The 56,543-nt window shown below is 65.6% G+C and carries 52 protein-coding genes and 1 tRNA gene (1 of these 53 running past the window's edge); 34 read left to right on the top strand and 19 right to left on the bottom strand.

Translation table 11 applies throughout. The annotated features are described in order from the left end of the window. From ACFOMH_RS18355 to mnhG, 12 genes are all read left to right on the top strand, one after another. A protein-coding gene (locus tag ACFOMH_RS18355) for an SGNH/GDSL hydrolase family protein (protein ID WP_377746289.1) crosses the window boundary here: on the top strand, positions 1-761 show its 3' portion. It extends 430 nt beyond the left edge of the window; 761 of the gene's 1,191 nt are visible here — the last part of the coding sequence; the start codon falls outside the window, past its left edge; it ends in the stop codon at positions 759-761. A gap of 143 nt (positions 762-904) precedes the next feature. Continuing rightward, positions 905-1,939 (top strand): glycosyltransferase family 61 protein, encoded by a 1,035-nt coding sequence (locus tag ACFOMH_RS18350; protein WP_377746288.1) that lies wholly within the window; start codon positions 905-907, stop codon positions 1,937-1,939. Positions 1,940-2,017: 78 nt separating this feature from the next. After that, positions 2,018-2,626 (top strand): serine O-acetyltransferase, encoded by a 609-nt coding sequence (locus ACFOMH_RS18345; RefSeq protein WP_377746286.1) that lies wholly within the window; start codon positions 2,018-2,020, stop codon positions 2,624-2,626. Continuing rightward, positions 2,616-4,190 (top strand): AMP-binding protein, encoded by a 1,575-nt coding sequence (locus ACFOMH_RS18340; RefSeq protein WP_377746285.1) that lies wholly within the window; start codon positions 2,616-2,618, stop codon positions 4,188-4,190. The genes ACFOMH_RS18345 and ACFOMH_RS18340 overlap by 11 nt, the downstream gene beginning before the upstream one ends. A gap of 15 nt (positions 4,191-4,205) precedes the next feature. Next, positions 4,206-4,442: an acyl carrier protein gene (locus ACFOMH_RS18335; RefSeq protein ID WP_374422108.1), complete on the top strand. Its 237-nt coding sequence runs from the start codon at positions 4,206-4,208 to the stop codon at positions 4,440-4,442. Beyond that, a complete protein-coding gene (locus ACFOMH_RS18330; RefSeq protein ID WP_377746283.1) occupies positions 4,435-5,856 on the top strand; it encodes a type III PLP-dependent enzyme in 1,422 nt (473 codons plus the stop codon). The genes ACFOMH_RS18335 and ACFOMH_RS18330 overlap by 8 nt, the downstream gene beginning before the upstream one ends. A 110-nt stretch (positions 5,857-5,966) precedes the next feature. After that, complete coding sequence (locus ACFOMH_RS18325; RefSeq protein WP_377746282.1) at positions 5,967-8,846, top strand: monovalent cation/H+ antiporter subunit A; 2,880 nt, start codon at positions 5,967-5,969, stop codon at positions 8,844-8,846. Between the two features lie 5 nt (positions 8,847-8,851). After that, positions 8,852-9,202 (top strand): Na+/H+ antiporter subunit C, encoded by a 351-nt coding sequence (locus tag ACFOMH_RS18320; protein WP_374422103.1) that lies wholly within the window; start codon positions 8,852-8,854, stop codon positions 9,200-9,202. Continuing rightward, positions 9,195-10,913, top strand: coding sequence for a monovalent cation/H+ antiporter subunit D (locus ACFOMH_RS18315; RefSeq protein WP_377746296.1), 1,719 nt, complete (start codon positions 9,195-9,197; stop codon positions 10,911-10,913). The genes ACFOMH_RS18320 and ACFOMH_RS18315 overlap by 8 nt, the downstream gene beginning before the upstream one ends. Beyond that, positions 10,910-11,398 (top strand): Na+/H+ antiporter subunit E, encoded by a 489-nt coding sequence (locus ACFOMH_RS18310; RefSeq protein WP_377746279.1) that lies wholly within the window; start codon positions 10,910-10,912, stop codon positions 11,396-11,398. The genes ACFOMH_RS18315 and ACFOMH_RS18310 overlap by 4 nt, the downstream gene beginning before the upstream one ends. Further along, a complete protein-coding gene (locus tag ACFOMH_RS18305) occupies positions 11,395-11,676 on the top strand; it encodes a K+/H+ antiporter subunit F (RefSeq protein WP_374422100.1) in 282 nt (93 codons plus the stop codon). Before ACFOMH_RS18310 ends, ACFOMH_RS18305 begins: the two co-directional genes overlap by 4 nt. Continuing rightward, the gene (gene mnhG, locus ACFOMH_RS18300; protein ID WP_377746278.1) at positions 11,673-12,059 is read left to right on the top strand and encodes a monovalent cation/H(+) antiporter subunit G; all 387 of its coding nucleotides are present in this window, start codon (positions 11,673-11,675) and stop codon (positions 12,057-12,059) included. Before ACFOMH_RS18305 ends, mnhG begins: the two co-directional genes overlap by 4 nt. Here the strand turns inward: mnhG and aroB are convergent. Both aroB and ACFOMH_RS18290 read right to left on the bottom strand, forming a co-directional pair. After that, positions 12,056-13,159 (bottom strand): 3-dehydroquinate synthase, encoded by a 1,104-nt coding sequence (gene aroB / locus ACFOMH_RS18295; protein WP_377746276.1) that lies wholly within the window; start codon positions 13,157-13,159, stop codon positions 12,056-12,058. The two genes, mnhG and aroB, sit on opposite strands and share 4 nt — an antisense overlap. Continuing rightward, entirely contained in the window at positions 13,156-13,692 is a 537-nt protein-coding gene (locus ACFOMH_RS18290) for a shikimate kinase (protein WP_374422096.1), read from the bottom strand. The genes aroB and ACFOMH_RS18290 overlap by 4 nt, the downstream gene beginning before the upstream one ends. Before the next feature lie 132 nt (positions 13,693-13,824). Between ACFOMH_RS18290 and ACFOMH_RS18285 the strand changes: the two genes are divergently transcribed. The 5 genes from ACFOMH_RS18285 to ACFOMH_RS18265 are packed head-to-tail and all read left to right on the top strand — an operon-like array spanning position 13,825 to position 18,548. Next, positions 13,825-14,112, top strand: a complete 288-nt coding sequence (locus ACFOMH_RS18285; RefSeq protein WP_377746275.1) for a hypothetical protein — start codon at positions 13,825-13,827, stop codon at positions 14,110-14,112. 40 nt (positions 14,113-14,152) lie between these two features. After that, positions 14,153-15,733 (top strand): hypothetical protein, encoded by a 1,581-nt coding sequence (locus ACFOMH_RS18280; RefSeq protein WP_377746273.1) that lies wholly within the window; start codon positions 14,153-14,155, stop codon positions 15,731-15,733. A gap of 7 nt (positions 15,734-15,740) precedes the next feature. After that, positions 15,741-16,736: a tyrosine recombinase gene (locus ACFOMH_RS18275; protein WP_377746272.1), complete on the top strand. Its 996-nt coding sequence runs from the start codon at positions 15,741-15,743 to the stop codon at positions 16,734-16,736. A 3-nt stretch (positions 16,737-16,739) separates the two neighbouring features. Beyond that, entirely contained in the window at positions 16,740-18,113 is a 1,374-nt protein-coding gene (locus tag ACFOMH_RS18270) for an HlyC/CorC family transporter (protein ID WP_377746270.1), read from the top strand. A 48-nt stretch (positions 18,114-18,161) separates the two neighbouring features. Next, positions 18,162-18,548 carry a nuclear transport factor 2 family protein gene (locus tag ACFOMH_RS18265; RefSeq protein WP_374422084.1) on the top strand — a complete coding sequence of 129 codons (387 nt, stop codon included), beginning with the start codon at positions 18,162-18,164 and terminating at the stop codon, positions 18,546-18,548. A 103-nt stretch (positions 18,549-18,651) separates the two neighbouring features. Here ACFOMH_RS18265 and ACFOMH_RS18260 read toward each other — a convergent pair whose 3' ends face one another. Further along, on the bottom strand, positions 18,652-20,142 hold the full coding sequence (locus ACFOMH_RS18260; RefSeq protein WP_377746268.1) for a nucleobase:cation symporter-2 family protein: 1,491 nt from the start codon (positions 20,140-20,142) through the stop codon (positions 18,652-18,654). A 168-nt stretch (positions 20,143-20,310) separates the two neighbouring features. Then, positions 20,311-22,215: a hypothetical protein gene (locus tag ACFOMH_RS18255; RefSeq protein ID WP_377746267.1), complete on the bottom strand. Its 1,905-nt coding sequence runs from the start codon at positions 22,213-22,215 to the stop codon at positions 20,311-20,313. Between the two features lie 94 nt (positions 22,216-22,309). On the opposite strand from ACFOMH_RS18255, the gene tkt reads away from it, so the two are divergent. From tkt to aat, 6 genes are all read left to right on the top strand, one after another. After that, positions 22,310-24,328 carry a transketolase gene (tkt, locus tag ACFOMH_RS18250; RefSeq protein ID WP_377746266.1) on the top strand — a complete coding sequence of 673 codons (2,019 nt, stop codon included), beginning with the start codon at positions 22,310-22,312 and terminating at the stop codon, positions 24,326-24,328. A gap of 130 nt (positions 24,329-24,458) precedes the next feature. Next, positions 24,459-25,385 carry a DMT family transporter gene (locus ACFOMH_RS18245; protein ID WP_377746264.1) on the top strand — a complete coding sequence of 309 codons (927 nt, stop codon included), beginning with the start codon at positions 24,459-24,461 and terminating at the stop codon, positions 25,383-25,385. 50 nt (positions 25,386-25,435) lie between these two features. After that, entirely contained in the window at positions 25,436-26,326 is an 891-nt protein-coding gene (locus ACFOMH_RS18240) for a lysophospholipid acyltransferase family protein (RefSeq protein ID WP_374422075.1), read from the top strand. 99 nt (positions 26,327-26,425) lie between these two features. Then, entirely contained in the window at positions 26,426-26,956 is a 531-nt protein-coding gene (accB, locus tag ACFOMH_RS18235) for an acetyl-CoA carboxylase biotin carboxyl carrier protein (protein WP_374422073.1), read from the top strand. Between the two features lie 7 nt (positions 26,957-26,963). Then, positions 26,964-28,313: an acetyl-CoA carboxylase biotin carboxylase subunit gene (gene accC, locus ACFOMH_RS18230; RefSeq protein ID WP_377746263.1), complete on the top strand. Its 1,350-nt coding sequence runs from the start codon at positions 26,964-26,966 to the stop codon at positions 28,311-28,313. Positions 28,314-28,377: 64 nt separating this feature from the next. Further along, a complete protein-coding gene (gene aat / locus ACFOMH_RS18225; RefSeq protein ID WP_377746261.1) occupies positions 28,378-29,019 on the top strand; it encodes a leucyl/phenylalanyl-tRNA--protein transferase in 642 nt (213 codons plus the stop codon). Here aat and ACFOMH_RS18220 read toward each other — a convergent pair. The 6 genes from ACFOMH_RS18220 to alkB form a co-directional block, all read right to left on the bottom strand. After that, positions 28,983-29,513 carry a DUF2155 domain-containing protein gene (locus tag ACFOMH_RS18220; protein ID WP_374422068.1) on the bottom strand — a complete coding sequence of 177 codons (531 nt, stop codon included), beginning with the start codon at positions 29,511-29,513 and terminating at the stop codon, positions 28,983-28,985. The genes aat and ACFOMH_RS18220 overlap by 37 nt on opposite strands. Further along, the gene (mlaD, locus tag ACFOMH_RS18215) at positions 29,510-29,977 is read right to left on the bottom strand and encodes an outer membrane lipid asymmetry maintenance protein MlaD (protein ID WP_374422067.1); all 468 of its coding nucleotides are present in this window, start codon (positions 29,975-29,977) and stop codon (positions 29,510-29,512) included. The genes ACFOMH_RS18220 and mlaD overlap by 4 nt, the downstream gene beginning before the upstream one ends. Before the next feature lie 3 nt (positions 29,978-29,980). Continuing rightward, positions 29,981-30,355 carry an NADH:ubiquinone oxidoreductase subunit NDUFA12 gene (locus tag ACFOMH_RS18210; RefSeq protein ID WP_374422065.1) on the bottom strand — a complete coding sequence of 125 codons (375 nt, stop codon included), beginning with the start codon at positions 30,353-30,355 and terminating at the stop codon, positions 29,981-29,983. A gap of 121 nt (positions 30,356-30,476) precedes the next feature. Next, a complete protein-coding gene (locus ACFOMH_RS18205; protein ID WP_377746258.1) occupies positions 30,477-31,184 on the bottom strand; it encodes a 2OG-Fe(II) oxygenase in 708 nt (235 codons plus the stop codon). 14 nt (positions 31,185-31,198) lie between these two features. After that, positions 31,199-32,302 carry a bifunctional DNA-binding transcriptional regulator/O6-methylguanine-DNA methyltransferase Ada gene (gene ada / locus ACFOMH_RS18200; RefSeq protein ID WP_377746256.1) on the bottom strand — a complete coding sequence of 368 codons (1,104 nt, stop codon included), beginning with the start codon at positions 32,300-32,302 and terminating at the stop codon, positions 31,199-31,201. Positions 32,303-32,410: 108 nt separating this feature from the next. After that, entirely contained in the window at positions 32,411-33,061 is a 651-nt protein-coding gene (gene alkB, locus ACFOMH_RS18195; protein WP_377746255.1) for a DNA oxidative demethylase AlkB, read from the bottom strand. A gap of 248 nt (positions 33,062-33,309) precedes the next feature. Between alkB and ACFOMH_RS18190 the strand changes: the two genes are divergently transcribed. The 4 genes from ACFOMH_RS18190 to ACFOMH_RS18175 are packed head-to-tail and all read left to right on the top strand — an operon-like array spanning position 33,310 to position 41,246. Continuing rightward, entirely contained in the window at positions 33,310-35,289 is a 1,980-nt protein-coding gene (locus tag ACFOMH_RS18190; protein ID WP_377746253.1) for a type VI secretion system Vgr family protein, read from the top strand. Next, positions 35,289-35,711, top strand: a complete 423-nt coding sequence (locus ACFOMH_RS18185; RefSeq protein ID WP_377746252.1) for a DcrB-related protein — start codon at positions 35,289-35,291, stop codon at positions 35,709-35,711. The genes ACFOMH_RS18190 and ACFOMH_RS18185 overlap by 1 nt, the downstream gene beginning before the upstream one ends. A gap of 1 nt (position 35,712) precedes the next feature. Next, positions 35,713-40,446 carry an RHS repeat-associated core domain-containing protein gene (locus ACFOMH_RS18180; RefSeq protein WP_377746250.1) on the top strand — a complete coding sequence of 1,578 codons (4,734 nt, stop codon included), beginning with the start codon at positions 35,713-35,715 and terminating at the stop codon, positions 40,444-40,446. Continuing rightward, the gene (locus tag ACFOMH_RS18175) at positions 40,443-41,246 is read left to right on the top strand and encodes a hypothetical protein (RefSeq protein WP_377746249.1); all 804 of its coding nucleotides are present in this window, start codon (positions 40,443-40,445) and stop codon (positions 41,244-41,246) included. The genes ACFOMH_RS18180 and ACFOMH_RS18175 overlap by 4 nt, the downstream gene beginning before the upstream one ends. Positions 41,247-41,389: 143 nt before the next feature. Here the strand turns inward: ACFOMH_RS18175 and ACFOMH_RS18170 are convergent. Then, positions 41,390-41,473 (bottom strand) — tRNA-Tyr (locus tag ACFOMH_RS18170). 176 nt (positions 41,474-41,649) lie between these two features. Here ACFOMH_RS18170 and rlmB point away from each other — a divergent pair. The 3 genes from rlmB (at position 41,650) to ACFOMH_RS18155 (ending at position 43,608) form a co-directional block, all read left to right on the top strand. Continuing rightward, on the top strand, positions 41,650-42,447 hold the full coding sequence (gene rlmB, locus ACFOMH_RS18165; RefSeq protein WP_374422052.1) for a 23S rRNA (guanosine(2251)-2'-O)-methyltransferase RlmB: 798 nt from the start codon (positions 41,650-41,652) through the stop codon (positions 42,445-42,447). 98 nt (positions 42,448-42,545) lie between these two features. Then, complete coding sequence (locus ACFOMH_RS18160) at positions 42,546-42,971, top strand: YHS domain-containing (seleno)protein (RefSeq protein ID WP_377746247.1); 426 nt, start codon at positions 42,546-42,548, stop codon at positions 42,969-42,971. Between the two features lie 184 nt (positions 42,972-43,155). After that, on the top strand, positions 43,156-43,608 hold the full coding sequence (locus ACFOMH_RS18155; RefSeq protein WP_374422048.1) for a CoA-binding protein: 453 nt from the start codon (positions 43,156-43,158) through the stop codon (positions 43,606-43,608). A gap of 87 nt (positions 43,609-43,695) precedes the next feature. Here the strand turns inward: ACFOMH_RS18155 and ACFOMH_RS18150 are convergent, their stop codons facing one another. Continuing rightward, a complete protein-coding gene (locus ACFOMH_RS18150) occupies positions 43,696-44,715 on the bottom strand; it encodes a ribose-phosphate pyrophosphokinase (RefSeq protein WP_374422046.1) in 1,020 nt (339 codons plus the stop codon). Between the two features lie 80 nt (positions 44,716-44,795). On the opposite strand from ACFOMH_RS18150, the gene ACFOMH_RS18145 reads away from it, so the two are divergent. Both ACFOMH_RS18145 and ACFOMH_RS18140 read left to right on the top strand, forming a co-directional pair. Next, on the top strand, positions 44,796-45,395 hold the full coding sequence (locus tag ACFOMH_RS18145; RefSeq protein WP_374422044.1) for a 2-hydroxychromene-2-carboxylate isomerase: 600 nt from the start codon (positions 44,796-44,798) through the stop codon (positions 45,393-45,395). Then, the gene (locus ACFOMH_RS18140; RefSeq protein ID WP_377746244.1) at positions 45,392-46,159 is read left to right on the top strand and encodes an alpha/beta fold hydrolase; all 768 of its coding nucleotides are present in this window, start codon (positions 45,392-45,394) and stop codon (positions 46,157-46,159) included. The genes ACFOMH_RS18145 and ACFOMH_RS18140 overlap by 4 nt, the downstream gene beginning before the upstream one ends. Positions 46,160-46,247: 88 nt before the next feature. Here ACFOMH_RS18140 and ACFOMH_RS18135 read toward each other — a convergent pair whose 3' ends face one another. From ACFOMH_RS18135 to ACFOMH_RS18105, 7 genes are all read right to left on the bottom strand, one after another. Beyond that, the gene (locus ACFOMH_RS18135; RefSeq protein WP_377746242.1) at positions 46,248-46,598 is read right to left on the bottom strand and encodes an H-type lectin domain-containing protein; all 351 of its coding nucleotides are present in this window, start codon (positions 46,596-46,598) and stop codon (positions 46,248-46,250) included. Between the two features lie 97 nt (positions 46,599-46,695). After that, complete coding sequence (locus tag ACFOMH_RS18130; protein WP_374422038.1) at positions 46,696-47,142, bottom strand: F0F1 ATP synthase subunit epsilon; 447 nt, start codon at positions 47,140-47,142, stop codon at positions 46,696-46,698. Between the two features lie 9 nt (positions 47,143-47,151). Then, positions 47,152-48,576 carry a F0F1 ATP synthase subunit beta gene (atpD, locus tag ACFOMH_RS18125; protein ID WP_374422037.1) on the bottom strand — a complete coding sequence of 475 codons (1,425 nt, stop codon included), beginning with the start codon at positions 48,574-48,576 and terminating at the stop codon, positions 47,152-47,154. A 17-nt stretch (positions 48,577-48,593) separates the two neighbouring features. Next, the gene (locus ACFOMH_RS18120) at positions 48,594-49,469 is read right to left on the bottom strand and encodes a F0F1 ATP synthase subunit gamma (RefSeq protein WP_377746240.1); all 876 of its coding nucleotides are present in this window, start codon (positions 49,467-49,469) and stop codon (positions 48,594-48,596) included. Between the two features lie 12 nt (positions 49,470-49,481). Continuing rightward, a complete protein-coding gene (gene atpA / locus ACFOMH_RS18115; protein ID WP_377746238.1) occupies positions 49,482-51,017 on the bottom strand; it encodes a F0F1 ATP synthase subunit alpha in 1,536 nt (511 codons plus the stop codon). Then, entirely contained in the window at positions 51,017-51,583 is a 567-nt protein-coding gene (locus ACFOMH_RS18110) for a F0F1 ATP synthase subunit delta (protein WP_374422032.1), read from the bottom strand. Before ACFOMH_RS18110 ends, atpA begins: the two co-directional genes overlap by 1 nt. A 366-nt stretch (positions 51,584-51,949) precedes the next feature. Continuing rightward, complete coding sequence (locus ACFOMH_RS18105) at positions 51,950-52,735, bottom strand: class I SAM-dependent methyltransferase (protein ID WP_374422030.1); 786 nt, start codon at positions 52,733-52,735, stop codon at positions 51,950-51,952. Positions 52,736-52,786: 51 nt separating this feature from the next. Here ACFOMH_RS18105 and gloB point away from each other — a divergent pair, with 51 nt between their 5' ends. Both gloB and clpA read left to right on the top strand, forming a co-directional pair. Further along, the gene (gene gloB / locus ACFOMH_RS18100; RefSeq protein ID WP_377746237.1) at positions 52,787-53,533 is read left to right on the top strand and encodes a hydroxyacylglutathione hydrolase; all 747 of its coding nucleotides are present in this window, start codon (positions 52,787-52,789) and stop codon (positions 53,531-53,533) included. Positions 53,534-53,797: 264 nt separating this feature from the next. Further along, positions 53,798-56,119, top strand: a complete 2,322-nt coding sequence (clpA, locus tag ACFOMH_RS18095; RefSeq protein WP_374422027.1) for an ATP-dependent Clp protease ATP-binding subunit ClpA — start codon at positions 53,798-53,800, stop codon at positions 56,117-56,119. The last annotated feature ends 424 nt before the right edge of the window (positions 56,120-56,543 follow it).

The following is a 56,543-nucleotide window of genomic DNA, read 5'->3' as shown; positions in this document are numbered from 1 at the left end:
GCGCCGAACGGATCAGCGAAAGCCGGGGCCCGGCCGAATTCGACGGCTTTTTCGTCGACAGCGCCGGGGCCGTCCGCCCGGCGCCGCCGCCGCTGGCCCGGCTGATCGAATTCATCGGCGATTCGGATACGGTGGGCTTTGGCAATACCGCGCAGCGGCGCGATTGCAGCTCGGAACAGATCTTTTCGGCCACCGATACCAGTCTCAGCTTTCCGGCGCGGGTGGCGGCGGCCTTTGACGCGGATTACCGGATCGTCGCGCGTTCCGGGCTTGGGCTTTTGCGAAATTACGGCGGGGCCGCGCCCGACCGGACCATGCGCGCGCTTTATCCGCTGGCCCTGCCTTCGGATCCGGCGGCCGCGCGCCTGCCCGAACAGCGCGCCGACCTTTTGGTGATCGGGCTTGGCTCGAACGATTTCGGCTCGGATATCGCGGCGGGCGAGCCATGGCCCGATGCGGCGCGGCTGTCGCAGGATTTCGGCCCGGCGCTGATCCGGTTCGCGCAGGCCCGGCTTGACGAACATCCCGGCGCCGCGCTGATCCTGCTGGCCTTTGGCGAATATGGCGACGATCTTGTCCGTCCCTATCGCGAGGCGGCGGGGGCGCTGGCGGCAAAGGGCGACACCCGGGTGGGGCTGGTCGTGCTGCCGGATTTGCAGCGCACGGCCTGTCTGTGGCATCCTTCGTTGCAAGATCACGCGATGATCGCCGAGAAACTGGACAAGGCCATTCGCGACACGCTGCCCGGCTGGAACGGCTGAGCCCATGGCCCCCGCATGGCCCGCGCCATGATCCCATCCGCCTGCCGCCCCCCGGCAAGCAGGTCCGCAAACCGGCCCGGCCACGGGTCCAGAACCGATCCAAGGCAGGTCCGATGCCGTCATTCCGCCCCCTCATCAATCGTTTGCCCCGCCTGATCGGGGCGCCGCGCAAGGCGCTGTTCGACGCGGCCGTCGAGCGTTGGGAAATCTGTCCGGCGGAAAGCGTCGATATCCCCGCCGGCATCTGGCTGCCCGACCAGATCGACTATATCGCCCGCACCGAATTCGGCGATCTGCCCGATATCATCGATCAGATGCGCGGCAACCCCGCCGAATGGACGCCGCCAACCATGGGCTATCGGCTGCGCGATGTGGATTTCGTCGATGGCGTGCTTTACGCGCGCGGCGCCGAGATGCATCTGCGCGAACGCCGCCATGCCGGCTTGACCTATGCGCGGCCGGCGCGGGCGATCACCGGGGCGCTTTACGAAAGCTGGATCGGCAATCGCTGGTTCGGCAACTGGCTTTTGAACGATTGCCTGGCCTACCGGCTGGCCGAGGCTGCGGGGCGGCCGGTGACCTCGGCCGCGCCGCGCGGGGGCCATATCGCGGGCTATGTCGCGCGGCTTGGACTGGCGCCGGAACATATCGGCGATGTGCATTTCGACGAGCTGATCCTGTTTGACGACCTGCACAACAACAGCCACCGTCAGGCCCGCGCACAAGAGAACCGCGCTCGCCTTGTCCCAGCGACCCCGTCCCGCCCGCTGCCCGGCGTCTTTATCTTTCGCGGGCGTTCGGGCGATGCCCGCATTCTGGAAAACGAGGCCGAGATCGCCGAACGGCTTGAGGCGGAACAGGGCTTTCACATCATCCATCTTGACCGCGACGATGTCGATGATATCGCCCGCGCGGTCGGCGCCACCGATCTGGTCATGGGGGTCGAGGGCAGCCAGCTTGCCCATGGCGTCATCGGCATGGCGCCGGGCGGCACGGTGATGACGCTGCAACCGGCGGACCGGGTGACGACCTCGCTGAAACTGCTCACCGATTGCTGGCGACAGGGCTATGCCATGCTGGTGGGCGACGGCACCGCACAGGGATTTCGCGTCGAATGGGACCAGATTCAGCGCACTCTTGACCTGATTGCGGCCCGGAATGCAGAAAACCCGTCCTAACAGTCAGGTTGAGTTCTGCGGCATATGTGGCAGAAATGTTAGCGGGTATTTGTTCTGATAAATTGATTCTGCAAGTCTATGGCAATGTTCGAAAACCTGCGAAAAGACTATCGGCGTCACGGCGGTTCGCTGACCGATCCGGCCTTCGTTTCGCTGGTCGTCTATCGCTATGGACGCTGGGCAATCGGCATCCGCAATCCCGCGCTGCGCTGGCTTGCGACCAAGCTTTACGGTCTTCAGAAATTCCTGATTTTGAACATCACCAAGGTCTGGATTCCGCCGCAGGTCCGCATCGGAGAGGATTTCCACATCATCCATGCCGAAGGTTCGCTGTCCATCCATCCCGATGTGGTGATCGGCGACCGGGTCGGCGTCATGCACAACGTCACCATCGGCACCAATATGGGACCGGGCGCGCCGGTGATCGGCGATGACGTGTTCATCGGGGTGAACTCGGCGGTGCTGGGCCGGATCAAGGTGGGCGACCGGGTGCGCATCGGCGCCAATACCGCGGTGACCACGAATGTGCCGCCCGATTCGGTGGTCATCGGCTCGCCCGCGCGGATATATCCCAATCTGCCGATCTTTGGCGCCGGCACCAAGGACACGAGTTCCAAGGACACAAGTTCCAAGGGCACGGGCGCCAGGAATGCCGGCGCGAAAAGGACCGCCCCCGATGCAAAGTGATTTCGACCGCATCATGTGGCGGATGCTGAGCGACAACCTGTCGCAGCGCGCCGAAAAGATCGCCGCCGTCGATCCGGACCGCAGCATCAGCTATGCCGGGCTTGCCGCCGAGGCCGGTCGCGTCGCCGACTGGTTGCGGGCGCGCGGCATCCGGCCGGGCGACCGGGTGATCGTGCATCTGCGCAAGGGCATCGACGAGGTCGCGGCCATGTTCGGCGCCTGGAAGATCGGCGCGGTCGTGGTCAATGTGAACATGCGCTGGACGCCCGCGCAGCTGGCCTATGTGGCGCGCGACTGCCGCGCCCGGGCGGCGATCCTGCCGGCCAGGGCGCTGGCCGGGCTGAGCGGCGACAACGCCCTGTCCAAGGACACGGCTTTTCTGGTTCAGGGCAAGGCCGAGGGTCTTGCCCAGGGCGCGGACCTTTGGCAGGCCCTTGCGGCCGACAGCGGTGCCGCGCCCGACGAATGCGACCCGGCGGGGCTTGCGATGATCATCTATACCTCGGGCTCGACCGGCGCGCCCAAGGGGGTGATGCTGTCGCATCGCAATATCCGCGTCGGCGCGATCTCGGTCGCGGAATATCTGGGGCTGGATGACAGCGACCGGCTGCTTTCGGTGCTGCCCTACAGCTTCGATGCCGGGCTCAATCAGCTGACCACGATGCTGTTGACCGGCGGCACGATCATCCATCAACCGCTGACCATGCCGGCCGAAATCATCCGCATGGCTCAGGCGCAATCCGTCACCGGCCTTGCCGGCGTGCCGCCGCTGTGGAACCAGATCGTGCGTCTTTTGGTGGATAATCCGACCGATCTGCCGGCGCTTCGGCGCATCACCAATACCGGCGGCAAGATCCCCCCCAATATCCTTGAGCTGCTGCCGCGGGTGTTTCCGGGCGTCGATATCTATCTGATGTACGGGCTGACCGAGGCCTTTCGCTCGACCTATCTGCCGCCGTCGAAATTCGCCGCCAAGATGGGGTCGATCGGGCGCCAGATCCCGAATGCCCAGGTCTTTGCCATTAAGCCCGGGATCGGGATTGCCGGCCCCGGCGAACAGGGGGAACTGGTCCATGCCGGGCCGCTGGTCAGCATGGGCTATTGGGAAAAGCCCGAGGTGACGGCGCAGAAAATCCGCCCCTGCGCCGAACTGTCGCATCTGATCGGCGATCAGCCCGTGGTCTGGTCGGGCGATCTGGTGCGGGTGGACGCGGATGGCGATCTGTGGTTCGTCAGCCGCATGGACGAGATGATCAAGACGCTGGGCTTCCGGCTTTCGCCCACCGAGGTCGAGGACGCCATCGCCCAAAGCGGGCTGGTCGGCGATGTCGTGGCCTGGGGCGTCGAGGACCCGGATCTGGGTCAGGCGGTCCATGTCGCCGTGACCTATCTGCCGCAGGGCGACGCCCAGGCGCTTGGCATGTATTGCGCCCGCGCCCTGGCCCATTACATGCGGCCGCGACATGTTTATAGTTGGGACGGGGCCATGCCGCGCACCGCCAGCGGCAAACTGGACCGCCCCGCCATCGTGGCGGCCGCCATGGCCGCCGCGCCGCAAGACTAGGGAAAGGCAAGCCGCATGACGCTGAGCAGGGACGATCTTATCACCTATGTCCAGACCGAGCTGAATATCGACGAGCCGATCTCGGGTGAGACAGAGCTGTTTTCATCGGGGATGCTGGATTCGGTGTCGATGATCGGGCTGATTGCCTTTGTCGAACAAAAGACCGGCATGCAGGTCCAGCCGGGCGATGTCACGCTGGACAATTTCGACAGCATCGACGCCATTCTCGGATATGTCGCGGGCCTTGGCTGAGTCGCGCGCCCCCGGCCCCGACGCCGCCGCACCCGCGCCCGCCGGGACCGCAGAGGCGTCCCCCCGACCCATTTCGGCCGAGACGGTATCGGCCAACCCCGCACCCCCCGTCCCCGCATCAATCGCCCCTGTCGCAACGCCACTCCTCGACGCCCGTCTGGGCGCGGCGGCGGCACGGTTCGGCACGCCGTCCTACGTCTATTGCACCGATCTGGCCGGCGAGCGGCTGGCCGATCTGCGCGCCCATCTGGGGCGCTGGTTCGCAATCAGCTTTGCCGTCAAAAGCAATCCCAACCCCGCGCTTCTGGACTGGATGCGGGATCGGCTGGATTTTCTGGACATCTCGTCGGGGGGGGAACTGGCGCTGAGCCGACAGGCCGGCTGGGATCCGGCCCGGATCAGCTTTACCGGACCCGCCAAACAGGAACCCGAACTGCGCGCCGCCATTGAGACCGGTCTGGGCGAGCTGGTGCTGGAAAGCCTGCGCGAGGCCGAGCTGGCCAATGCCATCGCCGCCCGGACCGGGCGCGTGCAGCCGGTTCTGGTGCGCATCGCGCCGGCCCGCGTGCCCAAAGGCTTTGGCGACCAGATGGCCGGCCGGCCCAGCCCCTTTGGCATCGATGTCGAGGACGCGGCCGAGATCCTGCCCCGGATCGCCCGCTTGCCGCATCTGCGCATCATCGGGTTGCATATCTATTCCGGCACCCAATGCCTCAGGCCTGACGCGATCTGCGAGAACTGGCGCATCTTCATGCAGGTGTTTTCCGACATTTGCACCGCCCAAAACCTGCGCCCCGAAAAGCTGATCTTCGGGGCCGGGCTGGGCATTCCCTATCACCCCGGCGATGCGACGCTGGATCTGGGGGCGATCGCGGCGGCCATCGGCCCCGAACTGGATACGTTCCGCGCCGATCCGCGTTTTGTCGGCACCAGGCTGGTGCTTGAGCTGGGCCGCTATCTGATCGGGCCGGCCGGCTGGTTCGTCACCCGCGTCGTGTCGGTCAAACAGTCGCGCGGCACGCGGATCGCGATCTGCGACGGCGGGATGAACGCCAATCTGGCGGCCTCGGGCAATTTCGGCATGGTGCTGCGGCGCAACTATCTCATTCACCGCATCGGCGGCGACGAAGATGGCGCGCGGCCGATCGAAAAGCAGGATATTTCCGGCCCGCTCTGCACCTCGATCGACAAGCTGGGCGGCGGGGTCGTGCTGCCCCGGCTCGAGGCGGGCGACCTGATCGCCATCCATGCCTGCGGCGCCTATGGTCCCAGCGCCAGCCCGCTTTATTTCATCGGCCATCCCCTGCCGCGCGAGGTCTTGATGACGGGCGGACAGCTTCGGGACATCACCCGGATCGGCGAGGACCGCCCCCACCGCGGCACCGATCCCACCCGTACCGACGGCGCGCGATAACAACTTGCTGAAGCCGCGAATTTGGCGGCGAATTTCCCGACCGATCCGGTTGTGTTTTCTGCACCTGCACGACTATCATCGCGCAAGCCCCCTTATCGGAAAGGATTGCGATGGTCGCGCAGAACCTGTTGCTTGTGCTTGTTCTGGCGCCATTTGTCGCGGCCGCGCTGGCCGCCACCCTGCCCGCCCATGCGCGCAACGCGGAAACATGGCTGGCGGGGCTGACCATGCTGCTGGTGCTGGTCGTGCTGGGCGCGCTTTACCCCGAGGTGACGAACGGCCACAGCATCGAGGGCCGGGTCGACTGGATCGGCATCATCGGGCTGGACCTGACCTTTCGGCTGGACGGTTTTTCGTGGCTTTTCATGGTTCTGGTCGCGGGAATCGGGCTTATGGTCTTTCTTTACGCGCGCTATTACATGGCGCCCGAGGACCCGGTGCCCCGGCTGCATTCCTGTCTTCTGGCATTTGCGGGCGCCATGTCGGGCATGGTGCTTTCGGGCAATATCATCATGCTGGTGGTGTTCTGGGAACTGACCAGCCTGATTTCATTTCTGCTGATCGGCTATTGGTATCACCGACAGGATGCGCGGGCGGGCGCGCGGATGTCGCTGATCGTGACCGCGTCGGGGGGGCTTTGCCTTTTGGTGGCAATGGTGCTGATCGGCCAGATCGCCGGCAGCTATCAGCTTGCGGACGTGCTGCGGGCCGGGCCGCAGATCACCGGCCACCGGCTTTATCCCACCGTGCTGATCCTGTTTCTTTTGGGCGCCTTCACCAAATCGGCGCAGTTTCCGTTCCATTTCTGGCTGCCCAATGCCATGGCCGCGCCGACACCGGTTTCGGCCTATCTGCATTCCGCGACCATGGTAAAGGCCGGGGTATTCGTGCTTTTGCGGTTCCAGCCGGCGCTCGGGGGCACCGATGAATGGTTCCAGCTGGTCACCGGGATCGGGCTTGCGACCATGCTGATGGGCGCGGCGGTGGCGCTGTTCAAACACGATCTCAAGGGGCTTCTGGCCTATTCGACGATCAGCCATCTGGGGCTGATCACCGCGCTGGCCGGGATCGGCACGCCGATGGCGCTGATCGCGGCGGTGTTCCACATCGTCAATCACGCGGTCTTCAAGGCCTCGCTGTTCATGGCCGCCGGCATCATCGACCATGAAACCGGCACCCGCGACATGCGTCGGCTGTCGGGGCTGGCGCGGGTGATGCCGATCACGGCAACGCTGGCGATCATCGCCTCGGGGGCGATGGCGGGGGTGCCGCTTCTGAACGGGTTCCTGTCCAAGGAAATGTTCTTCGAGGCGACCTATGTCTGGAACAATGGCAGCCCGCTCGACAATGCGGCGCCCTATATCGCGGTGCTGGCGGCGGCCTTCAGCACGGCCTATTCGCTGCGCTTCATCGTCAAGGTCTTTTTCGGGCCACCCGCCACCGATCTGCCGCAACAGCCGCATGAGCCGCCCCTGCTGATGCGGTTGCCGGTCGCGGTGCTGGTGGCGATCTGTCTGGCGGTCGGCATCCTGCCCCAGGAGGTGCTGGGCGGTTGGCTGAAAACCGCAAGCGCGGCGCTGATCGGGCCGGATCTGCCGTATTTCAGCCTCAAGATCTGGCATGGCGTGAACCCGGCTTTGATCATGAGCCTGATCGCGATGGGGCTGGGTGTGCTGATCTATCTGCTGCCGCGCGGCATCATCGATTCGGGCGAGGACAGCACCCGCCTGATGCGGCGGCTGGATCTGGCCCGTCAATACAACCGAGGGATGGAGCTTTTGACCATGCGCCTGCCGCGCAGCCTGTTGCGCCTGCTTTCGGCCCATGGCTTGCAGGCACAGCTGCGCGCGGCGGTGCTTCTGGCGCTGGCCGGCGGCTGGTTCGCGCTGCGCGATCTGGACTGGAATATCGATCTGAACCAGCCCACGGCACGCGAGCTGGTCTTCGCCGCGCTCTGGATCGTTGGCGGCGCCTGTGCCATCGGCGCGGCATGGCAGGCCAAATATCACCGTTTCGCGGCCCTGATCCTGATGGGGGGTGCGGGGCTGGTGACCTGTGCCACCTTCGTCTGGCTTTCGGCGCCCGATCTGGCGGTGACCCAGCTTCTGGTCGAAATCGCGACCACCGCGCTTTTGCTTCTGGGCCTGCGCTGGCTGCCCAAGCGTGACGAGGAAATCCTGGGCGACCGCCACCTGCCGGCCCGGGCGCGGCGCTTTCGCGACCTTCTGATCGCGCTCGCCTGCGGCAGCGGCATGACCGCGATGGCGCTGGCGGTGTTGCTGACGCGGCCGGGCGCCTCGGTCGGGGACTGGTTCCTGCGCAATTCCTATGTCGAGGGCGGCGGCACCAATGTCGTCAACGTCATTCTGGTCGATTTCCGCGCCTTTGACACATTCGGCGAAATCACCGTGCTGGCGGTGGTCGGGCTGACCGTCTATGCGCTGCTGCGCCGGTTCCGCCCGGCCCCCGAAAGCGTCACCCGCCCGCGCCCGCAACGCGATGCCGAGGAACAGGCGCTTGAGGATTACCTGTTCGTGCCGGCGGTGCTGATGCAATGGATGTTCGCGCCGATCATCGCGCTTTCGGCCTATCTGTTCTTTCGCGGCCATGACCTGCCGGGGGGCGGGTTCGCCGCCGGGGTCACGCTGGCCGTCGGTTTCTTGCTGCAATATGTGGCCACCAGCGCGCGCTGGGTCGAGGCGCGGTTGACGGTGCTGCCGATGCGCTGGATGGGGGTCGGGCTGATCACGGCGGCCTCGGTCGGTGTCGGGTCATGGGTCTTTGGCTATCCGTTCCTGACCGCGCATGCGCAATATCTGGATATCCCGGTGATCGGCAAAGTGCCGTTTTCGACCGCGATGCTCTTCGATCTAGGGGTCTTTGCGCTGGTGCTGGGTGCTATCGTGCTGATGTTGATCGCCATCGCCCACCAGTCGCTGCGCGTGGCCCCGCGCCCGCGCCGCGGCGACAATCCCGGAAAGGAGGGCTGAGAACGATGGAGATCATCCTTGCCCTGGCCATTGGCGTGCTGGTCGGATCCGGCGTCTGGCTGATGCTGCGGCCCAGATCCTATCAGGTCATCGTCGGGCTTTGCCTGCTGGCTTACGGGGTGAACCTGTTCATCTTTGCCATGGGCCGGCTTTATGTCGGCGCCGCACCCATCATGCCCAAGGGCGGCTTTGTCGACCCAACCGCCTATGCCGATCCCTTGCCGCAATCGCTGGTGCTGACCGCCATCGTCATCAGCTTTGCCACCACGGCGCTGTTTCTGGTGGTGATGATCGCCGCGCGCGGCGTCACCGGCACCGACCATGTCGACGGGCGCGAGCGTGACCACCATGAATGAAGGCATTGCCCCCGATCACATCATCGCCGCCCCGATCCTGATCCCGCTGGTCGCGGGCGCGATCATGCTGTTTTACAACGACCGCTTTCGCCAGACCAAGCTGCTGATCGGGCTGGTGGCGGTGGCGCTGACATTCCTTGTCTCGCTTGAGCTGGTGGCCGATGTGAAATCCGCGACCGAGCGCGGCGGCACCGTGGTCGGGCTTTACCGGCTGGGCGACTGGCCGGTGCCGATCGGGATCGTGCTGGTGCTGGACCGGCTTTCGGTGCTGATGGTGATGCTGACCGCGCTTCTGGCGGCGCCCTCGCTGATCTATGCGGCGGCCGGCTGGCACGGCAAGGGCCAGCATTATCACAGCATGTTCCAGTTCCTGCTGGCCGGCGTCAACGGCGCCTTTCTGACCGGGGACCTGTTCAACCTTTTCGTCTTTTTCGAGGTGATGCTGGCGGCGTCCTATGGGCTGATGCTGCACGGATCGGGGCCCGAGCGGATCAAGGCCGGGCTGCATTACATCGCCATCAACCTTGCGGCATCGCTGTTGTTTCTGGTCGGGGTCGCGCTGGTCTATGGCACCACCGGGACGCTCAACATGGCCGATATCGGGCGGGCGCTGCATTGGCTGGACGGGCCGGACCGGGCGCTTTTGCATGCCGCCGCCGCCTTTCTGGGGCTGGCCTTCCTGATCAAGGCGGCGGCATGGCCGCTATGCTTCTGGTTGCCGCCGACCTATGCGGCGGCCTCGCCGCCGGCGGCGGCAATGATGGCGATCATGACCAAGGTCGGGCTTTACGTCATCCTGCGGCTGTCGCTTCTGGTGCTGGGGCCGGATGCGGGGCCATCGGCGGGGTTCGGGGCGCCGGCGCTGATGATTGCCGGCATGCTGACCATGGGCTTTGGCACCATCGGCATTCTGGGCACCGACGATCTTGGCCGCAAGGGCGGCTATCTGGCGATCATCTCGTCGGGGACGGTGCTCGCGGCAATCGGCTTCGCGCAGGCGGGCGGTGGCGCGCTGATGCTGGGGGGCGCGCTTTACTATATGATCGGCTCGACCGCGGCCATCGCAGCCTTTTTCCTGATCGCCGAGCCGGTGCGCCGCCGCGACGATCCCGACGAGGCGCGCGCCGATGACGATGCGGGCGCCCATGACTGGGCGCCGATGGGGCTGGACACGGTCGAGGACACCACCGCCCCCGCCAGCACCCGCACCGCCAGCTGGCTGACCATGGGGGTCTGTTTCGCGCTGGTCGCAGGGATGCTGGCGGGGTTGCCGCCGCTGCCGGGCTTTATCGGCAAATTCGCCATCCTGCGCGGCGCGGTTCAGGACAATATGCAGCCCACCGGCGAATTGCCGGTGCTGCTTTGGGTCTATGCCACGCTTTTGATCCTGTCGGGGCTCGGGGCGCTGATCGCGCTGATGCGTTTCGGCATCCGCCGCTTTTGGGGGCATGAGGGGCCGGCGCCGCGCATCCTTGCGCTTGAGGTGATCCCGGTGCTGATCCTTCTGGGCATGATCGGCTTGCAGACGCTGCGCGCGGACGCGCTGCTGAACTATACCCAGGCCACGGCAGCGGCGCTGCTGGTGCCGGGCACCTATCGCGACGCGGTGCTGGCCGGGGCCATGGATGTGCGCGCCGCACCGACCGCCAATATCGCCCCCGACTTGCCGACGCCCAAGGATACGCCCAAGGACAATGGGGGCCCGGAATGAACCGCCTGATCCCGCATCCGGTGCTGTCGGCCGCACTGGTTCTGGTCTGGCTGCTGCTGACAGCGTTTTCGCTGGGCCATCTGCTGCTTGGCGGGGTGATCGCGCTGGTCGCGGGCTGGGTGGTGGGGCACATGCATCCCCCGCGCCCGCATTTCCGGCGCTGGTGGCTGGTGCCGCGGCTGTTGGGGATCGTCGCGCGCGATGTCGTGCGATCGAATATCGCGGTCGCGCGGATCCTGATCCTTGGGCCGGATCACCCGAGCTATCACTCCGGGTTCATCGAACTGAACCTGCGGCTGCGCGATCCCAATGCCATCGCCGTTCTGGCGCTGGTTCTGACGGCGACGCCGGGCACGGCCTGGGTGGAATATGAACGCCGCGACAGCCGGCTTTTGCTGCATGTGCTGGACCTGCGCAGCGATGCCGATTGGCAAAGCCTGATCCGCGACCGCTATGAGGCCCTGTTGATGGAGATTTTCGAATGAGCGCGCTGATCCTGAACCTGGCGCTGACCTATGCGCAGATCGCGCTGATCCTGGCGCTTGCGCTGGCCTGCTGGCGGATGCTGCGCGGCCCGCGCGCACAGGACCGGGTGCTGGGCCTCGACACCATGTATATCAACGCGATGCTGCTGTTTCTGGTCATCGGCATGGGCAATGGCAATGTCTTTTTCTTCGAGGCGGCGCTGGTCATCGCGGTGCTGGGTTTCGTGGCGACGGTCTGCGCGGCCAAATTCCTGATGCGCGGCGAGGTCATCGAATGAGACATCTTGAACAATTGCCGCCCTGGGCCGCAATTCTCGTCGCGCTATGCGTGGTGATCGGGGCCAGCATGACCTTGCTGGGCGGGATTGGCGTGGTGCGGCTGAAAAGCTTTTACCAGCGCCTGCATGCCCAGACGCTGGGCTATAGCGGCGGCACGCTTCTTATCATCATCGCCTCGATGCTGATGTTTTCCCTGCTTGAGGGGCGCGCCGTCGTCCATGAACTGGTCATCGGCATCTTCATCACCGTCACCACGCCGATCACGCTTTTGATGCTGGGCCGCGCGGCGCTGCGCCGCGACCGCGACACCAAGCTGGGTCATGACGAAATCGTGCCGCCCCGGATGCGGCCGCCCGCTTCGGCGACGGACAGGACCGATTAGCGCGACTGCGCCAGCACCTGGCGCAGCTGGGCCGGATCGACATCGTCGGTGACAAAGGCATGTCCGATCCCGCGTGCCAGAATGAAACGCAGCCGGCCGTCCTGAACCTTCTTGTCCTGCGCCATCAGCGCGATCAGCGCCTCGTCATCGGGCAGATGGCCGGGAATGTCGCCGATGCGCGACGGCAGGCCCATCGCGGCAAAATGCGCGGCGACCCGTGACGGCGCCTCCTGGCTGCAAAGCCCCATCTTCGCCGACAGCTCGAATGCCAGGGTGCAGCCGATCGCCACCCCCTCGCCATGCAAAAGCCGGTCCGAATAGCCGGTCGCCGATTCCAGCGCATGCCCGAAGGTATGGCCCAGATTGAGCAGCGCCCGATCCCCCTGTTCGGTTTCGTCGCGCTGGACGATATCGGCCTTCATCTGCACCGAATGGCGCACCGCGCGCTGGCGCAGGGCCGCATCCCCGGCCAGCCCGGCGGCATTGACCTCGAGCCAGTCGAAAAAGCCCTCATCGCCCAAAAGGCCGTATTTCGCCACCTCGCCGTAACCGGCGCGGAAATCGCGCGGGGTCAGCGTCGTCAGCACGTCGATATCGGCCAGAACCAGCGACGGCTGATGAAAGGCGCCGATCAGGTTCTTGCCCTGCGGGCTGTTGATGCCGGTCTTGCCGCCGACCGAACTGTCCACCTGTGCCAGAAGCGAGGTCGGGATCTGCACGAAACGCACGCCGCGCCGCAGGATCGCGGCGGCGAAACCGGCCAGATCGCCGATCACCCCGCCGCCAAGCGCGATCACAAGATCGCGGCGCTCGATCTTTTGGGACAACAGCCATTCGGTCGCCTGACCGAGCGCGGTCCAGTTCTTGGTCGCCTCGCCCGCGGGCAGCGCCAGCGACGTGGCCGTGATCCCCGCCTCGGCCAGCCCCGCCTGCAAGTCCGGCAGATGCAGCGCCGCCACGGTTTCGTCGGTCAGGATTGCCGCGCGCCGGGGCCCCGCAAGGGCGGTGATTTCCTGTCCCGCACGGGCCAGCAGCCCCTGCCCGATCCGCACGTCATAGGAACGCGCGCCCAGATCGACGCGGACGGTCTCGGTCATCATATGGTCTCCAGGATGGCGGGATCATGGCTGTGAATCGCCTCGATGGCGCGATTCGCGGTTTCTTCGATGCTGTCGCCGCGTCGGGCGGCGACGCGGATATCGGCCAGCGCATAGACCGGCCTGCGTTCGTTCAAGAGCCGTTCCAGCGTGCCGCGCGGATCGGCGGTCTGCAACAGGGGCCGCGTCGGGCGCTGCCGGACCCGGTGCCACAGCGTTTCCAGATCGCAATCCAGCCAGACCGAAACCCCATGCGCGCCGATGCGCGCCCGGTTTTCCGGCCGCAGCCACGCGCCGCCCCCGGTCGAGACGATTCCCCGCCCCGACGCCAGCACCCGGCCCAGCACCTCTGATTCGCGGGCGCGAAAGAATTCCTCGCCGTCGCGGGCGAAAATTTCGGGGATGGTCATGGCGGCGGCGCGCTCGATCTCGACATCGGTATCCGAGAAGGGGCGACCCAACCGGCGCGAAAGTTCGCCCCCGATTGCGGTTTTGCCCGCCCCCATCATTCCGATCAGCACGATGTTTTGCCGCATCACCCGTCCGGGCCCCTCCATTTGAAACCGTGTGACTGATGGCGTGATCTTTCCGGAAATGCCATATATATTTCGCGCGGCCCGGCATAAGACCGGTGCGACAAGATAAATTCGAGGCGGAAAGGGCTTTTCATGCGGCTTTTGAAAGTGGTGGTGGTTTTGCTGGTCCTGGTTCTGGCGGCACTGGCCGGCTACGCCTATTTCGGCGACATGAGCTCGGACCCGCAAGAGATGCGCATGCCGGTGCAGCTGGATCTTGGGGTCGAAGCCCCCGCTCCGACCGCCGGCGCGGATGCGGCCGCCGATGCGACAGGAAATTCCGATGCGGGCGCAGATGCCGCGCCCGCCGGACAGGACACCCCGGATGCGACCGCCGCGACCGATCACGGCGCGGTGGCTGGACAAAATGACCTCGACTGATCTTTTCCGACTTCGCCCGCTGCTCTTCGCTGTTCTGGGCGTGACCGCGACCCCCGCGCTGGCCGAGACCCCGCTTTCGGCCAGCGACTGGCTGTCGGGCAGCGTCAAGCAGCCTGACAATATCTCGTCCTGGCGCCCCGGCGACAAACGCCCGCCCAATCTGCGCAGCAACACCCAGCGCGAGATCGCGGCGACCGGCGCGGTCGAGCCGGTCGGCGTCACCCGGCTCGGCGAAGGCAATGCCGATGGCAAGGGCACGGTTTCGCCGCGCAGCGCCGGGCTGACGCCGAATCTGTGGGGGCCCAGCGATGTCGAGACGCTGGTGCGGCTGATCGGCGGCCCGCCCCCGCGCCTGCCGGCGCTGCGCCGGCTGGAACGCCGCATCCTTGCCGCCCAGCTGCAACCGCCGGCCGCCGGCCCCGGTCAGGAAGGCGCGCTGTTTCTGGCCCGTGTCGACAAGCTTCTGGACATGGGGGCGACGGGCGCGGCCAAGGAATTGCTGCAAGCCGCCGGCCCCGCCCATCCCGAACGCTTTCGGCGGCTTTTCGACATCGATCTTTTGTCGCGCGACGAGGCCCGCGCCTGCGAGATCATGGACCGCACCCCCGGCGTCGCGCCCAGCTTTCCGGCCCGCATCTTCTGTCTCGCGCTTGGCGGCGACTGGCCGGCGGCGGCGCTGGTCTTTCACGGCGCCGAAACCATGGGCAAGATCGACCCGCAGATGTCGGCCCTGCTCGCGCAATATCTGGATGACGGCTATTCCGACCAGACCGAGGAACTGACCCCGCCCGAGGTGGTGACGCCCCTGCAATTGCGCCTGCATGAGGCGATCGGCCAGCCCCTGCCCTCGACGAACCTGCCCTTGGCCTTCGCGCTGGCCGATCTGGATCACCATGGCGGCTGGAAGGCGCGGCTCGACGCGGCCGAACGGCTGGCGCGCGCGGGCGCCATTCCCGCCTCGCAGCTGCGCATGATCTATCTGGAACAGCGGCCGGCCGCCTCGGGCGGGGTCTGGGACCGGGCGACGGCGATTCAGGCGCTGGACGCGGCCTTGGCGGCGCGCGATCCCGAAGCCTTGGCCAAGGCGCTGCCCACGGCTTATGAAACGATGCTGGCCGCCGGGCTGGGGCCGGCGCTGGCCGATATGACCGGGGCCGAGCTTGGCGCATCGGGGCTGACCGGGCGGCCGGGCCAGATCGCGCTTTGGCTGGCCTTGCAGGCCGCGCAGCCGCAGGTAGTCGAGAAACCCGCCGCCGATCTGACCGAGTTCGACCAATGGCTGCTGCGTTTCGCCGATGGCGAACCCGAAGCGGCCCCGCCCCCCGGCGCGGGGGAACCCGCGGCGCGCGCGGCTTTGCTGTTTCCCGCGTTTCTCGGCCCCTCGGAACGGGATGTTCCACAGGCGGCGGCGGCGCTGATCCTGGCCGGAAAGCGCGGCGAGGCGATGCTGGGCGCCATCGCGGATACCGATGCGGGCCTCGACGGCGATCTGAACCGCGCGGCCCAGGGGCTGCGCACGCTGCGCGCTCTGGGCCAACAGGAAATCGCCCGTCAGGCCGCCGTCGAGCTGATCCTGGCGCCGGTGCTGATCGCCCAGCCCGGCACCCGCAGCCAAAGGTAGGGGCGCGATGGCCGGCGGAAGGAAAGCCAGCACCGCCGCCCCCGGCACGGGGGGCCGGGCCGGCAACCGCATCTCGGCGTTTCTGGACGCGCAGGCGGCCGAATCCGGAGCCGCGCGCAACACGCTTCTGGCTTATGGGCGCGATCTGATGGATTTCAGCGACTGGCTGGCGGCGCGCGGTCAGGACCTGCTCACGGTTCCGCGCGAAGGGGTCGAGGATTACCTGACCCATTGCGACGCCGAGGGCCTGTCGCGGGCGACGCGGGCGCGGCGGCTCTCTTCGATCCGGCAATTCACCCGCTTTGCGCTGGACGAGGGCTGGCGCGAGGACGACCCCGCCGGCCGCATCCACGGCCCCGGCCGCACCCAGCGCCTGCCCAGAACGCTGGACCGGGCCGAGGTTCAGGCCATGATCGACGCCCTGCCGCGGCTGGGCCGCAACGATCTGGAACGCGCCCGCAATCTGGTGCTGGTCGAGCTGATCTATGCCACCGGCATGCGGGTCAGCGAGCTGGTCTCGCTGCCGGTCAGCGCCTGCCGGGGCGATCCGGCGCTGCTTTTGATCCGGGGCAAGGGCGGCAAGGAACGCATGGTGCCGCTCAGCGCGCCGGCGCGGCGCGCGCTGAGCGCGTGGCTGGTCCTGCGCGACCGCGCGCCCGCCGACAGCCCGCTGGGCAAACTGGTTGCCGGGCGCGGCGCACGCTGGCTCTTTCCCGCCCCCAGCCAACAGGGGCACATGACCCGACAGGCGATGAACGCGCTTCTGGGGCAACTCGCGGCGCTGGCGGGCGTCGATCCGGCCCGCGTCTCGCCGCATGTGATCCGCCACGCCTTTGCCACCCATCTGCTGGAGGGCGGCGCCGATCTGCGCGCGATCCAGACGCTGCTTGGCCATGCCGATCTGGGCACGACCGAAATCTATACCCATGTGCTGGATGCGCGCATGCGCGATCTGGTGCTGAACCATCACCCGCTGGCCCAACCGCCCCGGAACGAAGAGTAAGCGATGTTTTCCCTGACCGCCCCGGCCGCTGCCGCAGGCACCGCCGTCGCCACGACCGAAGCCGCCGCTGCCGCCGCGCCGGGCTATGACCTGACGCTGTGGCTGACGGCGGGTGCAATCGTGGTGCTTTTGGCGCTTTCGGGGTTCTTTTCGGGGTCCGAGACGGCGCTCACGGCGTCAAGCCGGGCCAAGCTGCGGGCGCGCGCCGACAAGGGCGACCGGGGCGCACAGCGGGCGCTTTCGGTGACCGAGGACAGCGAGCGGCTGATCGGTTCGATCCTCTTGGGCAACAATGTCGTCAACATCCTTTCCGCCAGCCTTGCGACCGCGCTCTTTACCCGGCTTCTGGGCAGCAGCGGCGTGGCGGCGGCGACGCTGGTGATGACGGTGCTGGTCCTGATCTTTTCCGAGGTCCTGCCCAAGACCTATGCCATTCTCGCCCCCGAGGATCTGGCCAGTCGTGTCGCCCGGCCCATCGGCATCGTGACCCGGATCATGTCGCCCATCGTGACCGTGGTGCGGCTGATCGTGCGCGGGATCCTTGCGCTTTTCGGGATCCGCGCCGATGGATCAGGGCTGGTCTTTTCCGTGCAGGAGGAAATCGCCGGCGCGCTGGCCATCGGCCATTCCAGCGGCGCCGTGCAAAAGGAGGAACGCGACCTTCTGATGGGGGCGCTGGATCTGGGCGAACGCTCGGTCGAGGAAATCATGCTGCACCGTTCGGGGATCCAGATGCTGGACGCCGAACTGCCCGCCGACGCGGTGCTGGAACAGGTGCTCAAAAGCCCCCATACCCGCCTGCCCGTCTATCGCGGCGAGCGCGAGAATGTGGTCGGCGTCATCCATGCCAAGGATCTGTTGCGCGGCGTGCGCCGGGCGATTCAGGACAAGGGCCCCGAGGCGTTGAAGGATTTCGACGTTCTCAGCACCGCCATGCCGCCCTATTTCGTGCCCGACACCACGGCGCTGGACGAACAGCTGCGCGAATTTCTGCGCCGGCATACGCATTTCGCGCTGGTCGTCGACGAATATGGCAGCCTGCGCGGGCTGATCACGCTGGAAGATATCCTTGAGGAAATCGTCGGCGAGATCACCGACGAACATGACACCGATGCCGTGCAATCGCTGTCCCCCGATCCGCAGGGCGATTATCTGGTCGATGGCGCCATGACCATCCGCGACCTGAACCGGGCGCTGGACTGGACCCTGCCCGATGACGAGGCCAATACCCTGGCCGGGCTGGTCATCCACATGGCCCAGTCGATCCCGACGCCCGGGCAGGTGTTTTCCTTTGAAGGCTATCGTTTCGAGGTGGTGGCACGGCGCGAAAACCGCATCACCCGCCTGCGGGTCCGGCCGCTGGAAATCGGGGAATAGGCCCGTATTTCAACGCCCCCCTTGCCGCACGAACGACAGGAGAGACGCTTGTCCCGGGAACTGATCCTTGCCTTCTGGAAGGCCATGGCCACGAACGACTTTCATCATGCAAGCCGCTGGCTGGATCCCGGATTCGAATATTACATGCCGCAGACACGGGAATATCTTCGGGGACCCGAGGCTTTTGCGGCGCTCAACACCGCCTATCCGGCCGCCGGGAAATGGCGCTTTGCCGTTCGCTCGGTCGTGGCCGATGGTCATGAGGCCGTTTCGGATGTCGAAGTGACGGACGGGACCGTGACCGCCCGCGCCGTCACCTTTCACAGCGTGGAAAACAACCTGATCCGAAGGCAGGTCGAATATTGGCCCGATCCCTATGCCCCACCGCAATGGCGCAGCCAATGGGTGCGCGTGGTGGACGATTTCCCGTTCTGAACCGGAACCGCCCGCCGGTCGCGGCGGGAGGCCATTATCGCGCCGCCGCCGAAACGGCTGCGCCCCGCCGCAGATCGGGGCGCAGGTTCCGGCCCGGTTTCCCTTAGTGATCGGCCATGCTGGCGGCGCGTTTCGCATCCTCGAGGTTATTGCCGGCGCCGTTGAAAAAGGCGTTCAGCACCACGGCCGCGATGGTCGCCAAAAGAATGCCCGACTCGATCAGCGGATGGATGGCATGGGGCAGCCATTGCTTGAAATCGGGCGCGATCAGCGGGATCATCCCGAAGCCAAGCGCCACCGCCACCACGAACAGGTTGTTGCGGTTGCCGGCGAAATCCACCGTCGACAGGATTCGGATCCCGGTCGCCGCGACCATGCCGAACATCACCAGCCCCGCGCCCCCCAGCACCGCCGTCGGCAGCGATTCCACCGCCGCCCCCATCTTGGGCACCAGCCCGAACAGGATCAGGATCAGCCCGCCCGCCACGCAGATATAGCGGCTTTTGATACCGGTGACGCCGACCAGCCCCACGTTCTGGGAAAACGAGGTATAGGGAAAGGTGTTGAAAACCCCGCCGATCAGCGTACCCAGCCCATCCGTACGCAGGCCCGCGCTCAGCCGCTCGGGGGTGATCCTGCGGCCGGTCATATCGCCAAGCGCCAGAAACATCCCGGTCGATTCGATCATCACCACGATCATCACCAGCACCATGGTCACGATCAGCACCGGATCGAATATCGGCATGCCGAAATGAAAGGGCGTGACAATGCCGAACCAATGCGCCTCGGCCACCTTGTCAAAGGTCATCTGCCCCAGAAGGATGGTCAGCGCCGCCCCGATCAGCATGCCCAGAAGCACCGCGATATTGGCGACAAATCCGCGCCCGAAGCGCGCGATCAACAGGATCGCCACCAGCACGACACCCGAAATCACGATATTGATCGGGCGCGCGTAAAGCGGGTTTTGCACGCTGGGCGCCACCTTCAGGCTGTCGGGGATCGCGGGCACCACACCCTCGCCCGCCATTTCCTTGATATTGTTCAGCCAGCCCGCGGCCACCGGATCGACCAGCCGCGGCGCCGTCGGCCCGATCGGGTTGCCAAAGATCCAGTTGATGCCCACCCGCATCAGCGTGACCCCGATCACCAGAATGATCGTGCCGGTCACCAGCGGCGGGAAAAAACGCAGCATCCGCCCGATAAAGGGCGCGATCAGCATGGCGACGATGCCCGCGCCGATGATGGCGCCAAAGATCATGCGCGCGCCGTCCGGCCCCGGATAGGCATTGGCCATCGCCACCATCGGCCCGACCGAGGCGAATGTCACCCCCATCATCACCGGCAGCTGGATCCCGAACCAGCGCGTCACGCCCAGCGACTGGATGATGGTCGCGATGCCGCAGCAAAACAGATCGGCCGAAATCAGGAATGCCACATCCTCGGGCGCAAGGTTCAGCGCCCGGCCCACGATCAGCGGCACCGCCACCGCGCCGGCATACATCACCAGCACATGCTGCAATCCCAGCGTGGCCATGCGCAGCGGCGGCAGGATTTCATCCACCGGGTCGACCGCCGCATTATGTTCCCTTGCCATCAAGACCCCCTGTCCCAGATCCATGCGATAACGAAACTGTGACAGGGGCGCGGCCCGCTTGGCAATCGCTTTATGCGCGAACCGCCATATGTGCCGCGTCCATCCCGGGGGCGGCAATGCGGGCGCGCACCGGGCGCGGGCAAAAGCCCATCGACCGGGCAGCGCCGCCTAGGACATGCCGCGCCGCAGAACCTTGATCAGCGGCAGGCCCGGCCAAAGCGCCTCGGCCGCGTCGGCATGGCGGCTGGCACGGGCGGCATCGCCCGTTTGCAGGGCGCGCAGCACCGCCGAAAGGTGCAGCATGGGATTTTCCGGCGCGATCTCGATCGCCGATTCCAGCCATTTCCAGCCACCGCGCCCAAGATCGGCGGCGAAGCAGGTATCGGCCAGCCGCTTGTGGGTGAGCGCATTGCCCGGATAAAGCCCGTCCAGCCAGCCCAGCAGCGCAAAGCTGCGATTGAGCCGCCCGTGCAGGCGCAGGATCGCGGCGCAGAACCCAAAGCGCAGCGCCGCCCCCGCCCCGACCACCGGCTTTTCCTTGGCTTCCAGCTTGTCCTCGATCTCGGAAAGGCCGGCGGCGACCGGCTTCATCTTTTCCCAAAGGCTCGGCCATTCGCGCAATTCGCGCAGCAAGGCCTTGTCGCGGACGAATTCCGACCAGTCGAGCCGCAGCACCCAAAGCGGCAGCATCTTGGCGTCGCCGCCGCTTTCGGGCGCAAGCCGGGTAAAGGGCGCCGTCAGCTTTTGCGGAAACATCAGCGCCTTGGCCGAGCCGGTGTCCTGACGCATCATCTTGCGCGCCAGAACCGGGATGATCGGCCCCTCGGCGGCGCGCCCGGTGAACAGCATGGTCAGAAACTGGCCATCGACCTCGGGGTTCTGTTCGGGCTTGTTGCCGGCATCGGCCATCAACAGGATCTGGCGGCATTGCGGCTTGTCGCGATGGCGCAGCAGCGGCGCGGCCAAACCGCGCTCGGCCAGCGCCCGCGCCTTGCCCATCCGGCCGGCCGCCCAGGCCGTCATGGCCAGATCCTTGTAAAGAAACGGAAACTCACCCAGAAACGCGTCCTGGCCATCCAGCGCATCGACCAGTTCGGCGCCGCGCCCGACCACGACCGCATGACGCGCCGCATAGCCCGCCGATTGCGCCAGATCGCCGGGGGCGAAAAAGCTGTCCTGCGCCGCGATCACCCGTTCCAGCAGCGCGTCATAGGCCGCCCGGCGCAGATCCTCGGGCAAGGCGCCCGGCAAAGCCACGATCCGGCATCGGCCGGCCACGGCGGCGGCGCGAGAAAAGGCGCTGTGGCTGGGCGCGCCGACCTGGGCGCATTCCGACATCAGCACCAGTTCCAGCAGATCGCGCGCCGGCTGCGGCAGGCGGGCATCGCCGAAAACCTCGGTCACGGGCAGGATGCGCGGATTGCCCTGCGCCAGATGCCGGACCGCCTCGGGGGTGTCGCTGAACGAGATCACCGGCCCCTCGCCCGTCGAGATAAAGGCGCGAAAGAACTCGTCGGGCACATATTTCGTCGCCCATGAGGAATAGCACCATGGCGGCACGTCCAGAATGTCGCCCCGGCGGACATGGATCGCCACCGGATCGCCGCCGCCGGCCCGCGCCACCACCTTGCGCGCCCGCACCAGCGCCTTTTCCAGCGGCGCGGCCAGCCGGATCTGGCGGGCGATCTCGCGCATCTCGGCCTCGGCATCGGGCAGGGTTTCGTCCATGAAACGCACCGTCTCGGACATGGTGGTGCAGGAATAGCGCCCGCCGCCGGCCAGCCTTTCGCCGAAACCCCGCGCATTCATGCTTTGCGCGACCGCGCCCACATCCTGCATCTGCGACAGGTCGGGCGCCTTGTCGACGACGCGGATATGTTCGGCCACGAACGCGGCCGACAGGAAATCATGCGGATCGGCCAGTTCGGGATAGGGGCCTTCAGGCTCGCTCAGCCACAGAAAGCGGCCCTTGACGCCGAATTTCTGCGCCAGCCGCATCACGTTGAGCATGCAGATCAGGCGCGCTCCGATCCGGTCCTGACGAAAACCGGTAATCTGGTCGTCTGTATTCATGCAAATCCGTCCCGCAGATTCCAATGGCGGCTTGCAACGCCGCCTTGGCCTGCCTATCAGGGCTTGCCGTCACCTAACAGCAGGGAATTCCGCTATGGACATCGCCGACCGTATCAAGGCCGACCCCGCGCATTGGCGCCTTGCGAACGCTATTCGCGCCCTTTCCATGGATGCCGTGCAGGCGGCGAATTCGGGCCATCCCGGCGCGCCCATGGGCATGGCCGATGTCGCCACGGTCCTGTTCAGGAACCACCTGAAATTCGATGCGTCGAGCCCGCACTGGTTCGATCGCGACCGCTTCGTGCTGTCGGCCGGCCATGCCTCGATGCTCATCTATTCGGCGCTCTACCTGACCGGCTATGAGCAGATGACCATCGACCAGATCCGCAATTTCCGCCAATGGGGCGCGATCACCGCCGGCCATCCCGAATATGGCCATGCCGAGGGGGTCGAGACCACCACCGGCCCGCTGGGTCAGGGCATCGCCACCGCCGTCGGCATGGCCATCGCCGAAGAGGCGATGCGCGCCCAGTTCGGCGCCGATCTGTGCAGCCACAAGACCTGGGTCATCGCCGGCGACGGCTGTCTGATGGAGGGCATCAGCCAGGAAGCCATCGCGCTGGCCGGCATGCAGAAGCTCGGCAACCTGATCGTGCTTTGGGACAATAACGACATCACCATCGACGGCCGGGTGTCTCTGTCGGACAAGACCGATCAGCTCAAGCGCTTCGAGGCCTCGGGCTGGCGCGTGCTCAGCTGTGACGGCCACGATCCGGCCGATATCGACCGCGCGCTGACCGACGCCGCATCGGGCAAGGACGGCCGCCCGGTCATGGTCGCCTGCAAGACGATCATCGGCTATGGCGCGCCGAACAAATCCGACAGCTCGGGCGTCCACGGCTCGCCCCTGGGCGCCGAGGAAATCGAGGCGGCGCGCAAGGCACTTGGCTGGACCGCGCCTGCCTTTGTCATCCCCGAGGACATTCTGGCCGATTGGCGCGCCATCGGTGCGCGTGGCAAGGATGCCCGCGCGGCCTGGAACGCCCGCGTCGACGGCGCCGCGAACCGCGACGAATTCGCCCGCCGCATTTCGGGCGAGGTCAGCGACAAGCTTGCCCCCACCATCGCCGCGCTGAAGGCGCAGGCGCTGGAGAGCAAGCCCAAGGTCGCCACCCGCCGCGCCAGCGAAATGGTGCTCGAGGTGATCAACCCCGAACTGCCCGAAACGCTGGGCGGCTCGGCCGACCTCACCGGCTCGAACAACACCCGGACCAAGGATCTGGGCATCTTCTCGCCGGAAAACCGCAAGGGCCGCTATATCCACTACGGCATCCGCGAACACGGCATGGCGGCGGCGATGAACGGCATCTGGCTGCATGGCGGTTTCCGGCCCTATGGCGGCACTTTCATGTGTTTTGTCGATTATGCGCGCGGCGCCATGCGGCTTTCGGCGCTGATGGGCCTGCCCGTCACCTATGTCATGACCCATGACAGCATCGGCCTTGGCGAGGACGGCCCAACCCACCAGCCGGTCGAGCATCTGGCGATCTGCCGGGCCACGCCGAACACGCTGATGCTGCGGCCCTGCGACCTGATCGAGACCGCCGAGGCCTGGGAAATCGCGCTGTCGAACGAAACCACGCCCTCGGTCATGGCGCTGTCGCGTCAGAACCTGCCGCTCTTGCGCGAGGATGCGGGCGAGAACCGGACCGCCAAGGGCGCCTATATCCTGCGCGAGGCCTCGAAAGAGCCTGCGGTGATCCTGATGTCCTCGGGTTCCGAGGTCGAGATCGCCGTCGCCGCCCGCGACCTGCTTGAGGCACAGGGCATCCCGACGCGCGTCGTCTCGGTCCCGTCGATGGAACTGTTCCGCGATCAGGACGCCGCCTATCGCAAGGAGGTCCTGCCCAAGGGTCCGGTTCGCATCGCCATCGAGGCCGCCATCCGCCAGCCCTGGGACTGGCTGCTTTTGGGCGAACGCGGCAAGGAAAAGAAAGCCGGCTTTATCGGCATGACCGGCTTTGGCGCCTCGGCGCCGGCGCCCGCGCTCTATAAGGAATTCGGCATCACCCCCGAGGCGACCGTGGCCGAGGCCCGCCGCCTGCTGGGCTGACCCCGCATCCCCGGGGCCTTGACCCATGCTTTGGAACGGCCGCGCCCCCCGCGCGGCCGTTTTCATTCGGCGACCGCCTCTGGACCCCGGTCCCCCGCGCGGGCATAACCCCGGAGGAACGGAGACCACCATGACATTGCCGCCCCCCGATCCCGGCCCCCTGCCGCAGATCATTGCGCCCGCAGGTGACCCCGCGCGCAAGACGCAGATGCAGGGCATCGCGCTTTTGCTGCTGGCGATCGTGCTGTTTTCGCTCATGGATGCGACGGCCAAGCATCTGGGCGAGACCTATCACCCGGCCCAGATCGTCTGGGCGCGATTCGTCGTCAATCTGGGCATCGTCGTGCTGGTTCTGGGACCGCGCCTGCGCCGCGCCATCATCAGCCAGCAGCCGCGCCTGCAATTCGCGCGCGGGCTTTCGCATATCGCCTCATCGGGGCTGTTCTTCACCTCGTTGCAGGTGATCGGTCTGGCCGAGGCGACGGCGATCATGGACATCAACCCGGTTCTGATCACGCTGGGCGCGGCGATATTTCTGGGCGAATCCATCGGCATCAAGCGCGTCATCGGCATTCTGGCGGCGCTTTGCGGGGCGATGCTGATCATCCGCCCCGGCGCGGGCGTGTTTCAGCCGGCCGCCCTGTTGCCGCTGATCGGGGCATTCACCTATGCGGCCGGCGCGATCCTGACGCGGCTGACGCGCAGCGATTCCACCGCCACCTCGGTGCTGTGGTCGGCGATGGTCGGCTCGACCCTGGCATCGTTTGTGGTGCCGTTCTTCTGGCAACCCATCGCCATGGGCGATCTGTGGATCTTTGCGCTGCTGGGGCTTTTCGGCACGGTGTCGCAGGCGCTGCTGATCCGGGCCTTTGCCCTGGCCGAGGCCTCGGCCATCGCGCCCTTTGGCTATACCGGGCTGGTCTGGGCGGGCTTGTGGGGTTTTCTGTTCTGGGGCACGATCCCCGACATCTGGACGGTGGCCGGCGCGTTGATCATCGTCATCGCCGGGATATATGTCTGGGTGCGCGAGGCCCGCGCCATGCAGCGCGGCGCATGAAACGCGAATGGACTGGGCCCGACGAACTGGACCCGACGAACAGGACCGCGATGACCGAAACCGAGACACAAGAGCCCATCGCCCTGCGCGACCGCATCGCGAATGCGGCCTTCCTGGCGCTTATGGGGATTGCGCGGATCCTGCCTTATGACCGGCGCATCCCCTTTATGGGCTGGCTGTTTGCGCATGTGTTGGGGCCGCTGGCGGGCTGGCGCCGGCGCATCCGCGACAATCTGGCCATGGCGCGTCCCGATCTGACCGCGCATGAGGTGCGCCACCTGACCCGCGCCGTGCCCGAAAATGCCGGACGTTCGCTTGCGGAAATCTATTCGGGGACCGAGTTCACCGACCGCATCCACGAGGCCGATCCCCTGACCGGGCCGGGCCTTGCCGCGCTGGAACAGGCGGCGCAGGCGGGGCGTCCGGTGATCCTTGCGGTGGCGCATTTCGGCAATTACGACGCCATGCGCGCGGCCTTGTCGGGGCGTGGCTGGCCGGTCGGCGCGCTCTACCGCCCCATGAACAACGAGGCCTTCAACCGCCATTACATCCCCGCCATGCGCGCCATCGCCGAGCCGATGTTTCCGCGCGGGCGCGCGGGCCTTGCCTCGATGCTGCGCTTTCTCAAAGGCGGCGGCTGGATGGCGCTGGGTTTCGATCAATATGACGGGCACGGGGCCGAACTCAGCTTTTTCGGCCTGCCCAGCAAGACCGTGCTGACGCCGGCCGAGCTGGCGATCCGCTATGATGCGCTGATCGTGCCGGTCGCCGGCATCCGCCAGCCCGACGGGCTGAGCTTCAAGGTCGAGGTGGGCGCCCCGATTCCGCATAGCGACCCGGCCAGCATGATGCAGGCGCTGAACGACGATCTGGAACTGCTGGTCCGTGCCCATATGGAACAGTGGTTCTGGGTGCATCGGCGTTGGAAACGGCGGGGTTAGGCGGCGAAACCCTTTCCCTTAGGTTGTCTCGCGGTCTATAAGCGCTCAAACGCTGCCGCGCAGAGAACGCGGTCCCCACAACGAAAGCCAGAGGACGGCATGAGCGACGATTCCAAGAAAGCCGGTCAGGACAAGCGCCAGCACGAGGGCGATGTGGCCTTTATTCAGGCACTGGCCGAGCTGCTCAATCGCAATGAGCTGACGGAACTGACCGTCAAGCGCGAATATGACGAAAACGACCGGCTGACCGTCAGCCTGTCGAAACAATCCCGGCAGATCGCCGTTCAGACGCTGGCCGCCGCCAGCCCGGTCGCGGCCCCGGTCGCCGCGGCCCCCGCGCCCGCCGCAGCCGCCCCGGCCGCCGCCGCCGCGACGGCCGAGGATCCGGCATCCCTGCCCGGCATCGTCACCTCGCCCATGGTCGGCACCGCCTATCTTTCGGCCGAACCCGGCGCCGCGCCCTTTGTCAGCATCGGCGCCCAGGTCAAAGAGGGCGACACCCTGATGATCGTCGAGGCGATGAAGACCATGAACCACATCCCCTCGCCGCGTTCGGGCACCGTGAAACGGATCCTGGTCGATGACGGCAATCCGGTCGAATTCGGTTCGCCCCTGATGGTCGTCGAGTGAGGCGGGCATGTTCGACAAGATCCTGATCGCCAATCGCGGCGAGATCGCGCTGCGCGTGATCCGCGCCTGCCGCGAAATGGGCATCCAGTCGGTTGCGGTCCATTCCACCGCCGATGCCGATGCCATGCATGTGCGCATGGCCGACGAATCCGTCTGTATCGGGCCGCCGCCCTCGCCCGAAAGCTATCTGTCGATGCCGGCGCTGATCTCGGCCTGCGAGATCACCGGCGCGCAGGCGATCCATCCGGGCTATGGCTTCCTGTCGGAAAATGCCGGCTTCGTGCAGATGGTCGAGGATCACGGCATCACCTTCATCGGCCCCTCGGCCGAACATATCCGCATCATGGGCGACAAGATCACCGCCAAGGAAACCGCCAAGGCGCTTGGTATTCCGGTGGTGCCCGGATCGGATGGCGGCGTGCCGGATGTGGAAAGCGCGAAACGCGTGGCCGGCGAGATCGGCTATCCGGTCATCATCAAGGCCACCGCCGGCGGCGGCGGGCGCGGCATGAAGGTGGCACAGGACGAGGCCGGGCTGGAAACCGCATTCCGCACCGCCCGCGCCGAAGCCAAGGCCGCCTTCGGCAATGACGAAGTCTATATCGAGAAATACCTGCAACGTCCGCGCCATATCGAGGTACAGATCTTTGGCGATGGTCGCGGCCGCGCCGTGCATCTGGGCGAGCGCGACTGTTCGCTGCAACGCCGCCACCAGAAGGTGCTGGAAGAGGCGCCCGGCCCCACCATCACCCCCGAACAGCGCGCCGAAATCGGCGGTATCTGCGCCAATGCCATGGCCGAACTGGGCTATCGCGGCGCCGGCACCATCGAATTCCTGTTCGAGGACGGTCGCTTTTATTTCATCGAGATGAACACCCGGCTTCAGGTCGAACATCCTGTAACCGAAGCGATCTTTGGCGTCGATCTGGTCCGCCAGCAGATCCTGGTCGCCGCCGGCGAAGAGATGGAGCTGCGTCAGCAGGATCTCAAGATCAACGGCCACGCCATCGAGGTCCGCATCAACGCCGAAAAGCTGCCGAATTTCACCCCCTCGCCGGGCACGATCACCCAGTATCATGCGCCGGGCGGTCTTGGCGTGCGCATCGACAGCGCCATCTATGACGGCTATCGGATCCCGCCCTATTACGACAGCCTGATCGGCAAGCTGATCGTGCATGGCCGCGACCGCCCCGAGGCGCTGGCGCGGTTGCAACGCGCCTTGGGCGAGCTGATCGTGGACGGGGTCGACACCACCATCCCGCTGTTCCGCGAATTGCTGGAGAATCCCGATATCCGCAGGGGCGATTACTCGATCCACTGGCTTGAGAAATGGCTGGCGGCAAAAGCGGCAAGCTAGGAACCGGGGCGCCGGCCGGTCGCGACCGGCGCCAACGAAAAGGCCCTGATCCAGGGGGCCCGCGATGACCGAGGTCCTGACACCGGCGATCATGTTGCGGGCCTATGCCATGGGGATATTTCCCATGGCCGCCTCGGCCGACGATCCGCAACTGCAATGGTTCGAGCCGACATTGCGCGGCATCCTGCCCGTCGGCGGCGTGCATCTGTCGCGGTCCATGCGGCGGGCCTTGCGCCAAAGCGATTGGCGCGCCCGCATCGATGATGATTTTCTGGCCGTGGTCGATGGATGTGCCGACCGCACCGAAACCTGGATCAATGCCGAATTGCGCGCGCTTTACGCCGAATTGCACCGGCTTGGTCATGCCCATGCGCTGGGGGTCTATGCCGGCGAGCAGCTGATCGGCGGCATGTTCGGCCTGACGCTGGGGCGCGCCTTTTTCGCCGAAAGCATGTTTTCACGCAGAACCAATGCCTCAAAGGCGGCGCTGATCTGGATGTCGGCGCATCTGGCGGCTTGCGGGTTTCTGCTGTGGGACACGCAATATCCCAACCCGCATCTGGCGTCGCTGGGCGGGCTGACGATTTCACGCGGCGAATATCGCCGCCGGCTGGCCATCGCGCTGGGACAGGGTGCGGCGGATTTCACCGCCGCCCAACCGCCCCTGCCTCAGGCCTTGGTGCAGGAAATCACCCAGACGTCGTAACGCGCATCGTCCAGCGCCGAAAGCGCCGGGGACGATGCGATCATCCAGCCCGAAAACACCCGCGCATTGGCGCGCATGTCGGTGATGGTCATGTCGGCAAAGGCATCCGAGGTCGGGTCGGCCGCCGGAAAGCGGCATTCGCCCAGACGCACCTCAAGCCGGCCGAATTCGACCGCCTGCCCGGCGGCAAGGGTGAAATCCTGGGTCTGGCCGGTCACCTTGTCCAGACCGCGCAGGACGGCACTGTCGCCGCGCGCGGTTTTCGGCCCGCGTGCGGCCGCGACAGCGGCCTCGCGCTCGGCGGCCGAAGGTTCGGCCGGAACCTCGGCATCGGGATCGAAGGCCGGATCGACCATCAGCTGGTCTTCGGCGGCCGGCTCTTCGGCGCTGTCCTGCGCGGCGGCGGGGATCGCCCCGAGCATCAGGCACAGCAGCGCCGGGATCAGGCCGAACCGGGCCGTGACGGCGGTGAGGCGTGTCGTCAGATCGGTCATGGCTTGTCGTCCGAAGCTTGCGAATCCACGAATTTCATCATCAGCGAGATCAGGCTGACCGCGCCCTGCACATCCTCGATCTCGTCGCCGGGTTGCAGGTCGTCGGGCGCGCCGCCCGGTTGCAATTCGATATAGGCGCCACCCAACAGCCCGTCGGACTGGATCAGCGCGGCGCTGTCGCTGGGCAGGCGGATCGTGTCGGGGATCTGTAGCCGGGCCTCGGCGAAATAGGTCTGCGGGTTCAGGTCAACCGCCGCGACGCGCCCGACCTTGACGCCGGCGACGCGCACATCGGTGCCCGGCTCGATCCCGTCGACATTGGGAAAGGCGGCGCGCAGCTCATAGCCGCCGCCCAGCCGCGAGGCGAGGCCGCTGCCCGCCATCGACCATGCCAGAAACCCGGCGGCCACGGCAAGCACGGCGGCGCCGACCCAAAGCTCGGCCCGTTCGGCGGCGCTGTTCATCGCTTACTCGGGCTGCCAGGCATCATAGTCACGGCGCTTGGCCGGATCGGCGCGGTAAAGCGAACCCGCGGGGCGATAGGCCTCGGCGGTGCCGGTGGCATTGGCTTCATGCGGCAGTTCCCATGCCTTGTGCGGCAGCGGATCGCGGGTCGGCGGCTCTTTATAGGTGTGGTGCAACCAGCCATGCCATTCGGTCGGCACGCGGCTGGCCTGTGCCTCGCCGTTATAGATGACCCAGCGCCGCTTTCCGCCGCCCGACTGGTAATAGACATTGCCCTGTTCGTCCTCGCCGACCTTTTCGCCGTAAAGTCGGGTCCAGACCTGGGTATTCACGGTCTGGCTGTTCCACCAGGTCAGGATGCGCAGCAAAAGCGACATGGGTGATCCGCCTCATTAATCGGTGTCGGCGAAGATATGGCCCAGTTTGCCCCGAAGGTCCAGAGAAGTTGCAGCCCCGCGCGCGCCGGTCGCAGCGGCGTTGCACGACCGGATCGCCCCATCACGTCGCATCATGAAAGATGATGCCGAGCGTGTGGCGCATGCCGCCGCGCAGCCGGCTGACCCCGTGGCGCAGATTGACCCGGTAATCGCCCCGGCTGCCGCGCACCGGGCGGGTATGGACGGCAAAGATCACCGCATCGCCCCGGTCCAGCGCCACCACCTCGGCCCGGCTTTGCATGCGCGGGCGCTGTTCGGTCAGCACGAATTCGCCGCCGCTGAAATCCTGTCCCGGTTTGGAAAGCAGCGCCGCCACCTGCAATGGAAAGGCCAGCGCACCGTAAAGATCCTGATGCAGGCAATTGAAATCGCCCGTGACATATTGCAGCAGCAAGGGCGTCGGCCGGGTCTGGCCGGCCGCATGGCATTGATCCAGAAATTCGGCATGGCTTGCGGGATAGCGCGTGGCCTGATCCAAACGCCCGGCCCAGCCATTGGCGATCCGCGCCAGGGGCGGATAAAGCGCCGCCCGCATCCCGGCCAGAAGCGGCGGCAGCGGATAGCGGAAATAGCGGTATTCCCCGCGCCCGAAACCATGCCGCGCCATCTGGATATGGCTGCGGAAATGCTGCGGCTCGGAATAGAGCGCGGCCAGATCGCGGCATTCATCCGCCGTCAGCAACCCGTCCAGCACCGCACAGCCATGGGCGTCGATCTGATCCGTGATCGCCGGCCAGTCGCGGCCCGCAAGCCGGCTTTCGATATCCATCCCCGCCACCCCGGTCATCGCCCGGCCTCGCCCGCCAGAAGCGCGCGCTTGCGCGCCACCCCCCAGCGATAGCCCGAAAGCGTGCCATCGGTGCGCACCACCCGATGACAGGGGATCGCCACCGCGATCTGGTTGGCGGCACAGGCCTGTGCCACGGCGCGCACCGCGCGCGGGGCACCGATACGCTGCGCGATCTCGGCATAGCTGGCGGTTTCGCCCGCCGGGATCTGGCGCAGCGCCTGCCAGACGCGCTGTTGAAAGGCGGTGCCGCGAATATCGAGCGGCAGATCAAGGCCCAGCCGCGGCGTTTCGACAAAGCCGATAACCCGGGCCACGCGGGCCTCGAACGCGGCATCGCCGCCAATCAGCCGGGCGCGCGGAAAGCGGTCCTGCAAGGCGCGCAACAGCGGCTCGGGCGCATCGTCCAGCGCGATCATGCAGATGCCACGCGCGCTTTCCGCGACCAGAATCGCCCCAAGCGAGCATTGCGCCAATGCGAAACGGATCTCGGCATCGCGGCCCCCCTGGCGGTATTCGGTCGGGGTCATGCCCAGCACCTCGTCGCTGCGCTCGTAAAAGCGGCTGTTCGAATTATAGCCCGCCTCATAGATCGCCTGCGTCACCGAACCCTGCCCGTCATCAAGCCCCGCGCGCAGCCGGCGCGCGCGGTGCGCGGCCCCCCATTCGCGCGGCGTAAGCCCGGTCACGGCCTTGAACTGGCGGTGAAAATGATGCGCGCTCATGCCGATGCGCGCCGCAAGGGTTTCAAGGGCGGGCGGGGTTTCCGACATCTCGATCAGGCGGCAGGCCTCGGCCACAAGCGCGGCATTGGCCTCGGCCGTGGACTGGCCCTGCGGGTGGCAGCGCCGGCAGGGGCGAAAGCCCGCCGCCTCGGCCTCGGCGCCGGATGCGTAAAAGTGCACGTTTTCCGCTTTGGCCCGGCGCGACGGACAGGACGGGCGGCAATAGACGCCGGTGGTGCGCACCGCATAGACAAAACGGCCATCGGCCGCCGCATCGCGCGCCAGCACGCTTTGCCAGCGCGGATCGCGTTCGGTCGACCGGGGGTCGGCTTGGGGATCGGATTTGGGATCCGGCTGGGGCATCGGGTGTTCCATCGGGGCTATCCTCGTTGATTTCGCGTTGCTCCACCAGATAGCGGGTCGCGGGGCGCCGCCCACTCCGGCGCTTGCTTTCAAATCTGCGGGTCGGCAGATCCGGGCAAATCAGCGCGCGGCGCGAAATGTCAGGTTCAGCCGCACCGCCCCGGTCAAGGGGTGCTCGCCCGGCTTCAGGGCCAGGATGCCGTGATAGTTCAGCCGCGACGGCCCGCCCCAGACCACGACATCGCCATGGCGCAACGGGTGGCGCGCGACCGGGTCGCTGCGGCGCGGGCCGCCGAACTGGAACATCGCCGGCAAGCCCAGCGAGACCGAGACGATGGGCCGCGTCATGTCGCGTTCGTCCCGATCCTGATGCAGCGACATGCGCGCGCCGGGGGCATAGCGGTTGATCAGACAGGCATCGGGGACGAAACCGGGATAGCCCGCCTCGGCCGCCGCCGCGCGGGCCAGCGCCGCGAAAGCGGCGGGCATGGCGGGCCAGTTCCGGCCGTCCAGCGGGTCGGTCGCCGCATAGCGATAGCCCCGCCTGTCGGTCACCCAGCCCGCGGCGCCGCAATTCGTCATCGCCACCGACATGGCATGACCGCCCGGCGTGACCATGTTGCGAAAGGGCGCCGCCTGCGCGATCCGCGCCACGCCCTCCAACAGCGCGTGCTGAACCGCAAGCGCCCGTCCGCGCAGCAGGATCGCCCCTTCGGCAAGGTGCAACGCGCCGCCCTGCACCGGTTCGGCATCATCGAAAAGATCGGCCATCGTGTTCCCATCCCGTTTCGCCATACGCCCGCAGCCCCGACCCGTGGATCCGACCATGCCCCGGCGCCAAGGGTGCGATGCACCCTGCCCGGCCGGCCCTGCGCCCCGCACCCCCAAATCCTGCTGTCGAATTTCCGTTACCTGCGAACACCATAGTGAGATAGGCGGAAATCTACCGAAACCCGGCAGGACGAATTGCACATAAAGAACATTTCCTTAATCTTTCGGCAGCAAATCAGGAGGGCCGCATGAACGCACCATTCAAGCAGACCGAGCGGCTGGGCCGCCTGTCGACCGCCCTTGGCGGCGATGTGCTGGCGCTGCTGCGTTTCGACGGATCCGACCACCTGAACGAGCTGTTCGAATACCGCATCGAAGCGCTTGCCGGCTCTGCCGATGTCGATTTCGACGCGTTGATCGGCACCCATGCCACCGTCACGCTTGAGGGGCGCGCCGGCCCGCGCCGCTTTGACGGCATCGTGACCCAGGCGCGTTGGGCCGGAACCGGCGAGAACGGCCACCGCTATGATCTGGTGCTGCGGCCCTGGTGCTGGTTGGCCGGGCGGCGCGTCAATCAGCGCATCTTTCACAACAAGACCGTGGTCCAGATCGTCAGCGAGATCTTTGCCGATTACGCCTCGCTGGGCGATCCGGCCTTTGCCTTCAAGCTGTCCGAGGATTACCCGGTGCTTGAATATACCGTGCAATACCGCGAATCCGATCTGGATTTCGTGCGCCGCCAGCTGGAACGGCACGGCATCAGCTTTCATTTCAGCCATGCCGATGGCAGCCATACCATGGTGATGACCGACGATGTGCTGGCGCATGATTCCATCGGCATGCGCCCCTATAAATCCTATGACGGCCACCATCAGGCCGAGGGCGAGCATTTCTGGGACTGGGCACCGGAAAGCAATCTGACCACCGGTGCCGCGCGCCTGATCGACTATAATTTCAAGACCCCGGCGGCGGCGATGGAATCGGACCATCTGGGCGATGCGCGCCATGCCTTTGGCCAGCTGGAAAGCTATGAATATCCCGGCGATTTTCTGGATCAGGAGGCCGGGCGCAAGATGGCGCGGCGGCGGCTGAAACAGTTTCGCGGCAGCGCCGCCCGCAGCCGGGCCAGCGGCGATTGCCTGTCGCTGGGCGCGGGCCTTCTGGTCGAGCTGGGCGGCGATCCCGCGCCCGGCACGGGCAAACGCTATGTCTGTCTGAGCGCGAGCCACCATTTCGTGTCCGAAGCCTATGGCTCGGGCACCACGCGCAGCGACGGCTACAGCTTTTCGGGCAGCTATGTGCTGATGCCCGACACCGCGCCGCTGGCGCCGCCCCGCAACACCCCCGCCCCCATCGTGCAGGGGCCGCAGACCGCCGTCGTCGTCGGCGATGGCGAAATCGACTGTGACGAATTCGGCCGGGTGCTGGTGCGGTTCCACTGGGACCTCGAGGACGCGCGCTCGATGCGTTGCCGGGTCAGCCAGAACTGGGCCGGCAACGGGCTGGGCGGCGTTGTCATTCCCCGCATCGGCATGGAGGTGGTGGTCGATTTCATCGATGGCGATCCCGACAAGCCGATCGTGACCGGCTGCGTGGTCAATGGCAGCAATGGCAATATCTATGGCCTGCCCGCCAGCAAGACGAAAAGCGGCTTCAAGACCAAGACGCATGAGGGGGCGGGTTTCAACGAGCTGAGCTTTGAGGATGCGAACGGCGCCGAAAAGATCTTCATGCATGCGCAAAAAGACCTTGAGCGCGTGGTCAAGGACAACGAATCCACCACGGTCGAGAATGGCAACCGCGCCATCTCGGTCCTGACCGGGGATGAAACCAAGACCGTCGCCAGCGGCAATCTGACCGAAACCGTGGCGCTGACCCGCGCCAGTCAGGCCACCACCATCACCGAAACCGCCGTGGCCGGTGCCGGCGGCGCCGGTGTGATCAGCTATCAGGCCGATGACGACATCACCATGACGGCGAAAAAGCTGGTCAAGCAGCGCTCGGACAAGCTGATGCGTCACGAGGCCGGCGAAAAGATGGAACTGGGCGCCCCCGATATCTGGGTCAAGGCCGACGACCAGATCAAGCTCGAGGTCGGCAGCGGCACCATCTTGATGACCAAGGACGGGATCGTGCTGCAATTCGGCGGCACCCGCGTCACCCTGAACGGCGATTTTCTGGATCAGGTCGCGACCATGATCCATCTCAACAAGGATTCGGCTGGCTGATGTATCGCATCAATGAAGGTACTCTTGATCTGCCCCGCGACTGGGCAGATCGCTCGATCAACGTTGTCGCATCGAACCCCACCGGGGCGGGCGCGTCGCTGACCATCACCCGCGACGACATGCCGTGGGGGATGAGTTTCGACGAATATGTCGACGAACAGACCAAACAGGCCGCCAAGGCGCTGAAGAATTTCGAGGTGATCGAGCGGCGCAGCCTTGATCTGGCCGGGGTTCCCGCGACCGAGATCGAAAGCCGCTGGATCGCCAAGCAGGGCCCGATCCATCAGCTGATCACCACGGTCCAGAACGGGCGCCGCGTGCTGATCCTGACCGCGTCGCTTGGCGGCGAGATGAGCGAGAGCCAGAAGACCGAGATGCGGCGCATCGTCGCCACGCTGCGGCTGGAGCGAACGGAGGGCTGACATGTCCGGCATGACGCTGAACGGAATGACCATTGGCGCCTTCAGCGCCGGCGGCTTCGAGACCGATGACCGCCCGCCCTTTGTGGGCAGCGGCGGCAGCGGCGGTTCCGAAAGCGATGTCGAAGACAGCACCGGCACCAACCCGGCGGCGATCTCGCAATACCGCCAGGAGGTGCTGAACCAGGCCGCCGCCGAAACCTCGCCGGGGGCGGTCGCCAATTTCGTCGACGGCACCATCGCCACCTATAATTCGGCGGCAGTTCAGGATTTCATGCTTTACGCCCCCATTGTCGTTGCGGGTGCGGGCGGCGCGCTTGCCGCCTCGGCGGCGGGCACGACGGGCTTTGTCGCGCTTGCGGGTGCGGCGTCGACGGCGGCGATGCCCGTGCTCTTGGGAACGGCGGCGGCCTATTACATGTCGCAGGTCGGCTTTGGCGCCGGCGAGAATTTCGGCCATTGGGCCATGGACGCGATGGGTTTCGAACGCATCGCCGAGGATGGCGAGATGCCGGCGACGGTCGGTCATCCCATCGCCCATGCGGCGGGCGGCTGGTCCTTTGGCGCGCTGGTGCTGGGGGCGGTCGCGGCGGTCGCGGTCGGCGCGCTGATCATCGCCTCGGCCGGGACGGCGGCACCGTTTCTGGTGCTTTGCGCGACGGCGGTCGCCGCCGGGGGCGCGGCCGGCCTGATCGGCGGGCTGGGCGCGGGCTTTGCCTCGGCCGCCGGGCAATATGGCAGCAACAAGGGCAAGATCGAGACCGGATCGCCCAATGTCTTTTTCCGCGGCAAGCCGGTGGCGCGGGTCACCGATGTGGTGGATTGCTCGGATCACGCGGTCTCGAAGGTGGCCGAGGGCGCCGAGACGGTCTTTGCCAACGACCTGCCGATCGCGCGCATCGGTCACAAGACCACCTGCGACGGCACCATCAATGACGGCGTGCCCGATATCGCCATCGACATCGACACCAGCGCGCACAGCCTGCCCATCGATGTCGGCTGGCTGAGCCGGGCCGGCGATCTGACGGTGATGATCCTCGACTGGCTGCCCATTGGCGGGCGCGGCAGCAAGGGCGACGAAACCCCCTCGTTCCAGACCCGGGGCGAGACCCCGGCCCCGACCTGTACCCGCGTCGGTTGTCCGGTCAATGTCGCGACCGGGCGCTTTTCCGACAGCCGCACGGATCTGGTGATCCCCGGCACCATCAACCTGGAACTGATCCGCACCCATGCCGTCGATTCCTTTGGCCAACAGGGCAAGGGCTGGGCCGGCACATGGGCGCAGCATCTGCGCATCGAGGCCGAGACCGTCACCTTTCAGGACCCGGACGGCTGTCTGATCACCTTTCACACCCCCCGCGACGAGGTGCTGGCCCGCAACCTGCGCCATCCCCATCTTGAGCTTCTGGGCCGGCGCTCGGCCGAGCTTTTCGTCTATGACCGGCGCGTGCAGCAATTCCTTGTCTTTGCCGATGAGGGCGGCGATCTGCGCCGCCTGTCCCGGATCGAGGATCGCAACGGCAATCGCATCAGCTTTCTCTATGGTCCGGGCGGCCTGCGCCGGGTCGAACATTCCGATGGCTTTGCCCTGCGCGTTCACAGCCACGACGGGCTGATCCGTTCCGCGACGCTTGACGCGGCGGATGGCGAGGATTGCGTCTTTTCATGGGATTACACCAGAACCGGCCAACTGCGCGAGGTGCGGTCGTCCCAGACCGGAACGCTGCGCTATGACCATGACGAGCTGGGCCGCATCATCGGCTGGACCGATGGCGTCGAGACCCGGGTGAATTACGATTACGGCCCGGACGGGCTGATCTGGCGCATCCGCTCGGACAGCGGCTATGCCGGGGTCGAGCTTGAATACGATACCGCGAACCGCCGCACGGTGACGCGCACCGCCGACGGCGCGGTCAAGATCTGGGACTGGAACGCCGACAGGCTGGTCTGGCGCGAAACCGACCCGCTGGGTCAGGAATGGCTGACCGAATGGGACAATGCCTTTCACATCACCGCCCAGACCGACCCGCTGGGCCATCGCAGCGTCTATGACTATGACCGGTACGGCAACCTGATCCGGGTCAGCCGCCCGGACGGCACCACCCAGCAATGGGAATATGACCATGCCGGCCAGCTGAGCACCTGTATCGACGCCGCCGGCCATCGCAGCAGCATGCGCCATGACGCCAATGGCAATCTGGTCGGTATGACCGATGCGCTGGGGCGCGTGACCTCGTTCGGGCTGGGCCCCAAGGGCGAGCTGCGGCGCGTCGACATGCCCGGCGACGTTCAGGTTCGCATCCAATACGACCCGCTGATGCGCGCCGACCGCCGCACCGACCCCGACGGCAACCAGATCCGGATGCTTTATGATACCGAGGGGCGGCTGTTGCGGATGACCGATCCGGTCGGCGCGACCATCCTTTACGACCGTGCCCGCAATGCCGAAAATCCGCTGGGCGCGCTCAGGGCGGTGGAAACCGCGGATGGCGCGACAACGCGGCTTGCCTGGAACGAGGCCGGCGCGCTGACCGCGATCACCGATCCGAACGGCACCACCCGGCATTTCCGCGCCGGCGCTTTTGGCCTGCCGCTGGAAAGCGTCGATGCGCGCGGCCATCGCCTGCGCTTTGAACATGACAGCGAGATGCGCCTGACCGCCGTGATCAACGAATTGGGCGCGCGCTTTGAATTCGCCTATGATCTGGCCGGGCGCATGGTGGCACAGCGCGACTATGCCGGCATGGTCACGCGGTTTTCCCATGATGCGGTCGGCCGGCCGATCCAGCGCGTGGCCCCCGACGGTGCCGTCACCGATTACGAATATTCGGCCATCGGCCAGCTTTTGGTGGTGCGCCTGCGCGGGCGGGACGACCTGCCCGATGCCGTCACCCGCTTTGAATATGATGCGCGCGGGCTGATGATCCGCGCCAGCAATGCCGAGGCGGTCGTCGAATACGAACATGACGCGCTGGGGCGTATCACCACCGAACGCCTGAACGGGCGCGAGATCGTCTCGGAATATTCGGTCGCGGGCCAGCGGATCGCGCGCTCGGGCGATGTGCTGCACCTCACCGCCGCCTTTAGCCGCGCGGGCCTTCCCGTCGAGATGCGCATCGCCGGGCATGAGGCATTGCGTTTCCAGCACGATCCGCGCGGTCTGGAACAGCTGCGCCATTCCGGCGCGGGCTTTGCCCTGGCCCAGGGGCACACCGTCACCGGTCGGCTGGCCGAACAGATCGCCGGCCCCTTTGCCCGCCTGCCCGAAGAGGCCCGGAGCGCCGGCCTGTCGTCGCAGGCCGGCCCCGAATTTGCCAGCCGCGCCGGCGCCCGCGTCCATCGCAGCTATGACTGGGATCAGCTGGGCCGCGCGATCCGCATCAACGACCGGCTGATGGGCGACCGCTACAACGATTACGACGCCCTGGGTCAGGTGGCGACCACGCGCCGCGACACCGCGCAGGGGCAATCCGTCCTGCGCCATTTCGAATATGACCCGGCCAGCGATCTGACCGCCGTGATCGCCGCCGGCCGCGCCGAACCGGTCGAGACCCAGGCCGGGCGCGTGCGCCGCCGTGGCCAGTTCTTCTATCGCCACGACGATTGCGGCCGCGTCATCGAAAAGCGCCATGAAGAGCCGGGTTTCCGCCCCCGCGTCTGGCGCATGGTCTGGAACGGCCATGACCAGCTGATCGGGATCGAGACCCCGGACGGCGCCCATTGGCGCTATGGCTACGACCCCTTTGGCCGCCGCATCACCCGTCAAAGCGATGGCGGCGAAAGCTATGCCATGCAATGGGAAGGCGACCGCCAGATCGCCGAGGCCCCGATGACGGCCGATGGCACCGTCGCCTGGCAGGACGCCCGCCACTGGGTCTATGAGGGCGCGGGTTTCCGGCCCCTGGCCCAGATCCAGGGCGAGACGCTGCATTATATCGTCACCGATCATCTGGGCACCCCGCGCGAGCTTTTATCCGAGGATGGCGAGACGGTCGCATGGCGCGCCGAGCTGACCCTGTGGGGCGATTTGGCGGAACTGCGCCTGCCGCGCCGCGCCGCCAATGACGACAGCCCACCCACCGATTGCCCGATCCGCTTTCAGGGGCAATGGCACGACGCCGAAAGCGGCCTGCATTATAATCGTCTGCGCTATTACGACCCGGATGCGACGCAATACCTGTCGCCCGACCCGATCGGCATCAATGGCAGCACCCGCCCACAGGCCTATGTCGATGACCCCAACGCCTCGGTCGATCCGCTGGGCCTTGCGCCGCTGACGCCGGGCGATTTCGGGACCGGCACCTTAACAGACGATCCCGCATTGCACAAAATCTGGTTGGATTCGCTGCGAAAAGCCACCAGTACAGGGCGGGAGAATGCCTATACGCGCGTGCTGGACATCTATGAAAGCGGCGGTCAGCCAACCTATAAACAGCTCGAACGCGCGTTCAGCTATGTCAACAGCAAGTACTTCCTTCCAGACGCCCGCGACGCCGGCTACACGATCAAGGAGGTCCATCACTGGAACTTCAGCAAAGGCGACTACCCGGCCCAAGTCTTTGATCCGCGCAACCTGGTTCCCACGGAAACCCGGCAACAGCATACTGATATTCACCGTGCGACCACGGGGAATCCCTCGAACATCTGGGCCGGACCGATCGCCGAAGAACACCGGCTCAACATCCCCGATATCGCGACCCCCATACCACCTGGATATTTCGACCCATGCCCATCATGATGAACTATGACCTGACGCTTCGCGATCTGGGATATCCCGCAGCCAGCCAGCTTTCGCATGAGGCGGTTGCCGAACTGTTCGTCACCTATGCCAACCCGGTCGAATGGTATGGCTTTCCCCCTGCGCTGGTGCCCATCCTCAGTGATGGGACCTGGCCGCTCTATGTCGGGCTTTGGAAACACTGGTTCGTGCCGCGTCAGCCAAGCTTTGTCGAACTGAACGTCAATCTCGACCACAAGGTCGAGGAAGTCGCCCGCGACGACCGCCAGCTCGCGGCCTTGATGCTGTTGCGGCTGATCGTTCTGAGGGATGGCATCGACGAGGATGTGCGCCGGCTGGCCGCGCGTCTTGGCGTCGGGGACGACGATCTGGCGCGCCTGGACGCGCATACGCCGGAACACGCGGATTTCCCCGAAGACCTGCCGCTGCTGCCCGAATTCGCCGAACATCCCCCGCAATTCTCGGTCGAGGACGGGACGGATTATGATGGCGAGTTCCCGACGGGCGATGTTCCCCGATACAGCAGCTATTTCGAATACGATCCCGACATGCTGGCGGGGATGTCGGACCTGCCGCCCTGGCTTGATCCGGCGACGGACAAGCCAGCGCTCTTTGAAGCCTATCTCGCCGCTGGCGATTTCGGCGCGGCATGGCTGACGTTGAACGGCACCGGCTGGACCTATCCCGTGGCAGCCAAGGCCCTGCAAAGGCTGCGCGACAGCGCACCCGCCGATCCGGTCTTTCATCAGATCGCCGATGAATGGATCCGTTTCGCCACGGATCAGGACGGCGGCTACTAGGCCGGGATCACAGTCACAGGATCGCCGCCCCTCCCCGGATGGGCGGCTTTTTCGTGCCCGCCGGACCAGCCCCGCGGATGACAAGGCAAACCCGCAGCCGGCCCATCGCGGGACCACACCAAATCTTTGATTTCAAGGGGAAATGGTGGGCGACCCTGGAATCGAACCAGGCATGGGTCTCCCCGGCGGAGTTACAGTCCGCTGCCGCACCTTGCAGCACGTCGCCCGCCGAACGCTTTCGGCGTGCGGGGTGATTAGCCCCCCACGCGGCGGGCGTCAAGCAGGGATCGGGCGAAATTTTCCCCGGCGGCGCAGGTTCTGCACAAGCAAGGCAAGCAAGGTCGCGAACAGTTGCATTTTCCCGCAAATTCTGCGCAGTCCAGCAGGATACCGGGGGTATGACATGGCCGAGAAACCGCAGAAATCCAAAAAGCCCAGCTGGGTGATCGACAAGGAACGCGCCCGCCGCGCCGCAGCCGCCGAAACCGTCTGGCTGTTCGGCCTGCATGCCGTGCGCGACGCGCTGTCGAACCCGCAGCGCGAAAAGCTGCGGCTGGTGGTGACGCAGAACGCGCTGGACCGGCTGGGGCCCCTGCCCGATTCCATAACGCCCGAGATCACCGATGCGCGCAGTTTCGACAAGGTGGTGCCGCTGCCGCCCGAAAGCGTCCATCAGGGCGCGGCGCTCGAGGTCAAGCCGCTGAAATGGGGCAACCTCACCGATCTGGCGCTCAGCGGTCCGGGGCGGCCGCTTCTGGTGGCGCTGGACCGGGTGACCGACCCGCATAATGTCGGCGCCATCCTGCGCTCGGCCGAGGTCTTTGGCGCCCGCGCGGTGATCGCGCCATCGCGCCATTCGGCCCCCGAAACCGGGGCGCTGGCCAAGACGGCCTCGGGCGCGCTGGAACGCCAGCCCTATCTGCGGGTGACCAATCTGGCCGACACGCTGATCGAACTGCAATCCATGGGCTATATCGTTCTGGGGCTGGACGGCACCGGCACCGAGCCCCTGCCCGACGCTCTGCGGGAACTGGCCGGCCGGCCGATCTGTCTGGTGCTGGGGGCCGAGGGGCCGGGCCTGCGCGAACGCACGCGCGAGACCTGCGACCGCATCCTGCGCATCCCCTTTGCCGCCGATTTCGGCTCGCTCAACGTCTCGAACGCGGCGGCGGTGGCGCTTTATGCGGCCTCACAGGTTTAGGGCCGGCCATCACATCCCCGGCAGAATCGGGCCATGGCGGTTGAGAAATGCCGGCCCGCTTGCCAGATCGCATGGGTAAGCCACGCAATAGCCACGCCATGATTCGTCCCGATCTTGCCGCATTCACCCTTGCTCTGACCGTGATCCCGAGCCTTGCGCCCGCACAGGTGCATGACTGGGCGCTGAACGGCATGGATCCGGTGTCCTACGAGACCGAAAATGCCGCCGTGCCGGGCCGGGCCGATATCGTCACCTTCTGGCGCGGGCAGTCCTGGCATTTCGCGACCGAAGACAATCGCACCCGCTTTGAGGCGAACCCCCGGGCCTTCGCCCCGGGCCTTGGCGGGCTGTGCGTCGTGGCGCTTTCCGAGGGGCGGTCCGAGCCGGGCGATCCGCGCTATTTCGTGGTGATCGGCCAGCGCACCTATCTGTTGCGTTCAGAAGATGCACGCGAGCGGATTCTTGCCGATCCACAGGCGATTCTGATGCGCGCCAAGTCGGTCTGGCACCGTCTGAACCCCTAGAAATTCACATTTTTGCGAAAAGACTGGAACTTTTTAGTCACGCTTCCCATTTATTTATCGAACATGACCACGGAACGGTCATGTTCAGATCACTGTCCCTCGTTCCGCGACTTGCGCCCGGCCAGACCTCTGGACCGGGCGCTTTTTCTGTGCCACCTTAGGTTGAGACTTGGGGGAGGATCAGATGAGTACTGCTGTCTTACGCGACATCGGCACCTCGCCGGTGGATGCCATAATCGCGCGCATCATCAGAACGACCCGCTGCATCGCCATTGTCGGCCTGTCCTCCAATGAAAGCCGGCCGTCCTGGGGCGTCGCACGCTATCTGAAGTCACAGGGTTTCCGCGTCGTGCCGGTCAATCCGGTCTATGCCGGCCACAGCATTCTGGATGAAACGGTCTATCCCGATCTGCGCTCGATCCCGCATGATCTGGGCGTGGACATGGTCGATATCTTTCGCCAGTCGCAGGCCGTTCCCGGCATCGTCGAAGAGGCCATCGCAACCCAGCCGGCCTTGCGCACGGTCTGGATGCAGCTGGGCATCAGCCACCCCATGGCCGCCGGACAGGCGCGCGCGCAGGGGCTGACGGTGATCGAGGACCGCTGTTCCAAGATCGAGTTTTCGCGCCTGCGCTAGGCGCGGCCCGCCCGAACGCGAAACCCCGGCCAAAAGGGGCCGGGGCGCATGGATTTTCGAGGTGGTTTCCGAGGTGGCGACCGGCCATCAATCGCCGGTATAGAGCCCTTCATAGATCGGGCTCAGCGTGTCGATTTCGAAAAGCGAGCTGACCGAGGTCCCGTTCCAGATGTTCAGGATCGCCTGCGCGAACATCGGCGCGGTCGGCACGATGCGGATATTGGCCGCAGCCCGGACCTCTTCGGTCGCCTCGATCGAGTCGGTGATGACCAGAGATTTCATCACCGATTTCTGCACCCGCTCCACCGCCGGTCCCGACAGGACGCCATGGGTGATATAGGCATGCACCTCGGTCGCGCCATGTTCGGTCAGCACCTGCGCGGCCTTGCACAGCGTCCCCGCCGTGTCGCAGATATCGTCGACGATGATGCAGGTCTTGCCGGTCACATCGCCGATCACCGTCATTTCGGCGATCTCGCCCGGCTTTTCGCGGCGCTTGTCCACGATGGCCAGCGGCGCGCCGATCCGGGTCGCCAGCTCGCGCGCCCGCGCCACCCCGCCCACGTCGGGCGAGATGACCATCATATTGTCCATCCGCCCCCGGAAATGATGCTTGATGTCCAGCGCGAATACCGGCGAGGCGTAAAGGTTATCCACCGGAATGTCGAAAAAGCCCTGAATCTGCGCGGCATGCAGGTCCAGCGTCAGCACCCGGTCCACACCCGCCTCGGTCAGCAGGTTGGCGACCAGCTTGGCGCTGATCGGCGTGCGGGCCTTGGCGCGGCGATCCTGACGCGCATAGCCGAAATAGGGGATGACTGCGGTGATGCGGGCCGCCGACGAACGCTTGAGCGCGTCCGTCATGATCAACAGCTCCATCAGGTTGTCATTGGCCGGGTTCGAGGTCGATTGAATGATGAACATGTCCTCGCCACGGACATTTTCGAACACCTCGACAAAGATTTCCTGATCGTTGAAACGTTCGACCCGCGCATCGACGGGCGCGACATTCATGCCGCGATGCATGGACATGCGGCGGGCAATGGCATTGGCCAGAGGGCGGTTGGCATTTCCCGCGATCAGTTTGGGCTCGGTCATGGCCGGCATGGGCTTCCCCGTGATGGATTCGTGCGATTGCACACGCCTTAACACCGGGCTAGCTTTCCCGCAAACCCGGAGGTTCACTTATGGCCCATATCGACTATTACTTCGGCACCCCCAGCCCCTGGGTCTATCTTGCCGGCAACCGCCTCGAAGAGATCGCCGCAAAGCACGGCGCCACCATCACCTACAAGCCGCTGGACCTGATGCAGCTTTTCGACCGCACCGGCGGCGTGCGCCCGGCCAACCGCCACCCCTCGCGGCTGGACATGCGGGCACAGGAATTGCGGCGCTGGTCCGAACATCTGGGCATGAAGCTGAACCTGAAACCCGCCTTCTCGCCGGTCAATCCCGCGCCCTCGTCCTATGCGATCATCGCGGCCCAGGAGGCGGGCGGCGGCGATCTGGCCGGGCTGGTGCAATCCTTCCTGCGCGCCGTCTGGGCCGAGGATGAGAACATCGCCGATGATGCGGTGATCCGGTCGCGGCTGGCGGCGGCGGGTTTCGATCCGGCGCTTGCCGACAAGGGCTTGTTCGTCGGTGCCGAAACCTTTGCTCGCAATCTGGAACAGGCGGTCGAGGCCGGGGTCTTCGGCGGCCCCTTCTATATCGTGCGCGAAAGCGACGAACGCTTCTGGGGTCAGGACCGGCTGGAATTTCTGGACCGCCATCTGGCCACGCTATGAGCGCGCTGCATTTGCGGCAATGGCCGGGCCAAGCGGATCGCCCGGCGCTGGCGCTGCATTGCATGATGGGCAATGCCAGCTATTGGGGGCCCATCGCCAAAGCGCTGTCCGACAAGGTCGCGATCCGTGCGCCCGACCTGCCCGGCCATGGCCAAAGCCCCGATTGGCCCGGCACGCCCGATTTTCATACATATACCACCCGCGCCGTGGCGCCGCTGATCGACCGGCCCATGGATCTGATCGGGCATAGCCTGGGCGCCACGGTTGCCCTGCGCATCGCCGTCGCCGCCCCCGAAGCCGTGCGCAGCCTGACCCTGATCGAGCCGGTGCTGTTCGCGGCCGCCCCCGACCCCGCCAATGACGCGGTCATGCGGGAGCTGAGCGATCTGGTCGCGGCGGGCGAAAGCGAAGAGGCCGCGCGGCGCTTTCTGTCGATCTGGGGCGGCATCGACTGGGAAGCACAGACCCCGGCCGGCCGCGAGCGGCTGATCCGGCAGATGGCTTTGGTCGTGGCCGGAAACGACACGCTGATGCAGGACAGCGCGAATATCCTGCGCGCCGGCGGGCTTGAGGCCATCGACGCGCCGGTGATGATCCTGATGGGCGCGCAATCGCCGCCGGTGATCGGGAATATCGCCGATGCGCTGGCCGCGCGACTGCCCGATATCGGCCGCGCCCGCCTGCCCGAGGCCGCGCATATGCTGCCGATCACCCATCCCCGGCAGGTCGCCGAACTGATCGGGATGAATCTGGATCGGGCCTGAACGGGATCAGGGCAGCGGTGCCGGGCAACCCGGCCACCACCCGCGCCACAGGCAAAGCCCGGAAGATCGCCCCAATGCCGCGCCGGCCTCAATCGGCCAGCCAATCCTCTTCGTAAAGCACCGGGCCGATCGCCATCCAGCGCGCGCGGGCCCGTGCCACACGGGTATCGCCCCAGGTGGTAAAGCGCAGATCGAACCCCTCATGGCTGATGTTCTCGGCCTGAAGATCGGCGCGCTGGTTCGCCCCGCTGGCAATGTCCCACATGCTTAACGCGACATGCACGCTGGGCGCATCCAGAAAGGGCTGTTCAAAACGGATATGGCGGCGTTCAGTGCGCGGACCACTGCCGGTCCACATGGGACCGCCATTGTCGAAGGCCGAAAAAATCTCGGTCTCGCCATCACTGATACCGACCGCCGCATGGCCAAAGCGTTTCACGTTACGCACCTCCCCTGGCAATATCAGAAATCAATGGGCGCGATTAATAAAGCCCCGGAATCTCCGGGGCTTACTGTATTTTTCGTCAGGGTTGATCCTAGTCGGGAAAATTCGCCTGTTTCGGATCCAGCCCGATATGGGTGCCCAGGGCCTCCATATCCGCCAAAAGCTTGACGGCGGCAGCGACGACTTCCTCGGCGGCGCTGTCCTTGTCGCGAGCGACTTTCACCCGGCGTTGGGCCTGCATCATCATGTCGTTGAACACGTCCTGCGTCATCTCGGCGCGCGGATGACCGCGTTCTGCCAGAAGACTGACGGATTCATTGTTGATCTCGACAAAGCCGCCGGTCACGGCGAACTCGGTCTCGGCCCCGTCCGCCGTCACCAGGGTGACGATGCCGGGGCGCAGGTTGACGATGGCCGGCGCATGGCCGGGCATCGCCGTCAGATCGCCCTCGGTCCCGGGCAGGCGCACCTCGCGCACCGGGACGGAAACCAGGTTCCGTTCCGGCGAGACGAGGTCGAACTGCATCGTGTCGGCCATGTCGCCCCCTTACGCCGCGTCAGCGGCAAGCTTGGCGGCTTTGGCTTTCACGTCCTCGATGCCGCCGACCATGTAGAAGGCCGCTTCCGGCAGGTGGTCGTATTCGCCGGCCACCACCGCCTTGAACGACTTGATCGTGTCCTCCAGCGGCACCTGAACGCCGTCCGAACCGGTGAAGACTTTCGCCACGTCGAAGGGCTGGGACAGGAAGCGCTGGATCTTCCGGGCGCGGGCCACGGTCAGCTTGTCCTCTTCCGACAGTTCGTCCATGCCCAGAATGGCGATGATGTCCTGAAGCGACTTGTACTTTTGCAGGATACCCTGAACGTCGCGGGCGACCTGATAGTGCTCTTCGCCGACCACGGCCGGATCGAGGATCCGCGAGTTCGAGTCGAGCGGGTCCACGGCCGGATAGATGCCCAGTTCCGAGATCGCGCGCGACAGAACGGTCGTGGCGTCGAGGTGGGCAAAGGTCGTGGCGGGCGCCGGGTCGGTGAGGTCGTCGGCCGGAACGTAGACGGCCTGGATCGAGGTGATCGAGCCGTTCTTGGTCGAGGTGATGCGTTCCTGCATCGCGCCCATGTCGGTGGCCAGCGTCGGCTGGTAGCCCACGGCGGAGGGGATGCGGCCCAGCAGCGCCGACACTTCCGAACCGGCCTGGGTAAAGCGGAAGATGTTGTCGACGAAGAACAGAACGTCGGTACCGGTCGCGTCGCGGAACTGTTCGGCCAGCGTCAGACCGGTCAGCGCGACACGCATCCGCGCGCCCGGGGGTTCGTTCATCTGGCCATAAACCAGTGCCACCTGCGATTCCGCCAGGTTGTCCGGCTTGATAACGCCCGATTCCACCATTTCGTGGTAAAGGTCGTTGCCTTCACGGGTCCGTTCGCCAACGCCCGCGAACACCGAGTAACCCGAGTGCACTTTCGCGATGTTGTTGATCAGTTCCATGATCAGAACCGTCTTGCCCACGCCGGCGCCACCGAAAAGGCCGATCTTGCCGCCTTTGGCATAGGGCGCCAAAAGGTCGATGACCTTGATGCCGGTGACGAGGATTTCCGAAGCGGTCGCCTGCGACGCAAAGTCCGGCGCCGGCTGGTGGATCGCGCGCTTGTCGCTGGCGGCAAGGGCCGCGCCCTCATCCACCGGCTCGCCGACGACGTTCAGGATGCGGCCCAGCGTGACGTCGCCGACCGGCACCATGATCGGACCGCCGGTGTCGCGCACCGGCAGACCGCGGACCAGACCTTCGGTCGCGTCCATGGCGATGGTGCGGACGGTGTTTTCGCCCAGATGCTGGGCAACTTCCAGCACCAGACGCTTGCCATTGTTCTCGGTTTCCAGCGCGTTCAGAATCGCGGGAAGCGGGCCGTCGAACTGCACGTCCACGACGGCGCCGATCACCTGCGTGATTTTACCTTTGGCCTCTGCCATGTGTTTACCCCTACGTGTCAGAGCGCCTCGGCGCCCGAGATGATTTCAATGAGTTCCTTGGTGATCGCGGCCTGACGCGAGCGGTTATACTCGGTCGTGAGGCGGTCGATCATGTCGCCGGCATTGCGCGTGGCGTTGTCCATGGCGGTCATCCGCGCGCCCTGTTCCGAGGCCGCGTTTTCCAGAAGCGCCGCAAAGACCTGCGTCGCGACAGAGCGCGGCAGAAGGTCGTTCAGGATCGCGCTTTCATCGGGCTCATAGTCATAAAGCGACGAGGCGCCGGCCTCGGCACCCGCTTCAATGACGGCCGGGATGATCTGACGCGCGGTCGGCACCTGGCTGATGACGGATTCGAACCGGCTGTAGAACAGCGTCGCGACATCGAAATGGCCTTCCTCGAACCGGTCGAGGATGTCATCCGCGATTTCGCGCGCATTCTCGTAGCCGATGCGCTTGACCTCGCTCAGGTCGACGTGATGGGTGAAAAGCCCGCTGAAATCGCGTTTCAGCTGCTCGCGCCCCTTCTTGCCAACGGTAAGCACCGTCACCTTCTTGCCCTGGCTTTGCAGGTCCTGAAGATGCTGGCGCGCCAGCTTGACGATGGACGAGTTGAACCCGCCAGCCAGCCCGCGTTCCGAGGTCATGACCACCAGCAGGTGACGTTCGTCGCTGCCGGTGCCGGCCAGCAGGCGCGGCGCCCCGTCCGAACCGGCCGCCGCAGCGGTCAGTCCGGCCATGACGGCCCCCATGCGGTCGGCATAGGGGCGCGCGGCTTCCGCCGCGTCCTGCGCACGGCGCAGTTTCGCGGCGGCGACCATCTGCATCGCCTTGGTGATCTTGCGCGTGTTCTTGACGCTGCCGATCCGGTTTTTCAGATCCTTGAGGCTGGGCATCTATCCCTCCTCTCAGGCGTAGGTCTTGGCGTAACCGTCCAGCGCTGCCTTGATCGCATCCTCAAGCTCGCCCGCCACCTTGCGGTCGTTCTTGGTCATGTCCTCAAGCAGATCGGCCTTCTGGTTGCGCAGGTACTGGATCAGGCCCTGTTCCCATTTGGTCACGTCCCGGACCGGGATGGCGTCAAGATAGCCTTTGGTGCCGGCATAGATGACGATCACGATCTCGGCGTTGGTCAGCGGCGAATATTGCGGCTGCTTCATCAGCTCGGTCAGACGGGCACCACGGTTCAGCAGTTTCTGGGTCGCGGCGTCTAGGTCCGAACCGAACTGCGCGAAGGCCGCCATTTCGCGGTACTGCGCCAGTTCCAGCTTGACCGGGCCGGCGACGGATTTCATCGCCTTGGTCTGTGCGGCCGAACCCACGCGCGACACCGACAGACCGGTGTTCACGGCCGGGCGGATGCCCTGGAAGAACAGGTCGGTTTCCAGGAAGATCTGGCCATCGGTGATCGAGATCACGTTGGTCGGAATATAGGCCGACACGTCACCGGCTTGCGTTTCGATGATCGGCAGCGCGGTCAGCGAGCCGGCGCCGTTGTTTTCGTTCAGCTTGGCCGAACGCTCCAGCAGGCGCGAATGCAGATAGAACACGTCGCCCGGATAGGCCTCGCGTCCCGGCGGACGGCGCAGCAGAAGCGACATCTGGCGGTAAGCCACGGCCTGTTTGGACAGATCGTCATAGATGATCAGCGCGTCCATGCCGTTGTCGCGGAAATATTCGCCCATGGCGGTTGCCGAATAGGGCGCCAGATACTGCATCGGCGCGGGGTCCGACGCGGTCGCGGCCACGACGATCGAATAGGCCATGGCGCCGGTTTCTTCCAGCTTTTTCACCAGCTGGGCAACGGTCGAACGCTTTTGACCCACGGCGACATAGATGCAGTAAAGCGTCTTCATGCCGTCGGCTTCGCGGCCATTATAGTTCGCCTGGTTCAGAATGGTGTCCAGCGCAATGGCGGTCTTGCCGGTCTGACGGTCGCCGATGATCAGCTCGCGCTGGCCACGGCCAACGGGGATCATGGCGTCGACGGATTTCAGACCGGTCGCCATCGGCTCATGCACCGATTTGCGCGGCATGATGCCCGGGGCCTTGACGTCGGCCACGGCCATGATCGGATCAACGATCGGGCCCTTGCCGTCGATCGGGTTGCCGAGCGCGTCGACGACGCGGCCCAGAAGGCCCTTGCCGGTCGGCACTTCCACAATGGCGCCGGTGCGCTTGACGGTGTCGCCTTCCTTGATCGAACGGTCATCGCCGAAGATCACGACGCCGACGTTGTCGGTTTCAAGGTTCAGCACCATCCCGCGGATTCCGCCGGGGAATTCGACCATCTCGCCGGCCTGGACCTTGTCCAGACCATAGACGCGCGCGATGCCGTCGCCGACCGACAGCACCTGGCCGACTTCGGCCACTTCGGCGTCCTGACCGAAATTCTTGATCTGATCCTTGAGGATCGCCGAAATCTCGGCAGCCTGGATTCCCATTATCCGACCTCTTTCATAGCATTCTGGAGGGAGGCGAGCTTCGATTTGATCGAGCTGTCGATCATCTGCGAGCCCAGTTTGACGATCATGCCGCCGATGAGGCTTTCATCGACGCGCGCGTTCAGTTTGACTTTCTTGCCCGATTTCGCGGACAGCGTATCCGCAAGACGGGATTTCTGATCATCGCTCAGCGCCTGGGCACTGACGACATCGGCCGTCATCTCGCCGCGCGCGTCGGCGATGAGGCCGCGCAGCTTGGCCAGCAATTGCGGCAATGCGAACAGCCGCCGGTTCCGGGCCATCAGGCGCAGGGTATTGGCCAGTTCGGGCGACAGGCCCATCTTGGCGGCCAGCGCGCCGATGGCGGCTTCCTGGCCCTGGCGGTCGTAAAGCGGCGACACGGTCAGATTGCGCAGATCTTCGCTGGCATCAAACGCCGAGGCCAGTTCGTCGACCTGACCGGACAGGGCGTCGATTCCCCCCGAATCCTTGACCAGATCGAACAGGGCCTGCGCATAACGCCCGGCGATATCAGCGGAAATCGAAGCGGAGTTGGCCACGGTCATCCTTCCGTTTAGCGCAAGCTCCGCAGCGGCCGGCGGCAGGCCGGTCTGTCGCGGAGCGCGGGGTCAATAGGATCACACCACCGAAACGCTGGGCTTTCCCGAAATCTGCGGCGTCTCTAGCAGGTGATTTTCCCTGCCGCAACCGCCTTGCACACGGAAATATGAGTGTTTGCGCCCCCAATCCCGCCATCGTGCAAAGGTTTGCCCACCGCATCCCCGGCCGGGTGCCCCGCCGGCGGCGGGGCAATGCCGGCAAACACCATGAAAAGACGGGACAATCGCCACCCGATCGGGCCGCCGCGGCATATTCGCAACGCCCCGGCACGGCCTTGCGCCGCCATCCGGGCGTGGGTCTTTCCCTTACGGTCAAGGCGCGGATTTGCGCGCGCTGCGTCCGGCGCGCTGCCCGGCGGGCGCGGGGCCGGCAATGCCCCCCAGCACATCCAGCGGGCTGGGCACGCGCACCTTGTGGCCGCGCCCGATCGGGGCCTGTACCTGCTTGCTGAATTCGGTCAGCACCACCCCGGCGACAAGAACCTGGCTGATGCGACCGCCGGTCCGTTCCCACATCTGCGCGCTGCGCAACCAGAATCGCCGGTCCGAGGGCGGGATATAGAGCGCCGCCCCCGTCCGTTCGGGCACGAATCCGGCCGCGCGGGCCTGTGCCTCAAGCTGGCCGGCGGTAAAGCTGCGCCCAAAGCCGAAAGGCGTCGTCTCGGATCGCGCCCAAAGCCCGGCCCGGTTCGGCGTCATGATCAGCATCCGCCCCCCCGGCCCCAGCACGCGCAGCGCCTCCTCCATCAAAAGGGTCGGATGATCGGCGGTCTCAAGCGCGTGCAAGAGAACCAGCCGGTCGACGCTGCCGGTATCCAGCGGCCAGACGGTTTCCTCGCACAGGACGGAACAATTGGGCAGGCCGGCGGGCCAGGCCATCACCCCCTGCGACCCCGGCATCAGCGCGCTGACCCGGCGCGCCCGCGTCAGATAGGGCCGCAGCAGGGGCGCCGCGAACCCATAGCCGACCACCGTCATCGCCTGACTTTGCTCGGGCGGCCAAAGCGCGGTCAGCCGATCGCGCAAAATGCGCTGCACCACCCGCCCCAGCGCCCGGGTATAGTAGAATTTGCGCAGCTCATAGACGTCGTGATGCATTGCACCTCCGGGATTGCCGGGCCAGACTGCGCCAAAGAAGGAAATTTGCCAATGCCGCTGGAACTTGTCCCCGTTCGCTGTCTGACCGACAATTATGCATGGCTCGTCCATGGCAATGGCCAGACCGCGCTGATCGACGCGCCCGAGGCCGCACCGATTCTGGCCGAGCTTGCGGCGCGCAGCTGGTCGCTGGATCTGATCGCGCTGACCCATCACCACGACGATCATATTCAGGCGGTGCCCGAACTGGTCGCGATGACCGGCGCCCGGGTCATGGGCAATGCCGCGGACGCCGCCCGGCTGCCGCCCCTTGACCTGCCCATCCGCGCTGGCGAGACGGTCGATATCTGTGGCGAGCCGGTGGATGTGATCGACGTCTCGGGCCACACCATCGGGCATCTGGCGTTCCACCTGCCGCAATCGGAGATGGTCTTTACCGCCGACAGCCTGATGGCGATGGGATGCGGCCGTCTGTTCGAAGGCGATGCCCCGATGATGTGGGCCAGCCTGTCGCGGCTGAACGCCCTGCCCGCGCGGACGCTGGTCTGTTCGGGACATGATTATTGCCGCGGCAATAGCGCCTTTGCCCTGTCGGTCGAGCCGGAAAACCCGGCGCTGCGCCAGCGCATCGAGGATACCGCCGCCGGGCGCCGGCCTTGCGCCCCCGCGACGCTGGCCGATGAACGCGCGACCAACCCGTTTCTGCGTGTGGCCGAGCTGCGCCCCCTGCTGGGTCTGGAGGGCGCCCCGGATGCCGAGGTTTTTGCCCGGCTGCGACAGATGAAGGACAGGTTCTGAAATCGCCGGATCGCGATGCAAGTAAATCATGCGTCAACACGCCCCGATTCCGCATTTGCCCCCGCAGCCGATGCCAGATGCTTGAAAACATGTCCGCCAATCATCACATCTGCCGCAACCGTGGAAAATTCGGCAGGGGCGGACGCGATTACCGCTTGAATTGTGCGAAAATCCACCAAATCTTAACTGTATCGTGACAGTCTGGTCAGGTGGACCGCTACATCTTGGCGGCCCAAACCGCCAGCCGACTGACAGGAGCTTGACGTGCCGTCCTTTTCGACCTCGCTGGAACAGTCCATCCATGCCGCGCTTGCGCTGGCCAACGAACACCATCATGAACTCGCCACGCTCGAGCATCTTCTGCTGGCGCTGACCGACGAACCCGACGCCGTCAAGGTCATGCGGGCCTGCAATGTCGATCTGGACGAATTGCGCCGCATGCTTGTCGAATTCATCGAGGACGATCTGTCGACACTCATCACCGATGTCGAAGGTTCCGAGGCCGTGCCCACCGCCGCGTTTCAGCGCGTGATCCAGCGCGCGGCGATCCATGTCCAATCCTCGGGCCGGACCGAGGTGACGGGGGCAAATGTCCTTGTCGCGATCTTTGCCGAACGCGAATCGAACGCGGCCTTTTTCCTTCAGGAACTGGACATGACGCGCTATGACGCGGTGAATTTCATCGCCCATGGCGTGGCCAAGAACCCGTCCTATTCCGAAAACCGCACCGTTCAGGGCGCTGAACAGGCCTCGGAACAGACGCAGTCCGGGCAGGAACAGGCCAAGGACGAATCCGCGCTGGCCAAATATTGCGTGGATCTGAACAAAAAGGCGTCCAAGGGCGATGTCGACCCCCTGATCGGCCGCGCCGATGAGGTCGAACGCTGCATCCAGGTGTTGTGCCGCCGGCGCAAGAACAACCCGCTTCTGGTGGGCGATCCCGGCGTGGGCAAGACCGCCATCGCCGAAGGGCTCGCGCTGAAAATCACCCGGGCCGAAACCCCCGACGTTCTGGCCGGCGCGACGATCTTTTCGCTCGACATGGGCGCGCTTCTGGCCGGCACCCGCTATCGCGGCGATTTCGAGGAACGGCTGAAAGCCGTCGTCAAAGAGCTTGAGGACCATCCCGACGCCATCCTTTTCATCGACGAAATTCACACCGTGATCGGCGCGGGCGCGACCTCGGGCGGCGCGATGGATGCATCGAACCTTCTGAAACCGGCGCTGTCGGGCGGCAAGCTGCGCTGCATGGGGTCGACCACCTACAAGGAATTCCGTCAGCATTTCGAAAAGGACCGCGCCCTGTCGCGCAGGTTCCAGAAAATCGACGTGAACGAACCCACCGTGCCCGACACCATCAAGATCCTGATGGGGTTGAAGCCCAGTTTCGAAAAGCACCACGATCTGCGTTATACCAATGACGCGATCCGCACCGCGGTCGAGCTTTCGGCACGCTATATCCATGACCGCAAGCTGCCCGACAAGGCGATCGACGTGATCGACGAGGCCGGCGCGGCCCAGCATCTGGTCGCGGAAAGCAAGCGCCGCAAGACCATCGGCCCGAAAGAGATCGAGGCCGTCGTGGCCAAGATCGCCCGTATCCCGCCCAAGAACGTGACCAAGGACGATGCGGCCGTGCTCAAGGATCTTGAGGCCACGCTGAAGCGGCTGGTCTTTGGTCAGGATGCCGCGATCTCGGCGCTTGCCTCTTCGATCAAGCTGGCGCGGGCCGGTCTGCGCGAACCCGAAAAGCCCATTGGCAACTATCTCTTTGCCGGTCCCACCGGTGTCGGCAAGACCGAGGTCGCCAAGCAGCTGGCCAGTACGCTGGGCGTGGAACTGTTGCGCTTTGACATGTCCGAATACATGGAAAAGCACGCGGTCAGCCGCCTGATCGGTGCGCCTCCGGGTTATGTCGGCTTTGATCAGGGCGGGCTTTTGACCGATGGCGTCGACCAGCATCCGCATTGCGTGCTTTTGCTGGACGAAATCGAAAAGGCGCATCCGGATGTCTATAACATCCTGTTGCAGGTCATGGATAACGGTAAGCTGACCGATCACAACGGTCGTCAAGTCGATTTCCGCAATGTGATCCTGATCATGACCTCGAATGCCGGGGCCGCCGATCAGGCCCGCGCCGCTTTCGGTTTCGGACGCGACCGCCGCGAGGGTGAGGATACTGCCGCCATCGAGCGCACCTTCACGCCCGAGTTCCGCAACCGTCTGGATGCGGTGATCAGCTTCGCGCCGCTGTCGCGCGAGGTGATCGTGCAGGTGGTCGAGAAGTTCGTGCTGCAACTGGAGGCCCAGCTTATCGACCGTGGCGTTCATATCGAACTGACCCCGGAAGCCGCCGAATGGCTGGCCGAAAAAGGTTACGACGACAAGATGGGCGCGCGTCCGCTGGGCCGTGTCATTCAGGAAACGATCAAGAAGCCTCTGGCCGAGGAACTGCTGTTCGGGCGCCTGACAAAAGGCGGCGTGGTCCGTGTCCGGATCGAGGACGACAAGCCCGCCTTTGAAATCACCGCCCCCGGCACGCCCCGGATCAGCAACACCAAGCCGCCGCTGCTGACGGCAAACTGAACTTTACCTTGCCGGGCGTGATTACCGGCATCGCCTGAAATTTGGCCATCGCGGCAATCGTCGCGGTGGCCTTTTTTGTCCGGCATGCAGCTTTATCCGACATGCCGCAACCCAAGGATTTCCGGCGCCAAGATCAGCAGCGCCGCTTCTCACGGGCATCCGATCACCAACGCCCCTGCCCTCCGCAATCCGAGAGGTCGTGAGGTCGTGAGGTCGTGAGGTCGTGAGGTCGTGAGGTCGTGAGGTCGTGAGGTCGTGAGGTCGTGAGGTCGACAATCAAGCGTCCAGCTGGCTTGGCAAGGCAGAAAGGAGCCCAGTGTTTGCAAGGAGAGTGTCCGATCTTCTGTGTATCGGTGATCTGGTCCATGCTTCCTGAGAGGAGCAAGGACGATGACGATTTCGAACGAACTGCTGGACGAACTGC

Origin of the sequence: Paracoccus mangrovi, assembly GCF_042648425.1 — a bacterium.
Classification (GTDB): domain Bacteria; phylum Pseudomonadota; class Alphaproteobacteria; order Rhodobacterales; family Rhodobacteraceae; genus Paracoccus; species Paracoccus mangrovi.
Note: the sequence above shows the minus strand (reverse complement) of the source record. Positions and strands in the feature narration are given on the sequence as shown.

Excerpts from the sequence above, each read along its gene's own strand:
- ACFOMH_RS18210 (WP_374422065.1), bottom strand. The coding sequence starts at position 30,355 with ATGTCGCTTTTGCTGCGCATCCTGACCTGGTGGAACAGCCAGACCGTG.
- ACFOMH_RS18120 (WP_377746240.1), bottom strand. The coding sequence starts at position 49,469 with ATGCCCAGCCTCAAGGATCTGAAAAACCGGATCGGCAGCGTCAAGAAC.
- aroB (WP_377746276.1), bottom strand. The coding sequence starts at position 13,159 with ATGATGACCGAGACCGTCCGCGTCGATCTGGGCGCGCGTTCCTATGAC.
- mlaD (WP_374422067.1), bottom strand. The coding sequence starts at position 29,977 with ATGAACAGCGCCGCCGAACGGGCCGAGCTTTGGGTCGGCGCCGCCGTG.
- alkB (WP_377746255.1), bottom strand. The coding sequence starts at position 33,061 with ATGGCCGATCTTTTCGATGATGCCGAACCGGTGCAGGGCGGCGCGTTG.
- ACFOMH_RS18185 (WP_377746252.1), top strand. The coding sequence starts at position 35,289 with ATGTATCGCATCAATGAAGGTACTCTTGATCTGCCCCGCGACTGGGCA.
- accB (WP_374422073.1), top strand. The coding sequence starts at position 26,426 with ATGAGCGACGATTCCAAGAAAGCCGGTCAGGACAAGCGCCAGCACGAG.
- ACFOMH_RS18310 (WP_377746279.1), top strand. The coding sequence starts at position 10,910 with ATGAACCGCCTGATCCCGCATCCGGTGCTGTCGGCCGCACTGGTTCTG.
- ACFOMH_RS18140 (WP_377746244.1), top strand. The coding sequence starts at position 45,392 with ATGAGCGCGCTGCATTTGCGGCAATGGCCGGGCCAAGCGGATCGCCCG.
- ACFOMH_RS18335 (WP_374422108.1), top strand. The coding sequence starts at position 4,206 with ATGACGCTGAGCAGGGACGATCTTATCACCTATGTCCAGACCGAGCTG.
- ACFOMH_RS18305 (WP_374422100.1), top strand. The coding sequence starts at position 11,395 with ATGAGCGCGCTGATCCTGAACCTGGCGCTGACCTATGCGCAGATCGCG.
- accC (WP_377746263.1), top strand. The coding sequence starts at position 26,964 with ATGTTCGACAAGATCCTGATCGCCAATCGCGGCGAGATCGCGCTGCGC.
- ACFOMH_RS18260 (WP_377746268.1), bottom strand. The coding sequence starts at position 20,142 with ATGGCAAGGGAACATAATGCGGCGGTCGACCCGGTGGATGAAATCCTG.
- ACFOMH_RS18345 (WP_377746286.1), top strand. The coding sequence starts at position 2,018 with ATGGCAATGTTCGAAAACCTGCGAAAAGACTATCGGCGTCACGGCGGT.
- mnhG (WP_377746278.1), top strand. The coding sequence starts at position 11,673 with ATGAGACATCTTGAACAATTGCCGCCCTGGGCCGCAATTCTCGTCGCG.
- ACFOMH_RS18240 (WP_374422075.1), top strand. The coding sequence starts at position 25,436 with ATGACCGAAACCGAGACACAAGAGCCCATCGCCCTGCGCGACCGCATC.
- tkt (WP_377746266.1), top strand. The coding sequence starts at position 22,310 with ATGGACATCGCCGACCGTATCAAGGCCGACCCCGCGCATTGGCGCCTT.
- ACFOMH_RS18325 (WP_377746282.1), top strand. The coding sequence starts at position 5,967 with ATGGTCGCGCAGAACCTGTTGCTTGTGCTTGTTCTGGCGCCATTTGTC.
- ACFOMH_RS18275 (WP_377746272.1), top strand. The coding sequence starts at position 15,741 with ATGGCCGGCGGAAGGAAAGCCAGCACCGCCGCCCCCGGCACGGGGGGC.
- ACFOMH_RS18145 (WP_374422044.1), top strand. The coding sequence starts at position 44,796 with ATGGCCCATATCGACTATTACTTCGGCACCCCCAGCCCCTGGGTCTAT.
- ACFOMH_RS18255 (WP_377746267.1), bottom strand. The coding sequence starts at position 22,215 with ATGAATACAGACGACCAGATTACCGGTTTTCGTCAGGACCGGATCGGA.
- ACFOMH_RS18290 (WP_374422096.1), bottom strand. The coding sequence starts at position 13,692 with ATGCGGCAAAACATCGTGCTGATCGGAATGATGGGGGCGGGCAAAACC.
- ACFOMH_RS18150 (WP_374422046.1), bottom strand. The coding sequence starts at position 44,715 with ATGCCGGCCATGACCGAGCCCAAACTGATCGCGGGAAATGCCAACCGC.
- ACFOMH_RS18110 (WP_374422032.1), bottom strand. The coding sequence starts at position 51,583 with ATGACCGTGGCCAACTCCGCTTCGATTTCCGCTGATATCGCCGGGCGT.
- ACFOMH_RS18175 (WP_377746249.1), top strand. The coding sequence starts at position 40,443 with ATGATGAACTATGACCTGACGCTTCGCGATCTGGGATATCCCGCAGCC.
- atpD (WP_374422037.1), bottom strand. The coding sequence starts at position 48,576 with ATGGCAGAGGCCAAAGGTAAAATCACGCAGGTGATCGGCGCCGTCGTG.
- gloB (WP_377746237.1), top strand. The coding sequence starts at position 52,787 with ATGCCGCTGGAACTTGTCCCCGTTCGCTGTCTGACCGACAATTATGCA.
- ACFOMH_RS18205 (WP_377746258.1), bottom strand. The coding sequence starts at position 31,184 with ATGGATATCGAAAGCCGGCTTGCGGGCCGCGACTGGCCGGCGATCACG.
- ACFOMH_RS18180 (WP_377746250.1), top strand. The coding sequence starts at position 35,713 with ATGTCCGGCATGACGCTGAACGGAATGACCATTGGCGCCTTCAGCGCC.
- ACFOMH_RS18105 (WP_374422030.1), bottom strand. The coding sequence starts at position 52,735 with ATGCATCACGACGTCTATGAGCTGCGCAAATTCTACTATACCCGGGCG.
- ada (WP_377746256.1), bottom strand. The coding sequence starts at position 32,302 with ATGGAACACCCGATGCCCCAGCCGGATCCCAAATCCGATCCCCAAGCC.
- ACFOMH_RS18190 (WP_377746253.1), top strand. The coding sequence starts at position 33,310 with ATGAACGCACCATTCAAGCAGACCGAGCGGCTGGGCCGCCTGTCGACC.
- ACFOMH_RS18285 (WP_377746275.1), top strand. The coding sequence starts at position 13,825 with ATGCGGCTTTTGAAAGTGGTGGTGGTTTTGCTGGTCCTGGTTCTGGCG.
- ACFOMH_RS18340 (WP_377746285.1), top strand. The coding sequence starts at position 2,616 with ATGCAAAGTGATTTCGACCGCATCATGTGGCGGATGCTGAGCGACAAC.
- ACFOMH_RS18320 (WP_374422103.1), top strand. The coding sequence starts at position 8,852 with ATGGAGATCATCCTTGCCCTGGCCATTGGCGTGCTGGTCGGATCCGGC.
- ACFOMH_RS18270 (WP_377746270.1), top strand. The coding sequence starts at position 16,740 with ATGTTTTCCCTGACCGCCCCGGCCGCTGCCGCAGGCACCGCCGTCGCC.
- ACFOMH_RS18130 (WP_374422038.1), bottom strand. The coding sequence starts at position 47,142 with ATGGCCGACACGATGCAGTTCGACCTCGTCTCGCCGGAACGGAACCTG.
- ACFOMH_RS18155 (WP_374422048.1), top strand. The coding sequence starts at position 43,156 with ATGAGTACTGCTGTCTTACGCGACATCGGCACCTCGCCGGTGGATGCC.
- ACFOMH_RS18220 (WP_374422068.1), bottom strand. The coding sequence starts at position 29,513 with ATGACCGATCTGACGACACGCCTCACCGCCGTCACGGCCCGGTTCGGC.
- atpA (WP_377746238.1), bottom strand. The coding sequence starts at position 51,017 with ATGGGAATCCAGGCTGCCGAGATTTCGGCGATCCTCAAGGATCAGATC.
- ACFOMH_RS18160 (WP_377746247.1), top strand. The coding sequence starts at position 42,546 with ATGATTCGTCCCGATCTTGCCGCATTCACCCTTGCTCTGACCGTGATC.
- aat (WP_377746261.1), top strand. The coding sequence starts at position 28,378 with ATGACCGAGGTCCTGACACCGGCGATCATGTTGCGGGCCTATGCCATG.
- ACFOMH_RS18245 (WP_377746264.1), top strand. The coding sequence starts at position 24,459 with ATGACATTGCCGCCCCCCGATCCCGGCCCCCTGCCGCAGATCATTGCG.
- rlmB (WP_374422052.1), top strand. The coding sequence starts at position 41,650 with ATGGCCGAGAAACCGCAGAAATCCAAAAAGCCCAGCTGGGTGATCGAC.
- ACFOMH_RS18315 (WP_377746296.1), top strand. The coding sequence starts at position 9,195 with ATGAATGAAGGCATTGCCCCCGATCACATCATCGCCGCCCCGATCCTG.